Below are 57,671 nucleotides of genomic sequence, written 5' to 3' on the forward strand. Positions count from 1 at the left end.
AGACCAAAACCTTCAAGGCCCAGTCCCGCCAATCAGCATCCGCCAATCTTGGAAACCCTAGAGCGAAGGACATCGTCGCCAGCAGCGCCGCCGCCCTCGTCAGTGATCGGGCTTATAGACCCCCACCTTCCGACACGTCAACAACGATTTTCAAAAAATCAGCAGAAAATCGTAAGTCGCTGTTTTTAAAGGTGGTTTTCCATGACGCGCGAAAAGTGGTCCGACGCTTCTACCAATACGGGTCCGCTTTGCGGGCTTTCGGCGCTTCTGGGGATGCAAGCTATATGGTTAACGCAGTTCCGCCTTTCAAGGGCCGTGCTTGACGAGAATTCGTGGCTCTCGAAGCCCGTTGCCGCTTCCGCGAAAAGAGGCGACCCGAGCACGTCTCACCGAAACGTGACGGTCGAGGGCCGCCGCGTGCATTGACGCAGACCGCCCTTGTCTTACCCTCGGCGGCAACGGCATGGACCGGGGTAGAGGAGCGTCATGATCAGGCGAGCAGGGAAGATCATCGCCGCAGCGCTGCTGGCGCTCGGCCTCGCCGGCAAGGCGTCCGCCACGGACGCGGGAAACTGGGAAGCGGTCGTCGCGGAGGCCAGGGGCCAGACGGTCTATTTCAACGCCTGGGGCGGCTCCGAGAACGTCAATGCCTATATCAGATGGGCCGGCGACGAAATGAAAGCGCGCTACGGCGTCACCGTCGCCCATGTGAAACTCGACGACACCGCTAAGGCGACCGCGACCGTGCTCGCCGAAAAATCCGCAGGAAAGGACGAGGGCGGATCGGTCGATCTCGTATGGATCAACGGCGAGAACTTCGCCGCGATGAAACGCGAAGGGCTGCTTTACGCGCCCGGCTGGGCGACGAAACTGCCGAACTGGCGCTATGTCGACCACGAAAACACACCGACGGTGCTCACCGATTTCACCATCCCCACCGATGGACTGGAGAGTCCCTGGGGCGGTGCCAAGCTCGTGTTCTTCTACGACTCGGCGCGCATGAAGGCGAGCGAGCTGCCGGATTCCGCAGCGGATCTCCTGGAATGGGCCGCGGCCAATCCCGGGCGCTTCTCCTACCCGCAGCCGCCGGACTTCACCGGCTCTTCCTTCCTGAAGCAGGTGCTGATCGAGCTCGTAGACGACAGGGCCAAGCTGCAGAAACCCGTCGACGAAAAGACGTTCGCGACCGATGCTGCGCCCCTGTTTGCCTATCTCGACAAGCTGACGCCGCTGCTATGGCGAAAAGGCAAGGCCTATCCTCAGAACTATGCGGACATGAAGCAGAAGCTCGCCGACGGCGAACTCGACATCATCTTCGCCTTCAACCCCGCTGAAGCCTCCTCCGCGATCGCCAATGGCGAACTGCCGGAGACGATCCGCTCCTTCGTCTTTTCCGGCGGCACGCTCGGCAATACGCATTTCGTCGCCATTCCCTACAACGCAACGGCAAAGGCCGGCGCGCTTCTGCTTGCCGATTTCCTCCTCTCGCCCGAGGCGCAGCTTCGCAAGCAGGACCCGAATATCTGGGGCGATCCGACTGTGCTTTCTCCTGCAAAACTTCCGGAAGCCGACCGGTCCGCTTTCGAGCGCCTGGACCTCGGCATTGCAACGCTCCATCCCGACGAACTCGGTCCCGCGCTCGACGAACCGCACCCGGACTGGATGACACGGATCGAAACCGAATGGATCCGGCGTTATGGCGCAGCCAACTAGGCTCGGCGGAAACGCCCTCCTTGCCTTCGTTCTGGGGCTTCCCATCCTTGCAGGGCTTGCAGGAACGATCCTGCCGGCCTTCGGCTACCTGCCGGCGCTCGGCGGCTTTCGCGTCACGCTTGCTCATTTCGCCGAACTCGCCGGCCAGCCGCACATTCTCCGCTCGGTCCTGACCGGCCTCGCTGCGGGATTGCTGACGACGGTCGCAGCAACAGCGGTCGTCGGTACATTCGTCGCGGGCTTTGCCGGCACGCCGCTTTTCGCCCGCATCCAGCATCTCGTCTCTCCCCTGCTTGCCGTCCCACATGCCGCCGCCGCCTTTGCGCTGGCTTTCCTCGTCGCCCCGTCGGGCTTCCTGCTCCGGCTGATCTCGCCGGAGGTGACGGGCTTCACGCGGCCCCCGGACTGGCTTCTTCCCAACGACCCTTTCGCGCTGACGATGATTGCCGGGCTCATCGCCAAGGAGGTGCCGTTTCTCTTCCTGGTGACGCTTGCCGCCCTGCCGCAGCTTGCCGTCACGAGGGCATCGCGCCTTGCGGCGGCGCTCGGCTACGGGCGGGTCGCCGGCTTCGCCATCTGTCTTTGGCCCGCCCTCTACCGCCAGATCCGTCTGCCGGTCTTCGCAGTGCTCGTCTATTCGGTATCCGTGGTCGACGTCGCCATGATCCTCGGGCCGAAGCTGCCGCCGACATTGCCGGTGCGAGTAACCCAATGGGCCGGAGACGACGACCTCGGTGCGCGATTTCTCGCATCGGCGGGCGCTTTCCTGCAGCTTGGCATCGTCGTTGCCGCAATGGCGAGCTGGATCGTGCTCGAACGGGTCGGGAAAGCCGTTCTCGCGCGCCTGACCTTTTCCGGACGGCGCTTTGCGCGGGACGGCGCGCTTCGCGCTGCGGGCGCCCTCGCCATGAGCACCTGTACGGTCACCATTTTCGCGGGGCTCAGCGTGCTTTCGATCTGGTCGGTTGCAGGCCTCTGGCCCTTTCCCGACGCGTTGCCCGGAAGTCTCACGCCCAATACCTGGATGCGCACATTGCCTCAACTCTGTGCCCCGCTCGGCACCACGGTCGCGCTCGCTCTTTCGGCGTCATCGCTGGCGCTCATATTTACCATCCTCCTGCTCTACCGCAACGGCATCGCCGGCGGACGGAAGAATGCAGCCGGCTACCGGCTGCTTTACCTCCCCTTGCTCGTCCCGGAGATCAGCTTCGTTTTCGGGCTGCAGGTCCTGATGCTCTCGGCGGGGCTCACTCCCGGCTTTGCGAGCGTGCTGGCGGTCCATTTCGTTTTCGTGCTCCCTTACGTGCTTCTGTCACTGTCGGCCCCCTGGCGCGCGGTCGACCCGCGCTTCGAAAAAATCGCCGCCGGCTTCGGCAAGCCGGCGTTGGAAATCCTGTTCACGGTCCGGCTGCCATTGCTCTTTCGTGCCTGCCTCACCGCGCTCGCGGTCGGTTTCGCCGTGTCGGTCAGCCTCTATCTGCCGACGCTCCTCATCGGGTCCGGGCGGCTGACGACGATCACGACCGAGGCCGTCGCACTCTCGTCGGGCGGCGACCGGCGGGTCATCGGCATCTACGCCCTCGTTCAGGGGCTCCTGCCCTTCCTCGCATTTCTCGTTGCGTCGCTCGGCCCGCAGTTGCTATTCCGCAACCGGCGGGCAATGAGGACGTGAATGCAGGAAAACGCCGGGTCAAAATCCCCGATCAAGACAGGATGCCTGACGCTCTCGGAGGTGACGATCGGTCTGGGCGGCCGGGCCCTGCTCGCCGTATCGGCGTCGGTCGCGCCGGGCGAGGTGCTGACGATCATGGGGCCGTCCGGCTCCGGCAAGTCGACCCTGCTCGCCTTTGCGGGAGGCTTTCTCGATGCGGCATTCGATGTGAGTGGCCGCATCCTGATCGACGGCAAGGACCTGACAGCGGTTCCCGCCAACCGGCGCCACGCGGGCATCCTGTTTCAGGATCCGCTGCTCTTTCCCCATCTATCGGTCGGCGGCAACATCGTCTTCGCCATAGCGCCGGCTGTCAAAGGACGAGCCGCACGCCGCCGGCTGGCCGATGCAGCCCTCGACGAGGTGGGCCTTACCGGCTTCTTCGACCGCGACCCGGACACGCTCTCCGGCGGCCAGAAGGCACGCGTGGCGCTGCAAAGGGTACTCGTTTCCGCGCCACGATTCCTGCTTCTCGACGAACCTTTCTCCAATCTCGACGCGGCGCTCAGGCAGCAGACGCGTGAGCTTGTCTTTTCCAAGGCGAGGGCGGCCGGGCTGCCCACCATCCTGGTGACCCACGACAGTGCCGACGCGGAGGCCGCCGGCGGCCGCGTGATCGAAATCGGAATGGAGGAGCAGGCATGATGCGCGCGCTTCCTGCCCTGCCTGTCCGCGAGATCCTGCCCGGCCTTGGCGACGCGCTCGCTTCGTCGGGATCGGTCGTGCTGTCGGCTCCTCCCGGCGCCGGCAAGACGACGCTGGTGCCGCTTTTTCTGCTCGACCAGCCCTGGCGCGGCGACGGCAAGATCATTCTGCTCGAACCGCGGCGGCTCGCAGCGCGGGCCGCGGCCGGACGCATGGCCGAACTTCTGGGGGAGAAGGTCGGCGAAACCGTCGGCTACCGGATGCGGCTCGACAACCGCGTATCGGGCAAAACCCGGATCGAAGTTGTAACGGAGGGCGTCTTTAGCCGGATGATCCTCGACGATCCCGAATTGTCCGGCGTTTCGGCTGTCCTTTTCGACGAGTTCCACGAGCGTTCGCTGGATGCCGATTTCGGGTTGGCGCTGGCGCTCGACGTGCAATCGGCGCTGCGCGAGGACCTCAGGATCGTCGTCATGTCGGCGACGCTCGACGTCGAACGCATCGCCGGGCTCGTCGGCGATGCGCCGGTCCTGAAAAGCGAGGGCCGGAGCTTCCCTATCGACATACGCTACGAAAACAGAGCGGCCGGTGAAAGCGTCGAGGACGCGATGGTCCGCACGATTGCAGAGGCGCATCGTTCCGAGGAAGGTTCCATCCTTGCCTTCCTGCCCGGGCAGGCGGAAATCGCCCGCACGGTCGCGCGGCTCGCCGATCGCCTCGGGGAGGCGACCGCAATCGTGCCGCTCTTCGGCAATCTGAGCCAGAAGGAACAGGATGCGGCGATCCGCCCGGCACCGAAGGGCACGCGCAAGATCGTGCTGGCGACCTCGATCGCCGAAACCTCGATCACCATCGACGGCGTCAGGATCGTCGTCGACAGCGGCCTGCAGCGGCTGCCGGTCTTCGAGGCCTCGACCGGCATCACGCGGCTCGAAACCGTGCGCGTTTCAAGAGCCTCGGCCGATCAGCGCGCCGGGCGCGCCGGAAGGACCGAGCCGGGTATCGCGATTCGCCTGTGGCATCCCGGCCAGACGGCGGCGCTCGCCGCCTTCACGCCGCCGCAGATCCTTGCCAGCGATCTCTCCGGACTGCTCCTCGATCTTGCCCATTGGGGTGTGGCCGACCCGTCGACGCTGAAATTCCTCGATCCGCCGCCGGAGACGGCCCTGCGCGAGGCGCGGGGCCTGCTAGTCGAACTCGGCGCGATCGACAGCCGCGGCGCGCTGACGCCGAGGGGCCGCAGGATCCGCGATCTGGCGCTGCCGGTGCGGCTTGCGGCAATGTCGGTCGCAGCCGCCGAGGAAGGGCGGGCGCAGGAGGCCTGCCTTCTCGCGGTGATGCTCACCGAGCAGGGCCTCGGCGGCAACAGCATCGATATCGAGCAGCGGCTGCGCCGGTTTCGGAGCGAGCGCAGCGACCGGGCCGAGGCCGCCCGCGGTCTGGCGCGGCGAATGGCCGGCGAACTCGGCGCATCGAACAAGGCGGGTCTGGAGCCCGTTCTGCCTGGAGCCCTGCTGATGCACGCCTTTCCCGACCGCATCGCGCTGCAGCGCGGCGGGCGCGGCCGCTTCGTCATGGCGAACGGACGCGGCGCCGAGATCCCCGAGACCGAACGGCTTGCTGCGGCCGGAATGCTCGTCATTGCCGATCTTACCGGCAGAGCCGGGGCGCAACGGGTGCTTGCTGCAGCGGAAATAACGAGAGGCGATGTCGAAGGGCACATGCCGGACGCCATCGTCACTGAGGAGCAAAGCTTCTTCGATCGGGCCAGCCGGCAGGTGCGTGCGCGCCGGGTGACACGGCTCGGGGCGATCATCTTCGAGGAGAAACCCCTCCCTCGCCCCAGCGGCCAGGCGGCGGCGCGGGCACTCGCGGACGGTATCCGGCAGCTGGGGCTCGCCGCTGTCCCCTTCCCGAAGGACGTGGAGCAACTGCGCGACCGTATCGGCTTCCTGCACCGCTCCATCGGCGAGCCCTGGCCGGACATGTCGGACGCGGCGCTGATCTCCCGTCTCGACGCGTGGTTCGTTCCGTTCCAGGGAGACGCCGGCGGCATTGACGGGATCAAGGGCCGCGATCTCGCCGAAGGCCTCATCTCGCTCGTTCCATACGGCCTTCAGCGCGACCTCGCCCGGCTGGCCCCTACGCATTTCGAAGCGCCGACAGGCCAGCGTCATCCGATCCATTACGACGGCGACGAACCGCTCCTGTCGATCCGCGTTCAGGAGCTCTTCGGCCTGAAAGCGCATCCCGCGATCGGCGACGGTCGGCTGCCGCTGCTTCTCGAGCTGATTTCCCCCGGCCACCGCCCGATCCAGACGACCCGGGACCTGCCCGGCTTCTGGGCCGGTTCGTGGAAGGACGTCAGAGCCGAGATGCGCGGCCGCTATCCGAAACATCCCTGGCCGGAGGATCCCGCCAATGCGATGCCGACGACGCGCGCGAAACCGCGCGGGACTTAGAACGGGAGGGAAAAGTGTGCTCGTTTTCCGATCCGTCCAACGTGGCCGGATGCGGCTCTACGGCGCACCGAGGTCCGCCGCCGTTTCCTATTTGCCCGGTTCGGAATAAAGTCCGGTAAGATGAATTGACGCCCGGTCGCGCATGCGACCCGCATCGCGAAACGGAAACGCATGGCAGCTGCGACACTCTATAACGATCAGAACAGCAATCGCAGTCTGAGGTTGCAGACGCTCATCCGGCTGCGCTGGCTGGCGGTGGGCGGACAATCGCTCGCCGTCGTCGTCACGGCGCTGTGGCTGCAGTTCCCGCTGCCGATCGTTCCCTGCTCCGTATTGATCGCCTGCCTGGCGCTTCTCAACGTCTTTCTCACGCTCCGCTTTCCGCCGACGCAGCGGTTGACGCCGCCGGCCGCCTTCTCCCTGCTCGGTCTCGACCTTGCGCAACTGACTGCGTTGCTCTTCATCACCGGTGGCCTTGCCAATCCCTTCGCGCCGCTTCTCTGCGTGCCGGTCATCATCTCGTCGGCCTCGCAGCCGAAGCCGCAGAGCATCGTGCTGGCCGGCCTCGCCGTCCTGGGCGTCACCGCCCTTGCCTTCTCGCCCTTCCCGCTGCCCTGGTATCCGGGCACCGTTCTGCTGATGCCGCGCGTGCTGACGGCGGGCATCTGGTTCGCGATCGTCTCGATGACGGCCTTCGCCGCCTTCTACACCTATCGCGTCTCGCTCGAGGCAAGCGAGCTTTCCGAAGCGCTGACGGCGACCGAGCTCGTCCTCCAGCGGGAGAAGCACCTGTCGCAGCTCGACGGTCTCGCGGCCGCCGCCGCCCACGAACTCGGAACGCCGCTCGCGACGATCAGCGTCGTCGCCAAGGAGATGGAACGGGAGCTTGGCGACGATCCGCGTTTCGGCGAGGACGTCCATCTTCTGCGCAGCCAGAGCGAACGCTGCCGCGACATTCTGAGGCGGCTGACCACCCTTTCGTCCGAAAGCGAGGAACATATGCGGCTTCTGCCGCTCTCATCGCTGATCGAGGAGGTGATGGCGCCGCATCGCGAATTCGGCATAGAAATCGAGCTGAAGGAGCAGGGCGATCGCGCCTCGGAGCCGGTCGGCATCCGCAATGCCGGCATTCTCTACGGCCTGGGCAATCTGCTGGAGAACGCGGTCGACTATGCGCGCAAGAAGGTGACCGTCACGACGGAGCACACGGCCGAGCGCGTGCGGGTGACGATCGAAGACGACGGCGACGGTTTTTCGCCGGACATCCTGGCGCGGATCGGCGAACCCTATGTGACGCGGCGGCAGAAGGACGACAGTGCCGGCGGGCTCGGCCTCGGTCTCTTCATCGCCAAGACGCTGCTCGAGCGTTCCGGTGCCCGGCTGCGCTTCGAGAACGGCGGCTCGAAACACCCGGGCGCCCGGGTCAGCGTCGAATGGCCGCGCGTGCTGATGGACACGAAACTGGCGAAATGACTTTTGGCGGTTTATTGAAGACAGGTGCGGGGAAACCCACATGATTGCCGGCAAAACCACCTACCGCATGTTTCCTTTGATCCTGTCCGGTGAAAGAATAGAACATGCAGCACTTGAAGGGTTACAGCGGCCCTTGCGCGCCCGGTGAGACGCATGGCGCTGTAGGGATTTGAGAAATGATCGAAAAGTCGATGCCTGCGCCAAACACTCACGCCGCCGATGCGGACCTGATCGGGCCTGACAAGAGCCTTCTGATCGTCGATGACGACACGGCCTTTCTGCGGCGCCTCGCCCGCGCAATGGAAGCGCGCGGCTTCGCGGTCGAGATCGCCGAATCGGTCGCCGAAGGCATAGCCAAGGCGAAGACCCGCCCGCCGAAACATGCAGTCATCGATCTCCGCCTGAGCGACGGCAGCGGTCTCGACGTGATCGAGGCGATCCGCGGGCGCCGCGACGACACGCGCATGATCGTTCTGACGGGCTACGGAAACATCGCGACGGCGGTCAACGCCGTGAAGCTCGGAGCTCTCGACTATCTGGCCAAGCCCGCAGACGCCGACGACATTCTCGCGGCGCTGATTCAGCGCCCGGGCGAGCGGGTGGAGCCTCCGGAAAACCCGATGTCGGCCGATCGCGTGCGATGGGAGCATATTCAGCGCGTCTATGAAATGTGCGAGCGCAATGTTTCCGAAACGGCGCGCCGGCTCAACATGCACCGACGGACCCTGCAGCGCATTCTGGCGAAACGGGCGCCGAAGTAACTCGCGCCGCCTTTTTAATCCCGCTCGCCGCTGACGATGTCGCTGATCGACTGGCCGAGCTCGCCGTTTCGCTCGGCTGCCCATTCTGCGAGCGTCAGGCGCTGCGCCGCCGTGCGCGCGAAGGCCTGCGTCACCGATTTTCGCGTGCTCGGCGGCAGGCGGTGTTCCGGAGCGTCGCGCAGCATATGCGCGCCGTAGCCGTCGGAAAGCATCAGCCCGCATTCTTCCGGAAAGATGTCGAGGGGAACCTGCGCATGCGTTGCGAAGAACAGGCGGTCGCAGTGGAGCCGGTATTCCGGCCACTTGCGATCGACGCGGAAGTCCTCGATCGAGGTCTTGATCTCGATGATCCAGATTTCACCCTTGGGCGAGAGCGAGATGAGATCGGCCCGCCTCCCGCTTGCAAGCGTCAGTTCGGGCAGAGCCGCGTGGCGCAGTTCCATCAGCAGCCGCTGAACGCCGCGCCGCACCTTCATCGCCCGCTCTGACTGGCGTCCGTCTGCGAGCGGATTATCGCCATGGATAGACAAGATCGTCATTGCCGCCCTCGGAAAGTGCTACGGCGACCTTTGCGCGTCTGACGAGACGCGCGGCGCTGCAGGATGGTTTGTTGCAAAAAAGCAATCGTCACGGAATTTACACCTTTCGGCCACATTGCGGGGGGCCGGTCCCTTGCGCACTGCGGTGCAATAGAAAATAAGCTGTTGCCGCTGACGGCCGGACACCCTCCCCCGTATTTTCCTGACCTCTTTTACGAGACCATCATGCGCTTCCGCAACGCTCTCCTTCTGTGCAGCCTGGCGGCCACCGTTGCCCTCGCCGGCTGCTCACAGACCACGACCACGGCCGGCTCCTCTCCCGAGGGCGAAAAAGTGGCGACGAACCAGATCTTCTCCAGCAATTATGGCCCTGTTGAGGACCACGGATATGCGGTGCCGGGCGTTCCGATCAACCGCGTAGACCAGCGTTTCCATCGGCAGATCGTCGATTACCCGACGAAGGAACGCCCGGGAACGATCGTCGTCAACACGCCGAGCCGCTTCCTCTATTACGTGCTGCCCGGCGGCAAGGCCGTACGTTACGGGATCGGCGTCGGCAAGCAGGGTTTCGCGTGGGAAGGCGAGGCCTATGTCGCCTGGAAGCAGGAATGGCCGACCTGGCACCCGCCGAAGGAAATGGCCGAGCGCAAGCCGGAAGTCGCCAGATATGTAGAGGCCGGCATGGGCCCGGGCATCAGCAATCCACTCGGTGCCCGCGCTCTCTATCTCTTCAACAAGGAAGGCCGGGACACGCTGTTCCGCCTGCACGGCACGCCGGAATGGTCGTCGATCGGCACCGCCGCCTCATCCGGCTGCATCCGCCTGATGAACCAGGACATCATCGATCTCTATTCGCGGGTCCGCCCCGGCCGCAACGCACGCGTCGTCGTGCAGCAGTAACGGCTGCAACACATCGAAAAAGGGCCATCCGGTGGCGCCGGGTGGCCCTTTCTTTTTGGCGTCGCGGCGTGATTGCGCTCGATTCGAGAAGCTGGCGCGTTCTTTGTGCGTCCCTTTGGACGCACGGCGCGCCTTGATCCCCTCACTCCTGTGCTCGTCACAGGAATCCAGCCAGACCAAGTCCTTGGGCTGAAAGAACGCTTCCCGCGCCGCAGACGCGGCGCTGCTCTCATCCCTGTGACGAGCACAGGGGATGAGGGGAGGAGAGATGCAGTCCTCCGATAAGTTCCTACAGCGCCGCGCGTCTTGTGAGGCGCGCCAAGGTCGCTGTAACCCTTTGAGCTGCTGGATGTTTTTGTCCATTGATCGGCCACGATCAAAGGAAACATGCAGTGGCGCACGGTCGATACGCGAGGAATTCACGCCCATCACCGTGCGTGCCGACAAATCCGTGCGTGCCGACAAATCCGACCAGAGCTTCGACGCCATTAAAATCGCAACGGGCCTCAGGCCCGCTGCTTCGCCTTCAGCTCCAGCCGGCGGCGATGCAGGACCGGCTCGGTATAGCCGTTCGGCTGCTCGCGGCCCTTGAGCACGAGATCGAGCGCCGCCTGAAAGGCGATCGATTCGTCGAAGCGCCCGGCCATGGGCTGGTAATTCGGATCGCCGGCGTTCTGCCCGTCGACGATCGCCGCCATGCGCTTCATGGTCTCCACGATCTGCGCTTCGCTGACGATGCCGTGATGCAGCCAGTTCGCCATATGCTGCGCCGAGATGCGCAGTGTCGCGCGGTCCTCCATCAGGCCGACATTGTTGATGTCGGGCACCTTGGAGCAGCCGACGCCCTGGTCGACCCAGCGCACGACATAGCCAAGAATGCCCTGCGCATTGTTGTCGAGTTCGCGCTGGATTTCTTCCTCGGTCCAGTTCGGCCGTGGGGCGACCGGCACGGAGAGGATATCGGCGAGCTTCGCGCGGGCGCGGCTCTTCAGGCCCGCCTGGACTTCGGCGACGTTGACGCGGTGATAGTGGGTGGCGTGCAGAGTCGCGGCCGTCGGCGACGGTACCCAGGCCGTGTTCGCGCCCGCCTTCGGATGAGCGATCTTCTGCTCCAGCATCGCCGCCATCAGGTCCGGCATCGCCCACATGCCCTTGCCGATCTGGGCGTGGCCGGAAAGCCCGCACGCTAGACCGACATCGACGTTCCAGTTCTCATAGGCCGATATCCATGGCGCCTGCTTCATGTCGCCCTTGCGGATCATCGGGCCGGCTTCCATCGAGGTGTGGATCTCGTCGCCGGTGCGGTCCAGGAAGCCGGTATTGATGAAGACGACCCGTTCGCGGGCGGCGCGGATGCATTCCTTGAGGTTGACGGTCGTCCGCCGCTCCTCGTCCATGATTCCCATCTTCATCGTGTTGGCCGGAAGCCCGAGCGCCGCCTCTACGCGGGCGAAAATCTCGCAGGCGAAGGCGACTTCCTCCGGCCCGTGCATTTTCGGCTTGACCACATACATGGAGCCGCTGCGGGAATTCGCCCGCCGGCCGTTCCGGCCGATGTCGTGGAGTGCGATCAGCGCCGTCACCATGGCATCCATCAGGCCTTCCGGCACCTCTTCGCCGTCCCGGTCGAGGATCGCGGGGTTGGTCATCAGGTGCCCGACATTGCGCACCAGCATCAGCGACCGGCCCGGCAGTGTCAGAGTCGCGCCGTCCGCAGCCGTATAGGCCCTGTCGGGGTTGAGCCTCCGGGTGAACGCCCTGCCGCCCTTGGTCACCTCCTCCTCGAGATTGCCTTTCATCAGCCCGAGCCAGTTGCAGTAGACGAGCACCTTGTCCTCGGCGTCGACGGCCGCAACCGAATCCTCGCAATCCATGATCGTGGTGATCGCCGATTCCAAGACGACGTCGGATATGCCGGCTGCATCGGCCTTGCCGATGGGTGTCGTTGCGTCGAGGACGATGACGACGTGAAGGCCGTTCCGACGCAGAACGATCTCGGACGGCGCCGCGGGGTCACCAGCATAGCCGGCGAACTGAACGGAATTGCGCGGAGCGCTCTTCGTGCCGTCGGCAAGCGTTACGGTCAGCGTCGCTCCCTCGATCGAGAACGATTCGGCATCGCTCCAGCGGCCGGCCGCCAGCGGAGCGCTCGCGTCGAGAAATTCTCGCGCCCAGGCGATGACCTCGGCACCGCGCTTCGGATTGTATCCCTTGCCGCGCTCGGCCCCGTCGGTCTCCGCTATCGCATCGGTGCCGTAAAGGGCGTCGTAGAGCGATCCCCAGCGGGCATTGGCGGCATTGAGCGCATAGCGCGCGTTCATCACCGGCACGACAAGCTGCGGCCCGGCGATCGTCGCGATTTCGGAATCGACATTTGCGGTCGAGACGTAAAAATCGGGCCCTTCCGGCAGGAGGTAGCCGATTTCCCGCAGGAAGGCTTCATAGGCTTCCATGTCGACCGGGGCACCATGCTCGCGATACCAGCCGTCGAGCCTGGCCTGCAGCTCGTCGCGCTTGACGAGAAGGGTCCGGTTCTTCGGTCCGAGATCGTGAACGAGATCCGAGAAGGCGGAAAAGAACCGCTCCGCCTCGACCCCGGTGCCCGGCATCGCTTCTTCGACCAGAAAGCGGTGGAGCCCCGCATCGATCTGCAATCCATATTTCTCAACGCGGTCCATGCCACAGCTCCTGATTCAGTATTCCTATTGCCATAGATAGAAGCGGCGCCCGGAAGGAAAAGCGCTTTAGGCCCGCTCACATGCGCGGACACTCTCTCATCAAAGCATTCCCTGTCAATTCCGCAAGGATGCGAAGAATTGTTTCCGGAATGGAAAAGGTCAAGACGCGTGATGCGCGATACGGGGCCGGCCGCTTGCCGAGGCGATGAAGCGTGCCTCGATCAGCTTGCGGCTGCCTTCGACCTCGGGCGCGTCGATCTCTTCCCGAAGCACCGCGGCGGGTTCTTCTGCACCGTTGGCGCGGGCGCTCTCCAGGGCCATCATTTCGGCGCGCCGGCGGGCGACGCCGAAAGCCTCCTGCTGATCGACGAAGCGTTCGCTCGCGCCCGCACCGTTGACGATGAAAATGCCTTCTTCCGGCGTCGTCACGAAGACGGTGATCGTTGCCCGCACCTGGCCGACAACCGCGCCGACGGCGTTTGCCACATCTGCCTCCGCCGGGATCGCGGCGTCGGTGGAAAGCATTTCGGCGATGGCGGGGTAATAGACCGGCGCCGAGGCGCCGAGACCGACAAGCGGCCGGTCGAGGCTGATCAAAAAGCGCACGATGCCCGGTTCCCGTTTCAGCGCCCGGTCGACGGCAAGTGAGGCGGCGGGGTCGATGGCGGCGCCGTCCTCGCTGAGACAGGCTTGCAGGATGGCTTCAGAGGATTGTCGCGTCAGCCGGTCGACGATCAACTGCGCGAGAGCTTCGACGGAGGCGGCGATAGGCTGTCCCGATCCGTCCTTGGTGCGGGCGGCGATCTCGAGGCCCAGGCGTGCGGCCTCGCCGTTCCACTGCGCCTGCCGTCCGAGAACATGCATCGCGTCCGAGGGGGTGAGCCCGCAGATATGCACCAGCCCGCGCGCCACGAGCCGGTCGAGCGTTGCCTTCTGCGGCGTGCTGACGAGCAGGTCCGCAAGCGCCACCGGCACCATGCCGATGCGGCCGTAGAGTGCCTGCTCCTGCGGCTGAAGCCCGCTCGCCAGGTGGTCGGGCAAGCCGGTGCGGACCGCCAGGCGTCCATCATGCCGGCCGGCATGAGGCGCCCGCAACTGCCTTTCGAGCACCGACAGGACGGCGTCGCCGTGCAGGGCCGCGGCCAGGCTCAAGGGCAGGAACCGGCGGGGCCCGAGATCGAGCTTGGCCTTGAGGCCGCGGTCGTTGATCTTCACCTCGGAGTCGCCGCCGAGGCCGTAGGTACGCATGGCGACCGCCTCGACCATGGTGCGAAAGCCTCCGACGACCGCGCCCTCCGCATCGAGTCGCGGGCGGCCCTTTTCGAGTACGGCTACGTCTGTCGTCGTGCCGCCGATATCGGAGACGACGGCGTTGTCCAGGCCGGTCAGATAGCGAGCACCGACGAGGCTCGCGGCCGGCCCGGAAAGGATCGTCTCGATCGGGCGCAGCCGCGCTTCGGCGGCCGAGATCAGCGCACCGTCGCCGCGCACCACCATCATCGGCACGTCGATGCCGCGGGCCTTGAGGAAGTCTTCGCACGAACCGATCAGCCGGTCGATCATCGAGACGAGGCGCGCATTCAGAAGCGTCGTCAGCGCCCGGCGCGGGCCGCCGAGCTTGGAGGAAAGCTCATGGCTGCAGGTGACCGGCAGGTGCGAGACCTCGCGGATGCGATCGCGCACGCGCTTCTCGTGGTCCGGGTTGCGCACGGCGAAATAACCGGCGATGGCGAAGGACGACACCTGAGAGCCGAGTGCCGGCAGCGCCGCGTCGAGCGCACTCATGTCGAGCGGCGTCTCGCCTCCATGGACGTTGTGGCCGCCGGGAAGGAACAGAACGGGATCGGATCCGAGCGCTTCCTGAAGGCCGTCGCGCTTCAGGTCTTCGGGAGCAAAACCGATCATGATCAGACCGGCACGGCCGCCCTGGCCTTCGACCAGCGCATTGGTGGCAAGCGTCGTCGAGAGCGACACGAGGCTGATCGCCGAAACCGGGACTCTCGCCTTCGCGAGCACCGCCTCCACCGCGCCGGAAACGCCCTCGGCCAGGTCGTGGCGGGTCGTCAGCGCCTTGGCCTTGGCGACGACGCCGGTAGCTTCGCTGAAAAGGACGGCGTCGGTGTAGGTGCCGCCGGTGTCGATGCCGAGGAGAAGATGCGGGGTCAATTTCTGCTCAGTCCAATGATGAGGGTCCGGAAGGGTCTGTCCGGTGATAGGACATATTCTTGGAAAAAACCATCGCGCGACAACGACGTTTCCGTGTCTGACGGCGGGCGTATCCCACCAACCTGGGCCCTACTTCACCCGGGCAGACACCTTCATCGGCAAGCCGCCCCTCGGCTGCGTCGTCAGCCTTTGCACAGGCCAGGGATGCGTCTCGTCCGTCAGGTCGAAGCGGAAGCGGTGCATGAGCACGGCGAGCGCGATAACCGCCTCCTGCAGCGCGAAGGTCGCGCCGATGCAGATGCGCGGGCCAGCGCCGAAGGGCAGGTACTGGAACCGGTTGATCTTGTCCCGGTTTTCCGGAAGGAAGCGCTCCGGCATGAAGGCGCGGGGTTTCTGCCAGTAGAGCGCGTGCCGGTGGAGCGTCCAGGGCATGACCAGCACCGATATTCCCCTGCGGATCGGCACGCGCTCACCTTCCGGGGAAGTCCACGCATCCTCCTCGATCGCGGCGCGGTTGATGGATGGCGCCGGCGGATAAAGCCTCAACGCCTCCTCGAAGGCGGCAAGCACATGCGGCATGCGCCCGAGCCAGTCGACCGGATCGGCGCCGCTTGCAAGAACCGAATCGATCTCCTGTTCCATCGTCTCGCGATAGGCGGGCGTATTGGCGACGCAATAGAAACACCAGGCGAGCGCCCGTGCCGTGGTCTCGTGGCCGGCACCTATGAAGGTGAGAATATTGTCCTCGATCTCGGAGGTCGTAAGCCCATCCGGACCTTCCAACTGCAGAAGCAGGGTCAGAAAGTCGTTCGGGACCTCGCCGGGCGCTTCCGCCATCCGTCGCCGGCGCAGAGACATCGTCTCGGAAACGACGCCGCGGAAACGGTCGAGCACTTTCCGGCCGCCGATACGGGTCAGTCGCGGAACCCAGCTCGGCGCAACCAGGAGGTCCATCGGATCGACGCGCCCCATTCGATGCAGCAATTCCTCGACATTGGCGGCGAAGCCCTGCTTTTCGACGGCGATCTCGCCGGAAAAGAGGGTCTCGGCCAGGATCTCGAAGGTGAGTTCCGTCATGTCCACGGCGACATTGGTGACGAAGGGTTCCGATGAAGCACCCGCGTAGCGGCCGACGAAGGCCTCGCAAACGCGAAGCATCTGGCCGGCAAAGCCTTTTGCGTGCCTTGGCGTGAAAACCGGCGCCATCGCCTTGCGCGACCGTTTCCAGACCTCGCCTTCCGCCGTCAGGAGGCCGTCGCGCAGGATCGGGCGCAGGATCAGCCGCCGGACATTCGACATTTCGTAGTTGGCGGCGTTCTCGACGAGGATATAGCGGATGAGGCCCGGATCGTTGACGATAAGCGTCCGCTGATTGATGAACTTCGTCTCGATCCAGGGAAGCGTGTAGGAAGGCTCGCCCCAGAGCTCGAGCGGGTTTCGCAGAACCGTGCGGATGATCTCGAGCCGCGAGGGGATGCCGGTGCGCGGGACGGGCGCGGGCGGCTCGAATGGCTCCGGTCGCGTATCCATGTGTATGCCTTTCCCAGAGCAATTCCAGGACAAGTGCGCAGCGGTTCTCAGTCCGGAATCGCGGAATGCTCTGGTCGCGTACCGTTCCAGTTTTTTACGGCGCAATCAAGAAAATGCTTCACGTGAATCGCGATGAATCCGCTGCCCGGCGATAAAGGATCACAAAAGGCTTTCGAGCTCTGCCAGTTTGTCGTTGACGAGCCAGCCGTAATAGTTCTCCTCCGGCCAGCGGACCTCGCCCCCCTGGTTCTTTGCGGCGAGCGCGGCCGCACGCGCATCCGGATTGCCGACATTGTAGAGCGTTGCCGTCAGGCCCGGATTCCCGGAGATATCCATGCCCGCAATCGTGCGATAGGCATCGATCGAATGCCGGATGGAGGCGGCCATATAGGCAAGCGACACGTCCGGGTCCATGATCGCCTCATAGACGCCCGCGGCATTGTTTTCGTCGAGGCGCTCATAACCGGAAACGCGCGACACCATATCCGTCAGCATCAATGCGGTCAGCGGATTGATCTGGCCGAGACCGAAGGTCTGCCCGGCGAAGAACGGCTGGAAGAAGACGGCGCTGAAGCGGTTGTTCGGGAAGGATTTGCCGGCCACGGTATGCCCGCGGAACTGGCTGTCCCAGACCCGCTCGCGGCAGGTCCAGAGCGCGTAGGAGCCTTTCTTGCCGGCGCATTCGGCAAATTGGGGCCGCTCGACGAATTCGGCGATGGACTCGCCCTGATAGCCGAACTGGAAGCTGTCGCCCGCATAGGCGGCCGCCTTGACGTAATAGGATTGCAGCCGGTCATAGGCGTCGACATTGTAGGTGTGTTCGCCGACGATCGCCCCGACCATGTGAATGGGCGCGATGCCGTAGGCGCCGGCGACCGACTTGATCTTGCCGACGAGCTTGCGGTCGGTGGCAAGAAGCTCGCGCACCTTCTCGTATTTCGCGTCGAAGGATGTGCGGCCGGCTTTGGTGCGGCGTACCGAGGCGCCCGGAACGCCCGGCTGCTCGACGTGGCGATTGCCCTGCGGAACGATGAGTATCCCGCTCGCAGCCGAAGGACCGGCGGCGAGGCAAAATATGAAGATCACGAGCATGCAGGCGGTGAGGCGCACTATCAGTTTTCCTGTAGACTCTTCCAAGAAGCCGGCGGACCCCGCCGGTTTCGGCGCGCCCCTAAGGCAGAATCATGTCGGAATGATGCCTTAATTCTTAACGGCTGCTGATCGATCTAGAGAAAACGAAGGCGCCTGTCGAGTGACAGGCGCCCCACAATTCGGTGATCGGCTGGCCTCGACGGAGGCCGGGCGTCAGAGGATGTAGCGCGACAGGTCGGTATTGGCCGCCAGATCCCCGACATGCCGGCGAACGTAATCGGCATCGATCGTCACGCCCTGGCCCCCCCGATCAGGCGCGTTGAAGGAGACATCGTCGAGCACACGCTCCATCACGGTTTGCAGGCGGCGCGCGCCGATGTTCTCGACATTGGCGTTGAGCTGGACCGCGACCTCCGCCAGCGCGTCGATCGCGTCCTCGGTGAAGTCGAGGGCAACGCCCTCGGTCTCGAGCAGCGCCTTGTACTGGCGGATGAGGCTCGCCTCCGTCTCGGTCAGAATGCGGCGGAAATCCTCCTTGGTGAGGGCCCTAAGCTCGACGCGGATCGGCAGGCGCCCCTGCAGCTCCGGCAACAGATCCGACGGTTTTGCGACGTGGAACGCGCCGGAGGCTATGAAGAGGATGTGATCGGTCTTCACCGGCCCGTATTTCGTCGCCACCGTCGTGCCTTCGACCAGCGGCAGCAGGTCGCGCTGAACGCCTTCGCGCGACACGCCGGCACCGATGCCGCCCTCGCGGGTGGCGATCTTGTCGATCTCGTCGAGGAAGACGATGCCGTCATTTTCCGCCGCCGCCACCGCCTCACGCTGGATCTGCTCGTTGTCGAGCAGCTTGTCGGACTCGTCGTTTACCAGGAGCGCATAGGAGTCCTTGACTGTCGTCTTGATCTTCTTGGTCCGGCCGCCGAGTGCCTTGCCGAACATTTCCGAAAGGTTGAGGACGCCGATATTGGCGCCCGGCATTCCCGGGATCTCGAAGGCGCCGCCGGGCGAGCCGGTTTCGGCGACATCGACCTCGATCTCCTTGTCGTCGAGCTCGTTGGCGCGCAGCTTCTTGCGGAAGGAATCGCGGGTTGCCGGCGAGGCGGTGGTGCCGACCAGCGCGTCGAGAACGCGCTCCTCGGCGTTCTGATGAGCCTTCGCCTTCACTTCGGCGCGCCTTTTCTCCCGCACGAGGCTGATGCCGACCTCGACGAGATCGCGAACGATCTGCTCCACGTCGCGGCCGACATAGCCGACTTCCGTGAACTTCGTTGCCTCCACCTTGACGAAGGGCGCGCCGGCGAGCTTGGCGAGGCGACGGGAAATCTCCGTCTTGCCGACGCCGGTCGGACCGATCATCAGGATATTCTTGGGCATGACCTCGTCGCGCAGCTCGTCGTCGAGCTGCTGGCGGCGCCAGCGGTTGCGCAGCGCAATGGCAACCGCGCGCTTCGCGTCCTTCTGGCCGATGATGTAGCGGTCGAGCTCCGACACGATTTCCCTGGGTGAAAAGTTGCTCATCGATTCCTCTCAAATTCCGTCCGCTCGAGCTCCATCAGGAGGGTTCGACCGGACTCGTCTATCCATTCGCCAAAAGGTACGAAACCGGCCTTCGCATAGGCTCGGACGGCGCGGCGGTTGCCGGCGTCGGGGTCGATGACGATGCGCGCGGCGCCGCTTTCGAACAGTCTTGCGGCAAAGGCTCTGAGCGCCATGGCGGCGACGCCTTTGCCTGTCATTTCGGGCGGGCCGATGAAGATGTCGACGCCGGGCGTGTCGCCCGACAGGTCCTTGGCCCAGGGCTCCTCGTCATATTCCGACGGGATCCAGGACTGGATATAGCCGGCCGGCTCCCCCTTCACACGAAAGACGAAACCGTCGACCTCACCCTTCGCGCAACCGTCCCGTATCAGCCCGAGTTCCACATCGGGATCGCCCCACCACTGCCGGACATGCGGCTCGGAAAGCCAGGCGAGGAGCATCGGCAGGTGGCCCTCGGCGACCGGCTCGAAGCTGACCTCTGCCGGCTCATTCGGCATCCAGCGTCTCCACGACGACGTTGTGGTTGGTGTAGACGCAGATGTCGCCGGCGATCTCCAGCGCGCGGCGGGCGATCTCCTCGGCCGACTTGTCGCTGTCCATGAGCGCCCGCGCCGCGGCAAAGGCATAGTTGCCGCCCGAACCGATGGCGATCGTCCCGTGCTCGGGCTCGAGAACGTCGCCGTTGCCGGTGATCGCCAGCGTCACCGTCCGGTCGGCAACCAGCATCATCGCCTCGAGATTGCGCAGGTACTTGTTGGTACGCCAGTCCTTGGCGAGCTCTACGGCCGCGCGCATCAGCTGGTCGGGATATTGCTCGAGCTTCGCCTCCAGCCGTTCCAGAAGCGTGAAGGCGTCCGCCGTCGCGCCGGCGAAGCCTGCAATCACGTCGCCCTTCGACAGGCGGCGGACCTTGCGGGCATTGCCCTTCATAACCGTCTGGCCGAGGCTCACCTGGCCATCGCCCGCCATTACCACCTTGCCGCCCTTGCGCACCGTGATGATGGTGGTCGCATGCATCGTTCCGTAAGGATTGTGTTCGCTCATGAAAGTACCTTTGGGCCCGGCGAGCCGGGGGGATGCGGCTCGCGATGAGCCTGGTTGCCTGAGGCCTATGTAAGTCGCAGCCGCGCGATTGCAAATGCGCGAACGCGCGCCCAGGCGGCTTTCGTTTTCACGTCGCCGCGGCGCACCGAATCTCCGTCGCAGTTCTGGATATTTCATGCCTCCCCTGATAAGGAGCGGCTCTGTGACGGAATGCGAAGATCGAAGGTGGGCTTTGTCGCCCCTCTCCGCGACGCCCGAAAACGATGTTGCTCCGATAGGCCGCTGGCCCAAAGTCATCGGAGAGTGCAGACAGGAGAGCCTGATGGCAGACGTGACGCCGAGCCGCACCGGCCAAGTTTCGCGAAAGACGAATGAAACCGCCATATCCGTCTCGGTCAATGTCGACGGAACGGGCGTATCGAAGATCGCGACCGGCGTCGGTTTCTTCGACCATATGCTGGACCAGCTCTCGCGCCATTCGCTGATCGACATGGAGATCAAGGCGGAGGGCGACCTCCATGTCGATGATCACCACACCGTCGAGGACACCGGCATCGCCATCGGACAGGCGCTGGCCAAGGCGCTCGGCGATCGCCGCGGCATCACCCGCTATGCCTCCATAGACCTCGCCATGGACGAGACGATGACGCGCGCCGCCGTCGACGTCTCCGGCCGGCCCTTCCTCGTCTGGAACGTGACCTTCACGTCGCCGAAGATCGGCAGCTTCGACACCGAACTCGTGCGCGAATTCTTCCAGGCGCTCGCCCAGCATGCCGGGATCACGCTGCATGTGCAGAACATCTACGGCGCCAACAACCATCATGTCGCCGAGACCTGCTTCAAGTCCGTCGCCCGCGTGCTCCGCACGGCAACCGAAATCGATCCGCGCCAGGCGGGACGCGTCCCCTCGACCAAGGGGACGCTCGCCTGAGCCGGCCAATATCTGGTTTAAAGACCATGGCCTCCTACCTGATCATGACCCCGCCCGGCGCACCGGCCGACGACGAAAGGGCGCGGTTCATCGCCGACGGATTTTCCTGGACCGCCTTCTTCTTCCCCGGTCCGTGGCTCATCGTCAAACGCGCGTGGCTCATCGGAATCTTCGTTTCCGTTCTGCAGTTCCTGTTGCTTCTTGCGGCATCGGTGCCCGGCGGCTTCAGCGCAGCGCTGCTCGTCCATCTGGCGCTCGGTCTCATCGTGTCGCTCGAAGGCCCGCTTCTCATCGCCCGCAAGCTCTCGGCACGCGACTGGACGTTTCGTTCGGTCGTTCCGGCACGCGATCTCGAGACGGCCGAAGAAATCTATTATTCGAACGCTGGGCCGTCCGCCCATGCAGGAGATGCAGCTCCCATGCCGTCGACCGACAGGTCCGCTACGGGACGGCCGGGCGCCGCCGCCGGGCTCGGCTTTTTTGAATCCTATGGAGAGCGCTGATGCGGGTCGCCATCATTGACTACGGATCCGGCAACCTGCGCTCGGCCACCAAGGCCTTCGAGCGCGCCGCCCGCGAGGCCGGCATCGCGGCCGAAATCGATCTCACCGACAGGCCGGAACGGGTGGCCACGGCCGATCGGATCGTGCTGCCGGGCGTCGGCGCCTATGCCGACTGCCGCCGCGGCCTCGCCGCCGTGGAGGGCATGGAGGAAGCGCTGACGGAGGCGGTCGAGAAAGCTGGCCGCCCCTTCTTCGGCATCTGCGTCGGCATGCAGCTCATGTCGTCGCGCGGACTCGAAAAGACGGTGACGAAGGGTTTCGGCTGGATCGCCGGCGATGTCGTCGAGATGACGCCCGAGGACCGCTCGCTCAAGATCCCCCAGATCGGCTGGAACACGCTTGATCTCAAGCGCGCGCACGCCCTTTTCGACGGCATTCCGACCGGCGAGAACGGTCTGCACGCCTATTTCGTCCATTCCTACCACCTCGCGGCGGAGCGTGCCGAAGACGTGGTGGCGGAGGCGGACTATGGCGGCCCGGTGACGGCCTTCGTCGCGCGCGACAACAAGGCGGGCTCGCAGTTCCATCCGGAAAAGAGCCAGGCGCTCGGCCTCGCCCTCATCTCGAATTTCCTGCGCTGGAAGCCCTGAGGCTGCCGCGTCATTTCTGATCGGACGAACAAATGATCCTCTTTCCCGCGATCGACCTCAAGGACGGGCAATGCGTGCGCCTGAAGCTCGGCGACATGGAGCAGGCGACAGTCTATAATCCCGACCCGGCCGCCCAGGCGCGCGCCTTCGAGGAGCAGGGTTTCGAATGGCTGCACGTGGTCGACCTGAACGGCGCCTTTGCCGGGGAGACCGTCAACGGTGCGGCGGTCGACGCCATCCTCAGGGCGACGAAGAACCCGGTGCAGCTCGGCGGCGGCATCCGCACGCTGGAGCATATCGAGAACTGGCTTTCGCGCGGGCTGAAGCGCGTCATCCTCGGTACCGTCGCGGTGCGCGATCCCGCCCTGGTGATCGAAGCCTGCAGCAAGTTCCCGGGACGGGTCGCCGTCGGCATCGATGCCAAGGGCGGCAAGGTCGCCGTCGAGGGATGGGCGGAAGCTTCCGAGCTCGGGGTGATCGAACTTGCCAGGAAGTTCGAGGGCGCGGGCGTTGCGGCGATCATCTATACGGACATCGACCGTGACGGCATCCTGACCGGCATCAACTGGGCCTCGACGCTCGAACTCGCGGACGCGGTTTCAATCCCGGTGATCGCCTCGGGCGGCCTCGCCTCGATGGACGACATCCGCCGCATGACCGAACCGGATGCGCAAAAGCTCGAAGGCGCGATCTCCGGTCGGGCGCTTTACGACGGTCGGATCGATCCGAAGGAAGCCCTGGATCTGATCCGCGAAGCAAGAAAGGGGAAGATGCGATGACCCTTAAAGCCCGTGTAATCCCCTGCCTCGACGTGAAGGACGGCCGCGTCGTCAAGGGCGTGAACTTCGTGGATCTGATAGACGCCGGGGACCCGGTGGAGGCGGCACGCGCCTATGACGCGGCCGGGGCCGACGAGCTCTGCTTCCTCGACATCACCGCCTCTTCCGACAATCGCGAAACGATCTTCGACATCGTCGCCCGCACCGCAGAGCAATGCTTCATGCCGCTCACCGTCGGCGGCGGCGTGCGCCAGGTGGCGGACATCCGCAAGCTCCTGCTTGCCGGCGCCGACAAGGTGTCGATCAACACGGCGGCGGTGAAGAATCCGGAATTCGTCGCGGAAGCCGCCGACAAGTTCGGCGACCAGTGCATCGTCGTCGCCATCGACGCCAAGAAAGTCTCGGCGCAAGGCGAGACGGACCGCTGGGAGATCTTTACCCATGGCGGGCGGCAACCGACAGGCATCGACGCGATCGAATTTGCGCGGAAGGTCGTCGATCTCGGGGCCGGCGAAATCCTTCTCACCTCCATGGACCGAGACGGTACGAAGAGCGGCTACGACATCAGCCTGACACGGGCGATCGCCGATGCGGTACGCGCTCCCGTCATCGCCTCCGGCGGCGTGGGCACGCTCGACCACATGGTCGAGGGCATCCGCGACGGCCATGCGACTGCCGTGCTCGCCGCCTCGATTTTCCACTTCGGCACCTACAGCATCGGCGAGGCGAAGCGCCACATGGCCGAGCACGGCATCGCCATGCGGCTTGATTGAGGCGGCGCTGTCAACGAGAAGGGATCCGATAATGACCGACTTCACCCTTTCCGACCTGGAGAAGATCGTGGCGTCCCGCGCTCGGGCGGCGCCGGAGGAGTCCTGGACCGCCAAGCTGGTGGCGGCCGGGCAGACGAAGGCTGCCAAGAAGCTCGGCGAGGAGGCGGTGGAAACGGTCATCGCCGCGATCGGCGAGGACCGGAAGAATCTGGTCGATGAGAGTGCCGATCTCCTCTATCATCTTATGGTCGTATTGAATATCGCCGCCGTCCCGTTGCAGGATGTGATGAGCGAACTGGCCAGGCGGACGAGCCAATCCGGCCTGCAGGAAAAGGCGAACCGGCAGAATCCATGAGCATCGCCGCGGAAGACATCGAACCGGCCGACATTCCGGGCAATCTCCAGGGGGGCGAATATTCGCCCTATCACGTCTTCTCCGCGGAGGAATGGTCGCGCTTTCGCGCCGACACGCCGCTGACGCTGACGGCCGACGAGGTGCAGCGCCTGCGCTCGCTGAACGATCCGGTCGATCTCGACGAGGTGCGACGGATCTATCTCTCGCTCTCACGGCTCCTCTCCGCCCATGTGGAGGCGTCGCAGATCCTCTTCAGGCAGCGCACCCGCTTCCTGAGCATGTCGAACGAGACGAAGACGCCCTTCGTCATCGGGGTCGCCGGCTCGGTCGCCGTCGGAAAGTCGACGACGGCACGCATCCTTGCGGAGCTTCTCGCGCGCTGGCCCTCGAGCCCGAAGGTCGACCTCGTCACCACCGACGGCTTTCTTTATCCGAATGCGGTTCTCCAGCGGGAAAACCTGATGGATCGCAAGGGATTTCCCGAGAGCTACGATATCGGCGCGCTGCTCAGATTCCTCTCGGCGATCAAGGCGGGCCGGCCGAACGTCAAGGCTCCTACCTATTCGCACCTGACCTATGACGTGATCCCCGACCAGTTTCAGGTGATCGACCGGCCGGACATCCTCATTTTCGAGGGGATAAACGTGCTGCAGTCGCGCGATCTGCCGGCCGACGGCAAGATCGTGCCGATGGTCTCGGATTTCTTCGACTTTTCGATCTATATCGATGCCGAGGAGAGCCTGATCCACAGCTGGTACGTGAACCGCTTCATGCGACTGCGCGAAACCGCGTTCCAGAACCCGCAATCCTTCTTCCATCGCTATGCGACGATCAGCGAGGATGCGGCGCGCGCGATCGCCGAGGGCCTCTGGCACAATATCAATCTGAAGAACCTGCATCAGAACATTCTGCCGACGCGGCCGCGCGCCGATCTCATCCTGCAGAAGGGTCCCAACCACCTGACGCAGACGGTGGCGCTCAGGAAGCTTTGAGGGGAATCGCGCCGCCTGCGGGAAAGGAACCGATTCGGGCGGGGCGAAGATTCAAGGGTTGACCCGTCGCAGCGTCAGATTGAGCCGGCCGCCGCTCCTCAGGAGCGTCGACGTGTTCGGATAGATGCGGTCGACGCCGTGGAAGGCGAGCCGTCCTTCGCCGCCGAGCACGACGACGTCGCCGCTTTCGAGCCTGAACGACACGGTCTGTCCGCCGCGTGTGCGGCCGCCGACGCGGAAAAGGCAGTCGTCGCCGAGCGAGATCGAAACGACGGCGGTCTCGAGATCGCGCTCGTCCCGGTCCTGGTGGAGCCCCATGCGCGCCTCTGCCGAGTAGAAATTCACCAGGCATGCCTCGGGGGACTTGTCGCTTCCGGCCACGGCATTCCAGATGTCGTGCAGCATGCGTGGAATCGGCGGCCATGGCGTGCCGGTGACCGGATGCGTCGCCTGGTAGCGGTAGCCGCGCTCGCGGTCGGTGACCCAGCCGAGCGCGCCGCAATTGGTCATGCGCACGGACATGGGTTTGCCGGTCTTCGGCATCGCGGGCGCGAAGAGCGGAGCCTCCGCGACGACGGCGCGGACGGCCTCGACCAGTTCCTGCTGGCGCGAACGGTCGAGGAAACCGGGAATGTGTCTCACCCCTTTCGGCAGCACAAGCATTGGCGGCATCCTGTCATACGGCATCGATCGAAACCTCCCGTCAGCAGATCCGGCGGGAGATGACAGGTAGATAGCGCTCACCGGGGTCGGGATCGACCCGAAACAGCCTTCGTTCAGCCGGCATCCAGATCCGGGATGCGCAGCACCTGCCCCGGATAGATCTTGTCGGGATGGGTGAGCATGGGCTTGTTCGCTTCGAAGATCGCCGTGTGCTTGGCGCCCTTGCCCTTGCCGTAATGGGCCTCGGCGATCTTCCAGAGATTGTCGCCCTTCTTCACGGTGTAGAAGACCGGAGCCTTCGCCTCGGCCGGCGCGGCGGCGCCGTCGGCGACCTTGAGCTCGGATGCCTCGACCTTGGATATGCCGAGCGTATTGCCGACGGCCACGACCGCCTTCTCGAAGGTGGACTGGTCCTTGACGACACCCTTCAGCACGACCTTGTCGTCCACGACGTCGACCTTGACGTCCTTGGTGCCGAGGTCATGGGATGCGAGCTCCTTTTCGACGCTTGCCGCATCCGGCGGCGTGTCGTCGCCGCCGATTCCGAGCTTCTTTCCCGCATTCTTGATAAAATCGAACAAACCCATGCTTGTCTCCTCTCTCGCGCGGCTGGAGCCTGCACATGTCGTCTTCCCCACGACCGCCGTACGGCTTGGCGACATGCGTCAGCGGATAAGAGAGTGCGATTGCGCGCAAAAGACAAGGGCGCGGGCGCAACTTTCGGGCGCGGTCAGTCGCCGCCGGGGCGGCCGCGCAGCTTCTTGATTTCGGAACGGCCGGATTTCTCCTTCAGCCGGCGTTCGATCGATCCGCGCGTCGGCTTCGTCTTCCTGCGCGGCGGGGGCGGCGGTTCCGCCGCCTTCAGGATCAGCTCCTTCAGCCGCTCGCGGGCGTCCTCGCGGTTGCGTTCCTGACTGCGGAAGCGATTGGCTTCGATCATCAGGACGCCCTCCTTCGAGGCGCGCCGTCCGGCGAGCTTCAAGGCGTTGGTCTTGACGCGCTCCGGCAGGGACGGCGAAGCCTGCACGTCGAAGAAGAGCTGGACGGCCGTCGAGACCTTGTTGACGTTCTGTCCGCCCGGTCCGCCGGCCAGCACGAATTGCTCCGTGAGCTCCCATCCGGCGATCACGATGTTTTCGTTGATGTAAAGCGGTTCGCTTGCCATGGATCTTCCTCGGCCGTTTCTATCGCATGCTTGAAAACCGGCCGCAAATGCAAAACCCGGCCGCAGGCAGCCGGGTTTCACGTGAATCATGGCAAAAGACCGGATTATTCGGCGGCCACCCTCGCGCCCGGGGCTGCGTCGCGCACGCTGCCGTCGACGTGGCGCTCGAACTTGGCGAAGTTGGCGATGAACATGTCGACGAGTCGCCGTGCCTGGGCGTCATAAGCCACACCATCCGCCCAGGTCGAGCGCGGGTCGAGAATGCCGGCCTCGACCCCCGGTACCGACACCGGCACCGCGAACCCGAAATTCGCATCCGTCCGGAACGAGGCGCTGTTCAGCGAGCCGTCGAGAGCCGCCGAAAGAAGCGCGCGCGTCACCTTGATCGGCATGCGGCTTCCCGTGCCGAAGGCGCCGCCGGTCCAGCCGGTGTTGACGAGCCAGCAGGTGACGCCGTTCCTGGCGATGAGGTCCTTGAGAAGATTGCCGTATTCGGACGGATGGCGCGGCATGAACGGAGCGCCGAAGCAGGTCGAGAAAGTCGCCTCCGGCTCCGTCACGCCCTTTTCGGTACCGGCGACCTTGGCGGTGTAGCCGGAGAGGAAGTGATACATGGCCTGTTCCGGCGTCAGCTTGGCGATCGGCGGCAAAACCCCGAAGGCGTCCGCCGTCAGCATGATGATCGTGCGCGGCTGCGGCGCCGTGCCGGTCTTGCTGGCGTTCGGAATGAAGTGCAGCGGATAGGCGCAGCGGGTGTTCTCCGTCAGCGAACCGTCGTCGAAGTCAGGAAGGCGCCGCTCGTCGAGGACGACGTTCTCCATCACCGTACCGAAGCGGCGCGTCGTCGCAAAGATCTCGGGCTCTGCCGCTTCCGACAGGCGGATCGCCTTGGCATAGCAGCCGCCCTCGAAATTGAAGACGCCCTTTTCGCTCCAGCCGTGCTCGTCGTCACCGATCAGAGTGCGGTTCGGATCGGCGGAGAGCGTCGTCTTGCCGGTGCCCGAGAGGCCGAAGAAGATCGCCGTGTCACCGGCGGGCCCGACATTGGCCGAGCAGTGCATCGGCATCACCGACTTCTTGGGCAGCAGGTAATTGAGGACGGTGAAAACCGACTTCTTCATCTCGCCCGCATAGGACGTGCCGCCGATCAGCACCAGGCCGGCGGTCAGGTCGCAGGCGATGACCGTCTCGCTGCGGCAGCCGTGGCGTGCGGGATCGGCCTTGAAGCTCGGCAGGTCGATGATCGTCAGCTTCGGCTGAAAAGACGGAAGCGCCTCGCGCTCCGGGCGGATCAGCAGATTGCGGATGAACAGCGAGTGCCAGGCGAACTCGGTGACGACGCGCGTCGGCAGCGCGTTCTCCGGGTCGGCACCGCCGACGAGGTCCTGGACGTAGAGCGACATGCCTTTGGCATGGGCGAGCATGTCCTGACGAAGAAGCTCGAAATGCTCCGGCGAAATCGCGCTGTTGTTGTCCCACCAGATCTGGTCGGCGGTGTTGGCGTCGCGCACGACATACTTGTCCTTGGGCGAGCGGCCCGTGTGTTGGCCGGTGCGGGCGCAAAGGGCTCCATGGACCGTCAGTTCGGCTTCACCGCGGGCCAGGGCTTCTTCGTAGAGCTGCGGCGCCTCGAAGTTGTAGCGGACGACCGAGAGGTCGGAAAATCCGATCGATTCCAGTCCGATAGAGGGATTGCGGCTCCCGAGCTCATCCATGGTCAAGCTTCCTTCGTGGTTGGCCATTGGCGTTGAATTTCGTCGGAACATACCGGCAAGGCCGATCCAAGACAAGATAGTCAATTCTAAAACAATAATGAATTCAGTATATTAATCGATTTAAAGAAAAATATGCATTTTTTAATCGGTTGAATCGCACCTTCCGGAAACCGACCGGCGGGGCCGGCTGCAGGGGAACCGGATCAGGTGCTTTTGCACTTCGCCACAATTTGTTCCACCTTTATACTCAATTAACGCGGCCGTGACTCGCGGTTGCCGCGATTCTTGCAACGCATCTCGAAGCGTCTCGGCAACCGGGCCTCGAAACGGAGTAGAATAAGATGCAGACCATCGCGCTTGTCGATGACGACCGCAACATCCTGACGTCCGTGTCCATCGCGCTGGAAGCCGAGGGCTACAAGGTCGAAACCTATACGGACGGCGCATCGGCGCTGGAGGGTCTGCTGGCGCGTCCGCCGCAGCTCGCTATCTTCGACATCAAGATGCCCCGCATGGACGGCATGGAGCTGTTGCGGCGGCTGAGACAGAAGTCCGACCTGCCCGTCATCTTCCTCACATCGAAGGACGAGGAGATCGACGAGCTCTTCGGTCTGAAGATGGGCGCCGACGACTTCATCACCAAGCCCTTCTCACAGCGCCTCCTGGTGGAGCGCGTCAAGGCGATCCTGCGTCGCGCGGCCAACCGGGAGGCTGCGGCCGGAGGCGCCGGACCGGTGAAGAATGCCGACACGCCTTCCCGTTCGCTCGAACGGGGCCAGCTCGTCATGGACCAGGAGCGGCATACCTGCACCTGGAAGAACGAATCCGTCACGCTGACCGTAACGGAGTTCCTCATCCTGCACGCACTGGCGCAGCGACCCGGCGTGGTGAAGAGCCGCGACGCGCTGATGGATGCCGCCTATGACGAACAGGTCTATGTCGACGACCGCACGATCGACAGCCACATCAAGCGGCTTCGCAAGAAGTTCAAGATGGTCGACAACGACTTCGACATGATCGAGACGCTCTACGGCGTCGGCTATCGTTTCCGCGAAACGGCCTGAGGGAGCGAGCCGGCGGATTGCGGATCACTCGTGGCCGGAGCGCTGCCGCCCGTACCTCCCTTGCTAGCGCTTGCGCAGCAGCGCCGGCTGGCGTAGGGCATCGCGGGAACGGGCGAATGCGACAGGCGACGCGGGCAGAAGCGAAGGTCGCGTCGCGGGAGCGGGAGACTTGGTAGAAGTCTTGCAGGGCGATATCGAAGAAGCGGAAGGACGGGCATCGACGCTGCGCGGGCAGCGGCGATGGGCGCATCCCTTTACGCTGATCCGGCGCCTGTTCGGCAATGCGGTCTTCTCGAGCCTCACGCGGCGCATCGTCTTCTTCAACCTGGTGGCGCTCGTGGTCCTCGTCGGCGGGATCATGTATCTCAACCAGTTCCGGGAAGGTCTGATCGACGCCCGGGTGGAGAGCCTTCTGACGCAGGGCGAGATCATCGCCGGCGCCATCTCGGCCTCCGCCTCGGTGGACACCAATTCGATCACCATCGATCCGGAAAAGCTGCTCGAATTGCAGGCCGGCGAAAGCATCACGCCGCTGCCGAGCGACGAAGACCTCGAATTCCCGATCATTCAGGAACGCGTGGCGCCGGTCTTGAGAAGACTGATCTCGCCGACGCGCACGCGCGCTCGCCTCTTCGATGCCGATGCCGACCTGCTGCTCGATTCGCGCCACCTCTATAGCGGCGGACAGGTGCTTCGTTTCGACCTGCCGCCGGTCGATCCGGAAAGTCCGAGCCTCGCCGACGAGTTCGGCACCTGGTTCAACCGGCTGCTGCAGCCGGGCGACCTGCCGCTCTACAAGGAGCCGCCCGGCGGCAACGGCTCGATCTATCCGGAGGTGATGAACGCCCTGACCGGCGTGCGCGGCGCCGTGGTGCGCGTGACCGAGAAGGGCGAGCTGATCGTTTCGGTTGCCGTTCCGGTACAGCGCTTCCGCGCGGTCCTCGGTGTGCTCCTCCTCTCCACCCAGGCCGGCGACATCGACAAGATCGTCCATGCAGAACGGCTGGCGATCATCCGCGTTTTCGGCGTGGCGGCGCTGGTCAACGTCATACTCTCGCTGCTTCTCTCGTCGACGATCGCCAACCCGCTGCGGCGGCTTTCGGCCGCGGCCATCCGCGTGCGCCGCGGCGGCGCCAAGGAACGGGAGGAGATCCCGGACTTCTCATCCCGCCAGGACGAGATCGGCAATCTTTCCGTGGCGCTCCGGGAAATGACGACCGCGCTCTACGACCGCATCGCGGCGATCGAGAACTTCGCCGCCGATGTGAGCCACGAACTCAAGAATCCGCTGACGTCGCTGCGCAGCGCGGTCGAAACCTTGCCGCTCGCGCGCAACGAGGAATCGAAGAAGCGGCTGATGGACGTCATCCAGCACGACGTGCGACGGCTCGACCGGCTGATCAGCGATATCTCCGACGCCTCGCGTCTGGATGCGGAGCTTGCACGCGCCGACGCGAAGAAGGTCGACCTCGAAAAGCTGCTCGGCGACCTCGTCGAAATTTCACGCCAGATCCGGGGCAGCAAGAAACCGGTGCTGCTCGACTTCGTCGTCGACCGTAAGGACAACCCGCGCGCAAGCTTCATCGTCAGCGGCTACGAACTGCGCATCGGTCAGATCATCACGAACCTGATCGAAAACGCCCGCTCCTTCGTCTCCGAGCAGAACGGCCGCATCGTCGTCCGGCTGACCCGGTCGCGATCGCGCTGCATCGTCTATGTCGAAGACAACGGTCCGGGCATCCAGGCGGAGGACATCGACCGTATCTTCGAGCGCTTCTACACCGACCGGCCGGAGGGCGAGGACTTCGGCCAGAACTCGGGGCTCGGCCTTTCGATCTCGCGCCAGATCGCCGAGGCGCATGGCGGAACGCTCAGAGCCGAGAACATCGCCGGCAAGGACGGCCACATCGGCGGCGCCCGCTTCGTTCTCTCGCTGCCCGCCGAGCCGCACCCGTGACTGCGCCCTTCGTCAATGTCCACGGAACCGCGATCGTTCTCGGCACGACCGGGCTGCTGATCACAGGGCCGTCCGGCTCGGGCAAGTCGGCGCTCGCGCTTTCCTGCCTCTCGCAAGTGAGACGCCGGGGCCGCTTCGCCGCGCTCGTCGCGGACGACCGCGTGGATCTGACGCTCGAGAACGGGCGCATCGTCGCGCGCTGCCCTGCCGCCATTCGCGGGCTCCTCGAAATCCGCGGATCCGGAATTGCGGAAGTCGGTACCGTCTCCGCCTGTGTTCTCGATTGGGCGATCGCGCCGGTCAGGGCACCCTTCGAGCCGCGTCTGCCGCCGGAGGAGGAGGAGCTGCAGCTCGGGATCGGGCGAAATCTGCCGCTGTTGCGCCTCCCCATCGAGGGGCCGCTGTCGCCGCTCGACGCGCTCGCCGCCCTTCTGCCCGAAAATGTAGGACTTTAGCCTTATCGAAAGGCAGTGCGGCTGCTTTTTCGGCATTTTTGGCTTGCACTTCGCCTTTTCCTTGCCAAGATGGCGCCCCCAACAGGTGGACGAAATTGCTGCATTGCGATATCTGGCCATCAACGAGTTGCATATGCAGTTGGAGCAAAGATACCCATGATCGGACTTGTGCTTGTCACTCATGGCAAGCTGGCGGATGAGTTTCGGCATGCTTTGGAGCATGTCGTCGGTCCGCAAAAAGCTATCGAGACCGTCTGCATAGGCCCCGAGGACGACATGGATCAGCGGCGTCAGGATATCCTCGACGCCGTCGAGAAGGCCAATCAAGGCGACGGCGTCATCATCCTGACGGATATGTTCGGCGGCACCCCTTCGAATCTCGCCATTTCGGTGATGCGCGGCGGCAGCGTCGAGGTCATCGCCGGCGTCAACCTGCCGATGCTGATCAAGCTCGCAGGCGTGCGCGGTGAAAGCGACATGGACAAGGCGCTGGTGGAAGCCTCCGAGGCGGGGCGCAAATACATCAACGTCGCCAGTCGGGTTCTGAGTGGAAAATGATGGATCACCGCCCCGACACGGCTCTGACGCGCGAACTGCTCATCGTCAACAAACGCGGCCTGCATGCGCGTGCCTCCGCGAAATTCGTGCAGACCGTCGAGACCTTCGACGCGGAGATCACCGTCTCCAAGGACGGCATGACCGTCGGCGGGACCTCGATCATGGGGCTGATGATGCTGGCGGCCAGCACCGGCTGCTCGGTCTTCGTCACCGCCAGCGGCGCTCAGGCCGAAGAAGCGCTCAACGCGCTGGATACGCTGGTTCGCGACAAGTTCGGCGAAGAGATGTGACCGATATAAACATATAAAGACCTCTTTATATGTCGGTTGCCCTCCACGGGGTTTCCTGATAGACGGAAGGCACGCTGCCCGCGATCGCGGGAGGCACTGTCATGCCGCCAAACGGCCATGTGGCCGCGCGGCCCTAGGATCAGCCTGGAGAACTTCATGAGCGCAACTCAGGACTATATCGTCGCCGACATCGGGCTTGCCGACTTCGGCCGCAAGGAAATCGCCATCGCCGAAACGGAAATGCCGGGCCTGATGGCCTGCCGCGAGGAGTTCGGCGCATCGAAGCCGCTGAAGGGCGCCCGCATCACCGGCTCGCTCCACATGACCATCCAGACCGCCGTGCTGATCGAGACGCTGGTTGCGCTCGGTGCCGAAGTGCGCTGGGCCTCGTGCAACATCTTCTCGACCCAGGACCACGCTGCCGCCGCCATCGCTGCAAGCGGCGTACCCGTCTTCGCCGTCAAGGGCGAGACGCTGGAGGAATACTGGACCTACACCGACAAGATCTTCCAATGGGCCGACGGCGGCGTCTCGAACATGATTCTCGACGACGGCGGCGACGCGACCATGTACATCCTGCTCGGCGCCCGCGCCGAGGCCGGCGAGAACATTCTGACGAATCCGGGCTCCGAAGAAGAAGAGATCCTTTTCGCGCAGATCAAGAAGCGCCTCGCCGCGACACCGGGCTGGTTCACCAAGCAGCGTGACGCGATCAAGGGCGTGACGGAAGAAACGACCACGGGCGTCAACCGCCTGTACCAGCTCCAGGCCAAGGGCCTGCTGCCCTTCCCGGCGATCAACGTCAACGACAGCGTCACGAAGTCGAAGTTCGACAACAAGTACGGTTGCAAGGAATCGCTCGTCGACGGCATCCGCCGCGGCACCGACGTGATGATGGCCGGCAAGGTCGCGGTGGTCTGCGGCTACGGCGACGTCGGCAAGGGCTCGGCGGCTTCGCTCAGCGGCGCCGGCGCACGCGTCAAGGTCACGGAAGTCGACCCGATCTGCGCCCTCCAGGCGGCCATGGACGGCTTTGAAGTCGTCCAACTCGAAGACGTCGTATCGTCCGCCGACATCTTCATCACCACCACCGGCAACAAGGACGTCATCCGCATCGAGCACATGCGCGCGATGAAGGACATGGCGATCGTCGGCAATATCGGCCATTTCGACAACGAGATTCAGGTCTCGGCGCTTCGGAACCTGAAGTGGACGAACGTCAAGCCGCAGGTCGATCTGATCGAGTTCCCGAAGGGCAACCGCATCATCCTGCTTTCGGAAGGCCGCCTGCTCAATCTCGGCAACGCCACCGGACATCCGTCCTTCGTCATGTCGGCATCCTTCTCCAACCAGGTTCTGGCGCAGATCGAGCTCTTCACCAAGGGCGATCAGTACAAGAACGAGGTCTACGTGCTGCCGAAGCAGCTCGACGAGAAGGTGGCGCGCCTGCATCTCACCAAGCTCGGCGCCAAGCTGACCGAGCTCTCGGAGGAACAGGCCTCCTATATCGGCGTCAAGCAGCAGGGTCCGTTCAAGGCCGAACACTACCGGTACTGATCCTTACCCGAGCAATCCACAACATCTTGTGGCCGCGATCTTGACAAGAGATCGCGGCCGCTTTTTTGGGGCTCGCACTTTCAGCCGAATCGTCAAAGAAGTATGTTTAGCTTATCGATTCGTTATGCCGGTGTGGATTTTTCGGGCCGGCGGCGCGGTCGAAATGGGATGTCTTGTCGGACAGGCGGCAAACAGACGGAGACAGACCGGAGATGCAATCGGAACTGACAGGAGCCTTTGAACGGGCTCCGGCGCGCGGGGGCGCAAGGTCGCCCGCACTTTCCGGACGAACGGGGACGGCGCCGTGAAAACACATGAATCCATGTCTTCTGCAGGACGGCAGGGGGCGCCGAGACTGCTCAAGCGGCTCCTTGCGGGAACGGTATTGCTTGCGGCAAGCGATGCCGCAGCTCAGGCCACCGATCCCGGCAGAAGCATATTCGGCACGACGGAGGTGGTGACCTTCTCCGTTTTGATCGGCGTCATTTCCGCCGCCATGATTTCGGCGATCTGGCTCATCCGCCAGCGCGGCAATATTGAGGCCGAGAACCGCGAGCTTCGTTCCAATCTATCCGACGCGAACCAGCGCATTTCCCGCTTCCAGGCTCTCATTGCGGACAAGAACCGGCGCATCGTGATCTGGGACGGGCTCGCGGAGCGCCCGGAATTCCTCGGTCAGCTTCCGGTCGAAACCGGCGCGCCGCAGGACGACCGGGACTTTCTCGCCTTCGGCCGCTGGATCAAGCCGCAATCGGCAGGTCTGCTCGAAAAGGCGATCGAATCCTTGCGTGCCCAGGCGCAGAGCTTCGATCTCGTGCTCGAAACCCAGCGTAACGAGGTCCTCGAGGCCCAGGGCCGCGTATCCGGCGGGCGGGCCTTCGTGCGCTTCATCGCGCTCAACAATCTCAGGGCCGAACTCGCCGAGTTGAAGCTCGAACGCGACCAGCTGCATGCTTCGCTTTCGACGTTGCGGACGCTACTCGACGCGGTCGATCTTCCCGCGTGGCAGCGCGCAGGAGACGGCAGGCTCGAATGGGTCAATGCGGCCTATGCCAATGCGGTCGAAACCCAGAGCGCGAGCACGGCCGTCGCCGAAGAGCGCGAGCTGCTTGCGACCACGGCCCGCGAGCGGATCCGGGCGGTCTCGACGCTCCAGACGCCGTTCCGCGACAAGGTTTCGACGGTGGTCAGGGGCAACCGGACGTTTTTCGACGTCGTGGACGCCCGCACGCCCGCCGGCTCTGCCGGAATCGCGATCGACGTTTCCGGCATTGAGGCGGTGCGCGAGGAGCTGGCGCGGACGCTCAAGAGCCATGCCGAGACGCTCGAACACCTGGCGACGCCGGTGGCGATCTTCGACGGCAATCAGCGGCTGCAGTTCTACAATCAGGCTTTCCAGCGGCTTTGGGATCTCGACATGGGGTTCCTCGAGCGCAAGCCCGACAACGGCGAGGTGCTCGATCGGCTGCGTGCCGGCGGCAAGCTGCCGGAGCAGCTCAACTGGAAGCAATGGAAGACGAGTGCGCTCTCCGTCTATCAGGCGATCGATACGCAGTCCGATCTCTGGCACCTGCCGAACGGCCAGACGCTCCGCGTTTTCGCCACCGCGCGGCCGCAGGGCGGCGCCACCTGGGTGTTCGAGAACCTGACCGAAAGGGTCGATCTGGAAACGCGCTACAACACGCTGGTCCAGGTCCAGGGCGAAACGATCGACCATCTCGCCGAGGGCGTGGCCGTTTTCGGGCCCGACGGCCGCATCCGGCTCTCGAACCCGGCCTTCCGGGCGATCTGGGGCATCAATGAGACCGAGGCGCAACCGGGCACCCATATCCGCGCGATCGAGCAGGCCTGTCTCGCCTCCTACGACCAGCCGGACGGCTGGAAGCGCTTCGCCCATATCATCACAAGCTTCGACGACGAGCGGCCGTCGAGCCGCGGCATTCTGGAGCTGCGCACCGGCCTCATCCTCGACTACGCGGTCATTCCGCTGCCCAACGCCCAGACGATGCTGACCTTCGTCAACATCACCGACAGCGTCCGCGTCGAACGCGCGCTCACCGAGAAGAACGAAGCGCTGCGCAAGGCGGATGCGCTGAAGAACGATTTCGTGCACCACGTCTCCTACGAGCTGCGCTCGCCTCTGACGAACATCATCGGTTTTGCCGACCTTCTGAAAACGCCGGTCTTCGGCGAGCTCAACGAGCGCCAGGCCGAGTATGTCGACCACATTGCCACCTCCTCGTCGCTGCTTCTGACGATCGTCAACGACATCCTCGATCTTGCAACCGTCGATGCCGGCATCGTCGAGCTCGAACTCGCGGAAGTGAATCTCATCGACCTGATCGACGACGTGACGCAGCAGATGGGCGACCGGCTGATCGAGAGCGGCGTGTCGCTTCGAACCGAAGCGCCCGACAACCTCGGCCGCATCACCGCGGACCAGCAACGGCTGAAGCAGATCTTCATAAAGCTTCTCACCAATGCGGCAAATTTCGCCCCGGACGGAAGTACGATCGACCTCAAATGCTGGCGCGAGGGGAGCGACTTTGCCTTCTCAGTCACCGACACGGGGCCAGGGATCCCGCAGGACGTTCTCAACACCGTGTTCAACCGCTTCGAAAGCTATGGCCAGCGCGGCGGCGCGGGCCTGGGCCTGTCCATCGTGGAGAGCTTCGTCAGCCTTCACCACGGCAATGTTTCGATCCGCAGCAAGGAGGGCGAAGGCACGGCAGTAACCTGCCGCATTCCCTCCGCCGAAGCGCCGAAGGTCATCGCGGCGGAATAGATGAACTAAATGAAATCTCTCGAACGTCTGCTGAAGGACGAGGCCGCCACCATCGAATTCGGCGAAGATCTCGCATTGGCGCTGAAGGGCGGCGAATGCGTCGCTCTCTCGGGCGACCTCGGCGCGGGAAAATCGACCCTGGCAAGGGCCTTCATCCGGGCGATAGCCGACGACGAGACGCTCGAGGTACCCAGTCCCACCTTCACCCTGGTTCAAAGCTACGACCTCAGGATCCCGGTCGCTCATTTCGATCTCTACCGGCTCGCGGACGCATCCGAGCTTGACGAGCTCGGTTTCGACGAGGCGCTCGCCCACGGCATCTGTCTCGTGGAATGGCCGGAGAAGGCCGAGGAGGCGCTTCCGGCCGACCGAATCACCCTGACCTTCTCGCATGAAGACGAGGGCCGGCGCATTCAGCTGACCGCACCGGACGCGGCCTTCGAACGGATCACCCGCTCGCTTTCCATTCGCAAGTTCCTGCTCGATGCAGCCTATCCCGACGTCCGTCGGCGCCACCTGAGCGGCGACGCTTCGATCCGGGCCTATGAACGCATCGACACCGGGGATGGTGCGCCGGCGAAGATCTTGATGGATGCGCCGAGGCACAAGCCGGGGCCTATCCTCGAGGACGGCAAGTACTACCAGCAGCTCGCCCATATCGCCGAGGACGTCGTCCCCTTCGTCGCGATCTCGCAACTCCTGCGCAAACGTGGTTTCGCGGCACCGGCGATCTACGCGCGCGACCTCGACCAGGGTCTGCTTCTCATCGAAAATCTTGGATCCGAAGGCATACTCGACGCCGACGGCCGCCCCGTGGCGGAGCGCTACATCGAAGGCGCACGCCTTCTGGCCCGGCTGCATGCTCAGCCCGCGGAGCGCGACATCGCAGTGGCTGAAGGGGTGGTTCACCACATCCCCGCTTTCGACCGGACGGCGATCAAGATCGAAACCAGTCTGCTCGTAGACTGGTATCTCCCGTGGAAACGGGGCCGGCCCGCCTCGGACGATGAGCGGCGGGAATACTTCGCCGTATGGGACGGACTGATCGGCGTTCTCGCTTCCGCGGAGAAGAACCTTTTACTGCGCGATTTCCACTCTCCGAACATTCTCTGGCGTCAGGACCGCACCGGATTCGACCGAATCGGCATCATCGACTTCCAGGACGCGATGATCGGGCCGACGGCCTATGACGTGGCCTCGCTGGTGCAGGATGCGCGAGTGACGATCGAACCCGATCTCGCCCAGCGGATGATGACTGCCTACATCTCCGAGCGCCGTGGTCTGGGTCCCTTCGACGAGGCCGCCTTCCGGCGCGACTGGCATCTGATGGCCGCTCAGCGCAACTGCAAGCTCGCCGGAATTTGGGTGCGGCTCAAGGAGCGCGACGGCAAGCCCGGCTACATGAAGCACATGCCGCGCACCTTCGCCTATCTCGAGCATGCGCTCTCCCATCAGGTGCTGACACCCTTGCGCGAATGGTGCATTAAGGCTGGAATCCTCGCTCCCGAATCAGCGAACCGTTAGGACACGATGCCCATCACCAATGCCATGGTGCTTGCGGCCGGACTGGGCACCCGCCTGCGGCCGGTCACCGACACGCTGCCGAAGCCGCTTGTCAGGATAGCCGGCAAGCCGATGATCGACTATGTGCTGGATCTGCTCGCCGCCGCGGGCGTCACCAGGGCCGTTGTGAACGTCCATCATTTCGCCGGCCAGATGGAGGAGCACCTCGGCCGGCGAGAGGCGCCGCATATCCTGATTTCGGACGAGCGGGATGCGCTGATGAATTCCGGCGGCGGGCTGGCGAAGGGCCTGAAACTGCTCGATGGCGGGCCGGTGCTCGTCATGAATGCCGACCTTTTCTGGATCGGCGAGAAGCCGCGGCAACCGTGCAACCTGAAAAAGCTTGCCGAGTTCTTCGATCCGGAGCGGATGGACATGGCGCTGCTCTGCGTGCGTCTCGAGAACACGACCGGGCACAACGGCAAACGGGATTTCTCGCTATCGGAAGACGGCCGGCTCACGCGCTATGAAGACGGCATGGCGAATCCCGTCGTCTATGCCGGCGCGATCGCCATGGACGCAGCGCTGCTTGCAGACGCGCCGGACGAGGCGTTCAACCTCAACATCTATTTCGACCGGGCGATCGCCAGGGGACGCCTTTTCGGTCTGATGCTCGAAGGGCACTGGATTACCGTCGGCTCGCCGGAAGCCATAGCGGAGGCCGAGGCTGCGATCCGCCGCTTCCGGCCGGAGGGATGAGGTGCCCGCACATCCGAACGTCTTCACGATTCCCGCCGGTCTGCCTTTTCTGAGGACGGTCGCGGAAAGGCTCTGCAGTGGCGAGCTGACCCCGGGCTTCCGCTACGATCCGGCGCATCCGCTCGCACTGGCCGGCGTGACGATCTTCGTGCCGACCCGGCGCTCCGCCCGCGTGCTGCGCTCGGAGTTCGTCGATCTGCTCGGCGGCCGATCGGCCATCCTGCCGATGATCCGGGCGCTCGGCGAGACCGACGACGACAGCGGCTTCTTCGACGCCGAAGTGCCGGCGATCCTCGACCTCGCGCCGCCGCTTTCCGGAACGGCAAGGCTCATCGAACTCGGCCGCCTCATTCTCGCCTGGCGAAACCGCCTGCCCCAGGTGGTCCTCGACATCCACGCGGAAAGCCCGCTGATCGCGCCGGCAAGCCCTGCCGACGCCATCTGGCTCGCGCGCAACCTCGCCGAACTCATCGACGCGATCGAGACCGAGGAACTCGACTGGGAGGCCCTCGACGGGCTCGACGGCGGCGAACATGCGCTCTGGTGGCAACTGACGCTGGCCTTCCTCAAGATCGCCCGCACCTATTGGCCGGAGCGCTTGGCGGAACTCAAGCACTCCTCGCCCGCACGCCACCGCAATGCGGTGCTGAAGGCCGAGACCCAGCGTATCGCGGCCGGAAAAGTGAGCGGACCGATCATCATCGCCGGTTCGACCGGTTCGATCCCGGCGACGGCCGCCCTGATCGCCGCGGTCAAGGCGCTGCCGAACGGTACGATCGTGCTCCCGGGCCTCGACGGATCGATGAGCGATGCGGAGTGGCGGCTGATCGCCGGAGAGACCCCCGGCTCCGGCGCTTCTTCAAGGGGCCCGGCAAGCCGCACCCACCCGCAATATGGATTTCACCGTCTGCTCAAGCGCATGGGCATCGAACGCGGCGACGTGCCCGCCCTCGCGAGCGCTGCCGATGATCTCGATTATCGCAGCGCGGTCCTGTCGCGGGCGCTGTTGCCCGCCGACGCGACGAATGTCTGGATGGAGGCCCGCCAGAGCTTCGATGCGGATAGACTCCTGTCCGCCTTTGCGGATGTGGCGCTGATCGAAGCGGCGAACGAACGCGAAGAGGCAACCGCCATCGCGATCGCGCTTCGGCTCGCGCTCGAAGCCGACGAGGAGAGCCAGGCGGCGCTCATCACCCCCGATCGAGGGCTTGCGCGTCGCGTCGGCACCGAGCTTGCCCGCTTCGGTATAGAGGCGGACGATTCCGCAGGCATTCCGCTCTCGGCGACGCCGGCGGGCGCACTTGCCCGGCTGCTCTTGGAAGCGACGCTGAGGCCGGACGATCCGGTTGCCCTGGTCGCACTTCTCAAGCATCCGCTGGCGCGCTTCGGTCAGACGGCAGAGGGTGCGCGCCGAGCCGCGGACGTGCTGGAGCTCGCGGCCCTGCGCGGCGGCACCGATGCGGCCGACATATCGTCCTTGGAGGGGGTCATCGACAAGGCGCTCGACAGGCAGAAGACCGACCGGCACCCCCCGCCCTGGAGGGCGGGCATCGGCCCCGACGACATTGCCATCGCGCGCGCACTCGCACGCCGGATAGCCTCGGCGGTCGCCCCCCTGGCCAGCACTCTCTCTGCCGATCGGCAAACCGGCCGTCACCGCTCGGCCGTGCTGCCCCTTTCGGATTGGGCGGAGCGTACAGGGCGCGCTCTGGAGGCGGCCGCCATCGACGAGCAAGGCAACCTTGGCGCGCTCTGGGCTTCGGAAGCCGGCGAAATATTGGCGACGCTCCTCAGGGGCATCATCGAAACCGATGGCCAGATGGAGGCCGACGGACCGCAATGGTGCGACATTCTCGAGGCGCTTGCCGCAAGCGAAGCGGTCAAGCCGCGATCGATGCGCCATCCCCGCGTCTTCATTTTCGGAGCGCTCGAATCGCGCCTGCAAAGCGTGGACCTGGTGGTTCTCGGCGGCATGAACGAGGGCACCTGGCCGGGGCAGACGTCGAACGATCCGTTCCTTTCGCGAACGATGAAGGCGGGTATCGGACTGGAGCCGCCGGAGCGGCGAATCGGCCAGCTCGCGCATGATTTCCAGATGGCCTGCGGCACCCGCCGGCTGATCCTTTCGCGCTCCATGCGTCAGGGATCGGCGCCGACGGTGGCTTCCCGATGGCTGCAGCGCCTTCAGGCGCTCGGCGGCAAGAGGCTGACGGAACTGCTCAAGGCCAATGGCGCCGACTATCTCCACTGGATGCGCATTCTCGACCAAGGCGAGCGTCAGCCATTGTCGGACCGGCCGGAGCCGAAGCCTCCCGCGGAGCTGCAGCCGCGAAAATATTCCTTCAGCGAGGTGACGCGCCTGCGCCGCGATCCCTATGCCGTCTACGCGAGGCGCATTCTCCGGCTGGAACCGATCCAACCGTTCAACCGCGATCCGGGGGCGGCGGAACGCGGCCTGCTCTATCACCGGATCGTCGATCGCTTCGTCAAGGGCAGCTTCGACCCGGCGACATGCGAGGGCGAGGAAGCGATGATCCGCCTCACCGACGAGGCTTTCGACGAGGAGAAACTGCCTGCGCATATCGACACCATCTGGCGGCCACGCTTCCAGGCAGTCGGAAGGGCGTTCCTCGAGTGGGAACGGGAGCGCCGGCACGGCATTGTGAACTCGTTCACCGAGGTTCCGGCGGCGATGGATCTCGGCATCGGAGATATCCGGCTGACCGGCATCGCCGACCGGCTGGATCGCCTGACGGACGGAACGATCGACATCATCGACTACAAGACCGGATCGAGCCCCTCGCCCAAAGAGGCACGAGCACTTCTCGACCCGCAGCTGGCCCTCGAGGCGGCAGCGCTCAGGGCCGGGGCATTCCGTATGATCGGGCCGGCTCGGCCGCACTCCCTGCGCTATGTCCGGCTGAAGCCGGGCAGTCGGTTTACCGTCGACACCGTCAACAACGAGGGCGCCCGCTCGAAGGAGACGAAATCCACCGAACAACTGGCGGACGAGTCGCTCGTCGAGCTCCGGAAGCTGCTTTCCGCGCTTATGAGCGGCAGGTTCGGCTTCGCCTCGCGCCTGATCGTTCAGAAACAGCGCGACTACGGCGGCGAATACGATCATCTGGCGCGCGTCGCCGAATGGGCGACCGCGGATGGCGAGGACGACGATGAGGAGTGATGCGACAGGCCCGGAGGAGAGAACCCCCGAGGGGTGGCTCGACTGGACGACGCAGCGGCAGGCGCTCGCCTCCGATCCCGCGCGTTCCGCCTGGGTTTCCGCCAATGCCGGCTCCGGCAAGACGCATGTGCTCACGCAACGCGTCATCCGGCTTCTGCTTGCGGGCTGCCGGCCGTCCGCCATCCTCTGCCTGACCTACACGAAGGCGGCCGCTTCCGAGATGTCGAACCGCGTGTTCGAGAAACTCGCCGAATGGGCGACGCTCGACGACAGCACCCTCGAAAAGCGCATAGAGGCGATCGAAGGCAAGCGGCCGCCAACGGCCAAGATCCAGGAGGCCCGCCGGCTGTTCGCGCGCGCCCTGGAAACCCCGGGCGGACTGAAAATCCAGACGATTCATGCCTTCTGCGAGGCGCTTCTGCACCAGTTCCCGCTCGAGGCCAATGTCGCAGGGCATTTCTCCGTTCTCGACGAGCGGGCAGCGGCGGTGCTGCTCGCCGACGCCCGCAGGGCTCTCTTGACCGCCACGGCAGCGGCAAGCGACCGGGAACTGGCGGAGGCCTTCGCCACGGTCCTCGATCTTGCCGACGATACCGGGCTTGAAAAGCTGCTTGCGGCGATCGTCGCCAACCGGGCGCCGATCCAGGCCTTTCTCGATCACGTCTCCGGACGCGGCGGGATGGACGCGCATCTGCGGACGGCGCTCGGCCTCGAGCCCGAAGAGACCGCCGAGACGGTCATGGCCGCGGTCTGGCCGCTGGCGGGACTCAACGGCCCGGCACTCGATGACTATATCGACCTTGGATTGCGCCTTGGCGGCGCCAAGCCCTCTGCCATCGCAGAAGGCTTGCGGGCCGTCCGGGCGATCGAGGATGCCACCGCCCGCTATGCCAAACTCGTGGAACTCTTCTTCAACGGCGGCGGCAAGCCCAAGGCGGAATCGGCCTTTCTGAACGCTGCCATGCGCCGTGCAGCGCCGCAGCTCGAACTCAGGGTGGAAGAGGCGCGCAGCCACATGCTCGCCTGCGTGGACCGCCTGAGCATCGTCCAGATGTACGGGGCGACCCGCGCCGCCCTCATTCTCGCCGAGAGGCTCAACCGCGACTACGAGGCGCTCAAGAAGGCACGCAGCCAGCTCGATTTCGAGGATCTCATCAACCGCACGGCGGCACTGCTTGCCCGAAGCGACGTGGGCGCCTGGGTGCACTACAAGCTGGATCAGGGGATCGACCATATCCTTGTCGACGAGGCGCAGGATACGAGTCCTGCGCAATGGGCGATCATCCAGTCGCTCGCGGCGGATTTCTTTGCCGGCGAAACGGCGCGCGCGGATGACCGAACGATTTTCGCCGTCGGCGACGAGAAGCAGTCGATCTACTCCTTCCAGGGCGCCCGGCCAGAGCGCTTCTCGCGCGAAAGCACGTTGACGGAGCGGCGGGTGCGCGCGGGCAACAGGCACTTCAGCCCCATCCGCCTGCAGCTTTCCTTCCGCTCGACGGTGGACGTGCTCTCCGCCGTCGATACGGTCTTTGCAAATTCCGGGAATGCGAGAGGTCTGAGCGCTCGGAGCGAGGCGATCGTGCATGCGTCGAATCGGGTCGGCCAGCCGGGCGCCGTCGACCTCTGGGATGTGATCGCGCCCGAGCCGGCGGCTTCGGAAGAGGATTGGACCGCTCCTTTCGACGCGACGCCCGAGCGCGCGCCGGTCAACATTCTCGCCCGGCGCATTGCAGCGGTGCTCGAAGATTGGATCGGCCAGGAGACGGTGATCGAAAAAGGCGTGCGCCGAGCCATGCGGCCCGGCGACGTCATCGTGCTGGTGCGCAAACGCGACGCCTTCGTCAATGCCCTGACGCGCGCCCTCAAGCGGCGGGGCAATATCCCCGTCGCCGGCGCGGACCGGCTGGTTCTGACCAGCCATATCGCCGTGCAGGACCTGATCGCGCTCGGCCGGTTCGTGCTTCTGCCCGAGGACGATCTGTCGCTCGCGGCACTGCTGAAGAGCCCGCTCCTCGGTTTTGCCGAGGAGGATGTGTTCGAACTCGCCGCCCGGCGGACCGAGGGCGAAAGCCTCTGGCGACGACTGCGTCAGGCGGGCGCGGAGGAGACCAGCCGTTATCACGGAGCGGTCCGCACGCTTTCGCGTTATGCCGGCCTGGCGCGGGAACTGCTGCCGCACGATTTCTATGCCCGCGTCCTCGGCGCCGATGGCGGACGGCGTGCCTTCCTGGCGCGGCTCGGCAGCGAGGTCAGCGATATTCTCGACGAATTCCTCACCTTCGCTCTCGATCATGAAAGGAGCGGTCTGCCGGGCCTGCAGGCTTTCATCTCGACGCTGGAGATCGAAGCGCCCACGGTCAAGCGCGAACAGGACAAGGAACGCGACGAGGTTCGCGTTATGACCGTACATGCCGCAAAGGGCCTCGAGGCGCCGGTCGTCTTCCTGGTCGACGGCGGCGGCGAGGCCTTCGTCCGCCAGCAGGTCTCGGACCTTCGCTTCGTGGAGAAAACGCAGGCCGATCATTCCGGGCTCACGGTCCCGGTCTGGCGCGCGCCGGGTTCTGCGCCGAACTCGCTCATCGCCGCCGACAACGAGCGCCTGAAGAAGCTCGCCGAGGAGGAATACCGCCGGCTCCTCTATGTCGGCATGACGCGCGCAGCCGACCGCCTGATCGTCTGCGGCTATCGCGGACAGCGGCAGAACACCGACACCTGGCATTCGATGGTGCAGGGAACGCTGGCACAGGACCTGAAGGGCCGCGGAACGCCGAGGCTTTTCCGCGCCGGAAGCGAGGAGTGGCAGGGCATTGCCTGGCGCGAAGCGCATGTGCCGCGCGACCTCCCGACGTCCGAAGGCGGATCCGAAGAATCGCAACGGCCGGCAGCCGGCTTGCCGACGGCGCTTTTTACGCCTCCGGCCGCGCCGCGGCGGCTGCCCCGGCCTCTTGCCCCGTCCGGCACGACCATCGCAATCGACGACCCCGACGGCGAAGCGATCGTCGGCTCGGCCCTTTTCGCCGGGAAGAGCGCGCCGAAACTCTCGATGCTCCGCGGCGCGATCCTGCACCGGTTGCTGCAGGTTCTTCCGTCGGTCGACGGCCGCGAGCGCCTGGCCGCGGCGGAGCGCTATCTCGCCCGTTCCGTGCCGCGCTGGCCGGAAGCCGAACGGCGCGCACTTGCCGGGAACGTCATGGACGTGCTCGACCATGCGGATCTGCAACCGCTTTTCGGCGAGCACAGCCGGGCGGAGGTCTCCGTGATGGGGACGCTGAAGCTCGGGACCCGCGAATTCGCCGTATCGGGCCGTATCGACCGTCTGGCCGTCACCGGCGACATGGTGACGATCGCCGATTACAAGACCAACCGCGAAATCCCGGAATCGCCCGAAGAGATCGCGCCGGTCTACAGAAACCAGCTCGCGATCTATCGCGAAATCCTGAAACCTCTTTACCCCGGCAAGCGTTTCCGATGCGTGCTGATCTTCACCGAAGGCCCGGCGATCCGGGTGCTTCCCGAGCCGATGCTAGACAGGAGTCTTGAAGAGCTCGCGACAAAGTGAGATACACGATATTGAAAATCCGGTGGCGATGCCTCACATGAGACACAACATCTGGACACTGCCATTCCGAAGGAGCACCCGATGGCTACTGTGAAAGTCGATACTTCCAATTTTCAGAAAGAAGTTCTGAACTCGGCCGAACCGGTCGTCGTCGACTTCTGGGCGGAATGGTGCGGCCCGTGCAAGATGATTGCGCCGAGCCTCGAAGAAATCGCAACCGAGCTTGCCGGCAAGGTCAAGGTCGTCAAGCTTAACATCGACGAAAACCCCGAACTCGCGGCGCAATACGGCGTCCGTTCGATCCCCACGCTCGCCATGTTCAAGGGCGGCGAAGTCGCCGACATCAAGGTCGGCGCCGCACCGAAGACGGCGCTCAGCTCCTGGATTTCGAACGCGGTGGCTTGATCCGCCAGGACTTCAATCCGACAATGCGAAGCCCGGCCTGGCCGGGCTTTTTTTCGCCTGAAATCGTCGTGATCTAGCGCGGCGGCGTGCCGTTTTCCGCGAGCACGTCGCCGACCAGGTAGAGGGAGCCGCCGATCAGCACGCGCGGCGGCACGGGGTCCTCGTCGGTGAGTTCCGCGATCTGCCCGAGCGCTTCGGCGACCGAGGAGGTTGCATTGGCCTCGAGCCCGGCTGCGGCCGCATCGGCGGCCAGCGCCAGCGGGTCCAGTCCCGCGTCGGACCCGTGCACCGGCACGGTGAAGACCTGTTCCGTCAGATCGAGGAAAGCCTTGAAATAGCCGATCGGTTCCTTGGTATTGATCATGCCGATGATCAGGAAGAGCGGTCGCGGGTCGCGCTCCTCGAAGGTGGCCATCGCCTCGGCAATGACGTGGCCGGCCCCCGGATTGTGTCCGCCGTCGATCCATATCTCGGCGCCCGGCGGGCAGAAATGCGATAGCCTGCCGCCGGGGAGGCGCTGCAGGCGCCCGGGCCACTCGACGCCGGCCAGCCCTTTCTCGATGGCCGCCTCGGGAACATCGAAACCGGCTGCCCGAACGGCACGGATCGCCGCCGCGGCATTGGCATATTGATGCCGGCCCGGCAGGCGCGGCAGCGGCAGATCCGCAAGGCCGTTCTCATCCTGGAAGATCAGCCTGCCGAACTCCTCATGCGCCATGAAATCCTGTCCGTAGACGGATATGGGGCAGCCGAGACGTTCGGCGGTCGCGATCAGCACATTGCGCGCGCCCTCTTCCTCCTGGTGGCCGATCACCACCGGGCAGCCCCGCTTCATTATCCCCGCCTTTTCCGCAGCGATCAGTTCGACCCGGTCGCCGAGATAGGCCTGATGATCGAGCGAGATCGGCATGATCACGGAGACGGCCGGCCGGGCAATGACATTGGTCGCGTCATATCGTCCGCCGAGGCCGACTTCTATGATCGCGACATCGGCCGGATGCTCCGCGAAGAGCAGGAAAGTGACCGCGGTCAGGATTTCGAAGACGGTGATCTTCTCACCGCCATTCGCTTCGGCAACGCGCCGTACGGCATCGGCAAGCACGGGGTCGCTGACCAGGGCCCCCTTGCCGCCCTTTACACCCAGGCGATAGCGCTCGTGCCAGTTCACCAGATGCGGCGACGTGTGGACATGGACGCTGAGACCCGCGGCCTCCAGGATCGCCCGGCAGAAGGCCGTTACCGAGCCCTTGCCGTTGGTGCCGGCCACGTGGATGACCGGCGGCAGGCGCTCGTGAGGATTGCCGAGGGCGGCAAGCAGCCGCGTGATCCTGTCGAGCGAAAGGTCGAACCCTTTGGGATGCAGGGCGAGAAGCTTCTCGATCTCCTGCGCCGCCTCGCTGACCTCTGTCGCAGTCATGATGGTAGCCCTAATCTAGGCGCTCGCGGCCACCGGCAGCGGGGCCAACTCCGTCGCGGTATCGCGCTTGACCGCCTTGGCCGGCTTCTTCATCAGAATGTTGAGAACGCGCGCGAGTGTCTCCGGGATGTCGTGGCGCTTGACGACCATGTCGACCATGCCATGCTCCAGCAGATATTCCGAAGTCTGGAAGCCATCCGGAAGCTTTTCCCGCAGCGTCTGCTCGATCACCCGCTTGCCGGCAAAGCCGATTTCCGCGCCTGGCTCGGCCATGTGGATATCGCCCAGCATCGCATAGGATGCGGTGACGCCGCCGGTCGTCGGGTTCGTCAGGACGACGATATAGGGAAGCCCCGCTTCCTTGAGCATGTTCAGGGCTACGGTCGTGCGCGGCAGCTGCATCAGCGACAGGATGCCTTCCTGCATGCGAGCGCCGCCCGAGGCCGGGAACATCACCAGCGGGCACTTCTCCGCTATCGCGCGCTCGAAGGCCTTCACGATCGCTTCGCCCGCGGCAATGCCCAGCGACCCGCCGATGAAGTTGAACTCATGCGCGACGGCGACGAGCTTGATGCCCTGGACCTGGCCGAGGCCGGCAACGATCGTGTCATCCAGTTCGGTCTTGGCGCGGCTGTCGCGCAGGCGATCGGAGTATTTCTTCGAGTCGCGGAACTTGAGCGGGTCCTGCGCCACCTTGGGCTGCGGGAAGGCCTCGTAGATTCCGCCGTCGAAGAGATCCTTCAAACGGGCCTTCGCCGGCATCTTCATGTGGAAGCCGGATTGCGGGATGACCCATTTGTTCTCTTCCAGATCGCGATGGAACACCATCTCGCCCGTTTCAGGGCACTTGATCCAGAGGTTCTCCGGAACTTCCCTGCGGCCGAGCATCGAGTTGATCTTCGGCCGAACGTAGTTTGTGATCCAGTTCAATTAAGCAGTCTCCTGAAGATTTTCCTTCGGCTTGTGCGCGTCAATATGGGCAATTATTCGGCTGCAGCAAGCCGCGCCGCCCGTACGCCGGCCGCAAGCCCCCTGACGAGCGCTTCGACGCCCGGGACCGTCGCTTCCGTTGCCTGGCCTTCTTCGGTCAAGCTCGACGCGATCTGATTGACGATCGCCGTGCCGACGACGACGCCGTCTGCGGATGCGCCGATGGCGCGCGCATGGTCGGCGGTCTTCACCCCGAAGCCGACGCAGACAGGCAAGGGCGTATGCGCCTTGATGCGCGCGACCGCTCCGGCGATCAGCGACGGATCGGGCAGCGCCGAGCCGGTGATCCCGGTCATCGACACGTAATACACGAAACCCGACGTGTTTTCGAGAACCTTGGGCAGGCGGCGATCGTCCGTCGTGGGCGTTGCCAGGCGGATGAAGCTGATGCCCTTCTCAAGCGCAGGAATGCACAGTTCGTCGTCCATTTCCGGCGGCAGGTCCACGACGATCAGGCCGTCGACGCCGGCCTCGAGCGCGTCCTCCAGGAACCGCTCGACGCCATAGATATAGATCGGGTTGTAATAGCCCATCAGCACGATGGGGGTGCGCTGGTCCTCCGCCCGGAAGAGCCGGGCGAGCTCCAGCGTCTTGGCGAGCGACTGCCCGGCCTTCAGCGCGCGCTGGCCGGCGAGCTGAATCGCCGGTCCATCGGCCATCGGGTCGGAAAAAGGCACGCCGAGTTCGATGATGTCGGCACCCGCCTGCCGCAGCGCCTTCATGATCGCTAGCGACGTTTCGAAATCCGGGTCGCCGCCCATGAAATAGGTCACGAGAACCGGGCGCCCCTCGGCCGCCACGTCGGCGAACCGTTGCTCCATGCGTGCGGTCATGATCTTTACTGCCCCATACCGAGAATTTTGCCGACGGTGAAAATGTCCTTGTCGCCGCGACCGGAGAGATTCATCAGGATGATCTCGTCCTTGCCCATCTTCGGCGCGCGCTTGATGACTTCGGCAAGCGCATGGGACGGTTCGAGCGCCGGGATGATGCCTTCGAGCCGCGTCAATGTCTGAAAGGCCTCGAGCGCCTCATGGTCCATGATCGGCACATACTCGACGCGGCCGATGTCGTTCAGCCAGGCATGTTCCGGTCCGATGCCCGGATAATCGAGCCCGGCCGAGATCGAATGGCCTTCCTTGATCTGGCCGTCACCGTCCTGAAGAAGATAGGTGCGGTTGCCGTGGAGCACGCCGGGCGAACCGGCGGTGAGCGAAGCGCAGTGCTCGTCGCCGTCGAGCCCCTTGCCACCCGCTTCCACGCCGACGATCCTGACGCCCTCGTCGTCGAGGAACGAATGGAAGATGCCGATCGCATTGGAACCGCCTCCCACGGCAGCGACCACGAGATCGGGAAGCCGGCCTTCGGCTTCGAGGATCTGCTGCTTGGCTTCCTGACCGATGACTGCCTGGAAGTCGCGCACCATCTCCGGATAGGGATGCGGGCCGGCAGCCGTGCCGATCAGGTAATAGGTGCTGTCGACATTGGTCACCCAGTCGCGCAACGCCTCGTTCATGGCGTCCTTGAGGGTGCCGTTGCCGGCGGTCACCGGCTTCACCTCGGCGCCGAGAAGCTTCATGCGGAAGACGTTCGGCGCCTGCCGCTCCACGTCGGTCGCACCCATATAGACCACGCAGGGCAGGCCGAAGCGCGCCGCCACCGTCGCCGATGCCACGCCGTGCTGGCCGGCGCCGGTTTCCGCGATGATGCGGGTCTTGCCCATGCGCTTGGCGAGCAGGATCTGCCCGATGCAATTGTTGATCTTGTGGGAGCCCGTGTGATTGAGCTCCTCGCGCTTGAAATAGATCTTGGCGCCGCCGAGTTCGGCCGTCAGGCGCTCGGCGAAATAGAGCGGGCTCGGCCGGCCGATATAGTGGGTGCCGAGATTTTCGAGCTCTGCCTTGAAGGCCGGATCGTTCTTCGCCCTCGCCCACTCATCCTGGAGATCGAGGATCAGCGGCATCAGCGTCTCGGCGACGAAGCGCCCGCCGAATATGCCAAAACGGCCCTCTTCATCGGGTCCGGACCTGAAGGAGTTCGGTTTAGGCGGTTGATTCACGTCTTGCTCCCTGATCGCGGCCGCTCAAGCTTCCGCCCGGCGGACCGCTTCGAAAAACGCTTCCATGAGCGTCAGATCCTTTATCCCCGGCGCGCTTTCGACTCCGGATGATGTATCGATGGCGCGGGCGCCGGTCAGCGCAAGTGCGTCTCCGATGTTGCTCGCGTTCAATCCACCGGAAAGCATGTAATCGACGCTTCCGTCAAGCGCGTCGAGAAGCCGCCAGTCGAAAGAAATTCCGTTGCCGCCCGGCAGATCGGAACCAGCCGGAGGCTTCGCATCCAGGAGAAAACGGTCGACGATGCCCATATAGGGATCGATCCGCTCCAGGTCGGAGGCCTCGCGGACGGCAAGCGCCTTCATCACCGGAAGACCGTAAAGCGCCTTGATGGCAAGGACCCGCTCCGGGGTCTCCGAGCCGTGAAGCTGGAGGACGTCGGGGGCGAGCGCCGAGACGATCTCGTCGAGACCGTCATTGTCCGCATCGACCGTGACCGCGACGATCTTCGCGCGCCCGCGGGCGCGCGCGGCAAGGCGGCCGGCATCGTCCGGTTCGATGTTGCGGGGGCTCTTGGGAAAGAAGATGAAGCCCACGTGGGAAGCGCCGAGCGCGACGGCACGTTCCACGGCTTCGGCCGTCTTCAAACCACAGATCTTCACTTCCGTTTTCATGGAAAGCGACCTTGCATGAAATGCCGCCCGAGTCGAGCAAAACCGTTGCGCGCCAGCGGCCAATCTTAGGAAGAGGGGGTGGCAGGCATATGGTGTTTTTCGAGCGAACCAAGCCGGCACCCTCCTCCGCCCTTCCGGTACCTTTTCGCCGCAAGCGGAGCGAAGGGACAAGCCGCATGCCTCCCAATTTCCCTCTCCCCGCCTGCGGGATGAGGTGCCCTTCGGCCACGCTCGATCTACCCGAAATCGATCGCGTGCAGCATCGTACCGTTGCGCTTGAGCCAGTGCCTGGCGTCCTTCGTTTCCGGGCACAGGCTCTCGCATAGCGCCCAGAAACGCGGTCCATGGTTCATTTCCTGCAGATGGGCGACCTCGTGTGCCGCGAGATAGGCGATCACCTTCGGCGGCGCCATGGCAATCCGCCAGGAAAAGCTCAAATCGCCCTCGGCGGAGCAGGATCCCCAGCGGCTGCGGGTGTCCTTCAGGCTGAGGGAGCGTGCCCTGCTTCCCGTCCTGCCGGCATAGACGGCGACCAGGCGTTCGAGTTCGCTGCGGGCTTCCTTCTTGAGATAGTCGGCGATGCGCCGGCGCAGATGCTCCTCGGCACCGCCCACTCTCAGAACCGCCTCCTCGTCGATCACGAGCGCTTCGGTCAAGCCGCGCAGGCGGCCCGTTCTCTCGATGCGGTGAGCGACGCCGCGAACAAGGATGGTGCCGCCGTCCTCGAGCTCGCTTTCACCGGAAAAGCGGGCAAGCTTGGTCATCAGCCAGCCCTGGTGCCGGGTGAGAAAGGCGCTGACCTCGCGCTCCGGCAGGCCTTCCGGTACGGTGAGCTTCAACGCTCGCCCTCCGGGCTCGATGCGAAGCGTCATCCGCGTCGCGCGCGCATTTTGCCGAATGGTCAGGGGAAGGACCTTGCCGGCAACCTCGATGTCACGGACGACATCAAGGGGCGGTCCACTGCCACGGTGCCGCTTGAGAGATGAAAACATGAGGCCGTTCTAGACGATTCGCAGGGGACTTGGCAGATGGACGAGCGACATCCGGCGTTTCACATGAAACACCGGATGCCTTGCGGGATCAGCTCGATTCGAAGCCGGCTTCCGGACCGGTGCGGCCGTTCTTGCGTTCGCGCATGAAGCGGTCGAATTCCTCCTGGTCCTTGGCACGACGGAGTTCGCGTACATAGCCGTCGAATTCCTCGCGCATCTCGTCAAGCTTGCGGCGCTCCTCGTCGAGACGGGCAAGTTCCGCTGTCCGCCAGTCGTCGAAGGCGACATTGCCGGTACGATGATGTGCCCAATGTCCCCGGTGGTTCCGTTTGAAGCCGGCACACATGCGATCCACTCCTTCATTGGCGTCCTTCTTGAACGCCCTCAGCTTGTCGCCGAAGAGGATGTAGGCGAGCATTGCCAGGCCGAGCGGCCAGAACACAATGAAACCCAGCACCATCAATGCAATGGTCGCGGGCGTCCAGTCCGGACGGATCAGTGCAGATTGGTTCATCTTCAGGATTCCTCGCAGTCGGCGGGCCGCCCTTCGCGGCCCGATGAAAACGATGTGGGAAAGCCACGGCCCCGGCGCAAGACATTGTAACAAGGAATCGGACAACCCCCTGACTTTCCTCCGGCAAATCGAGCGCTACGATGACTCGCTCAGGCCGATTTGCCACCCTTGATGAGCTGTTTGACCGGCTTCGCATGGCGTGAATGCCGGCGCTGGAAGGCGACGATGCGCGGTGCGATCTCGCGGCGGAAGCGCGAACCGTTGAAGACGCCGTAATGGCCCACATCGGGCTGCATATAGTGCTGCCGCATCGAATCGGGAATGCCGGTGCAGATCGTCTGCGCCGCCTTGGTTTGGCCGAGGCCGGAAATATCGTCGTTCTCGCCCTCGACGGTCAGCAGCGCCACGCGCCGGATCGCCGTCGGATCGACCCGCTTGCCGCGGTGCATCATCTCGCCCTTGGGCAGCGCATGTTGCATGAACACCACCTGCACGGTCTGCAGGTAGAACTCCGCGGTCAGATCCATCACCGCCAGATATTCGTCGTAGAAGTCACGGTGTTTTTCGGCCGCGTCGCCATCGTTCTTGACCAGATGGGCGAAGAATTCCTTGTGAGCGATCAGGTGCCGGTCGAGGTTCATCGACATGAAGCCGGAGAGCTGGAGGAAGCCCGGATAGACCATGCGCATGAAGCCGGGCTGCGGCCACGGAACCGGCATGACGACATTGTCGCGGAACCACTCGATCGGCCGTTCCTTCGCAAGCTCGTTGACCGCGGTCGGGTTGATGCGTGTGTCGATCGGCCCGCCCATCAGCGTCATCGTCGACGGTGCGAGGGGATCCTCCGCCGCCTCCATCAGCGCGACGGCCGCCAGAACCGGAACGGCCGGTTGACAGACCCCGATCACATGCGCATCCGGCCCGAGGAAATGCAGCATCTGGATGACGTAGTCGATATAGTCGTCGAGATCGAAGGTTCCCTCGCTCAAGGGAACCATGCGGGCGTCGATCCAGTCGGTGATGTAGACGTCGGAATGGGGTAGCAGTGCTTCCACGGTTCCGCGCAACAGCGTGGCGTAGTGGCCGGACATGGGCGCAACGATCAGGACTTTCGGATCCGGAGCGCGGTCCCTTGGCAGGCTGCGTTCGAAATGGATGAGATTGCAGAACGGCTCCCGCCAGACGATCCTTTCACGGACGGGCACGGGCTGCCCATCGATCTCGGTTTCCGCAAGGCCGAATTCCGGCTTGCCGTAGCGGCGGGTGGCACGCTCGAAAACTTCCAGTCCTGCGGCCGCGGCGCGGCCGAAATAGGTATGTGAAACCGGATTCATCGGATTGCTGAAGGCCAGCCGCATGGCGTCTGCCGCCGTGCGCCACGGAGCCATCATCGCATGGTTCATCTCATAAAGCTGGTAGAACATGGGCGCGTATCCCTTGTCTCAAATCAACGAAAACGCCGCTCCCAGTCCGACGCCGGAGCGCCTCCTCAGGAAACGGTTGCATCGGTTTCCGTCGGAAGCGTAGTCACGAAGAGTAAGATCGTTTCACCGGGACGGCGAACGATCTGGCTTGCGGTTGTTCGTCTCTGGTGTCCGCAATCGCTGCTACACTAGCATTTTTCTTGTGCAGCGCAACAAACCCGCCCCTCACTTTTTGGGGAAGGACGTGCGCGCGGAACGAGGCCTCTCACCCGTCGCTCACAGCCACAACTGCCTTGACGAGCCCTGACTTGTCGTGAGCCCAGCGGGGAAGATCGCGGACGAGGTCCTCGAGCGTCGTGCGGTGGGTGACGAGCGCCTCGATCGGAACCAGCCCCGCCGCAAGCGACCGAATCACGTGATCGAAGTCCTCGCGGGTAGCGTTGCGGCTGGCGACGAGGGACATTTCCCGCTTGTGGAATTCGGGATCCGAGAAACGGATCTCCTCCTTGACCACGCTGACGAAGACGAGCGTGCCGCCGTGGGCGACATGGCCAAACGCCCCTTCCATCGACCGGGCGTTGCCGGTGGCGTCGAAGACGACGTCGAAACCCTCCCCACCCGTCGCCTGCGCGAGCGCCGCATCGTCGCCCGCCAGGATTCCGGGCGAAAAGCCGAGCTTTTCCGTGGCGAAGGCCAGGCGCTCCTCGCTCGTGTCGAGCAGCCGTACGTCGTGGCCGGCTATGCGGGAAAAGACGGCCGTCCCCAGGCCGATCGGTCCGGCACCTATCACCAGCGAACGGTCGCCTCGGCCAGCCGCCGAGCGACGGACGGCATGGGCGCCGATCGCAAGGAACTCGACCGCCGCGGCGGCTTCCGGCGAAAGGCCTTCGGCCGAATAGAGGTTCTGTTCGGGCATGACGATTTCTTCGCAGAAGGCGCCGTCGGTGTGAACGCCGAGGACGCGGATCGCCGTGCAGCAGTTCGGCTTGCCTTTACGGCAGGCGATGCACTCCCCGCAGGAGAGATAGGGGTTAACGACGACGAGCGTCCCTGGCGCGAACCGGGTGCCGGGTCCCCCTTCGATCACTCTCGCAGAGATCTCATGGCCCATCACGCGCGGATATTCGAGAAAAGGATGCTTGCCCTCGAAGATATGATAATCGGTGCCGCAGATCCCGACGCGGCTGACGGCAAGGCGGACCGAGCCGGTTGGCGGTGCCTCGGGCCCGCTGCGGGCGATGAGCGCGAGGCGGCCGGGCTCTGAACAGACGACGGCTTTCATGCGGCGCTCCGAAGCTTGCTGGGGACCGGTTGCGGGCAGGCGGCCATCACCGCGCCCCCCGCCGCCGCAACTGGTCGAAATAGACGATCACGATGATCAGCAACCCGGTGATGATGCGCTGCCAGAAGGAATTGACGTTCAGGAGATTGGCACCGTTGTTGATCGTGGCAAGGATGAAGGCGCCGAGCAGCGGACCGTGAACCGAGCCGACCGCGCCGAAAAGGCTCGTGCCGCCGATGACCGACGAAGCGATCGCCTGCAGCTCCCAGCCTTCGGCCTGCGTGGCGTTGCCGATGCCGATGCGCGAGGCGAGCAGAAGCCCGACAAAGGCGGCGCAGGTCGATGACAGGATATAGGCCAGATAGATCGTTCGGTTGACGTTGACGCCGGAAAGACGCGCCGCCTCGCGGTTGGAGCCGACGGCGAAGAGATAGCGGCCGAAGCGGCTCAGATGCAGGAAGACGTAAGCCGGAATTGCAACGACGATCACCATCCAGAAAAGACTGGGAACTCCGAGGAAGTCGGCGCGTGAGAAAGTGGTGAAGGCGTCGTTGGTGATCGAGATGGTCGAACCGTTTGTTATCAGGAGACCGATGCCGCGAAGCGAGGTCAGCGTCGCAAGCGTGATGATGAAGGGCGGCAGCCCCATGCGGACGATGCCGAAGGCATGGAAGGCGCCGATCAGCACGCCGATCGCCAGCGTCGCGATGATTGCGAGCCAGAGCGGAATCCCCGCCGCGAGCAGCCAGGCGACGATGACGCTGGTGAAACCGACGACGGCTCCGACCGAAAGGTCGATGCCTGCCGTGATGATGACGAAGGTCTGGCCGACGGCGAGAATCGCGGTCATCGCCCCCTGACGCAGGAGGTTGCTGATGTTGTTGGGCGTCCAGAAGGCATTGGTCGCCAGGCCCAGGAGCAGCCAGAGGACGACCAGCAATCCCACGAGCGTAAGACCGAACAGGATGCTGACGCCTTTCTTCGGCGTCGGTCCCGCGCTTTCAACCGTTTCCACACTCATCGCTTCCTCCCTGCGTCCTTCCTCATCCGGCTCTCAGGCATTGATCGCCTGCGCCAGCACTTCCTCATGGCTTGCGCCTCGGTAGTCGTGGCTTGCCACAAGCCGCCCCTGCCGGAACACATGCAGGCGATCGGCCAGCTCATAGACCTCCGGCAGGTAGGAGGAGATCAGGATGATCCCTGCCCCCTTCTCCAGAAGCCGCGCAAACAGCCGGTAGATTTCCGCCTTGGTGCCGACATCGACGCCCACGGTCGGCTCGTCGAAGATGAAGAGCTTCGCGCCGTGGCTCAGCCATCTACCGATCACGATCTTCTGCTGGTTGCCGCCGGACATGGCGGAGGCAAGCACGCGCCGCGACGGCGTCTTGATTTTCAGATCCCGGATCTGACGCTCGGCATTGGAGGCCTCCTGCGCGCGGTTGATCGTCAAGCCGCGCGTCAGCCTT

Annotated in this window: 50 protein-coding genes (1 of these 50 running past the window's edge); 27 read left to right on the forward strand and 23 right to left on the reverse strand. The window is 64.4% G+C overall.

The genetic code is table 11. The annotated features are described in order from the left end of the window. From ACFHWW_RS11545 to actR, 7 genes are all read left to right on the forward strand, one after another. The coding region (locus tag ACFHWW_RS11545; protein WP_379938276.1) for a hypothetical protein at positions 1 to 323 on the forward strand (323 nt) is incomplete at its 5' end. A 163-nt stretch (positions 324 to 486) separates the two neighbouring features. Further along, positions 487 to 1,713, forward strand: a complete 1,227-nt coding sequence (locus ACFHWW_RS11550) for an ABC transporter substrate-binding protein (RefSeq protein ID WP_275597066.1) — start codon at positions 487 to 489, stop codon at positions 1,711 to 1,713. Further along, positions 1,697 to 3,385 carry an ABC transporter permease gene (locus ACFHWW_RS11555; RefSeq protein ID WP_379938278.1) on the forward strand — a complete coding sequence of 563 codons (1,689 nt, stop codon included), beginning with the start codon at positions 1,697 to 1,699 and terminating at the stop codon, positions 3,383 to 3,385. The genes ACFHWW_RS11550 and ACFHWW_RS11555 overlap by 17 nt, the downstream gene beginning before the upstream one ends. Further along, complete coding sequence (locus ACFHWW_RS11560) at positions 3,386 to 4,069, forward strand: ATP-binding cassette domain-containing protein (RefSeq protein WP_379938280.1); 684 nt, start codon at positions 3,386 to 3,388, stop codon at positions 4,067 to 4,069. Further along, complete coding sequence (gene hrpB, locus ACFHWW_RS11565) at positions 4,069 to 6,531, forward strand: ATP-dependent helicase HrpB (RefSeq protein WP_379938282.1); 2,463 nt, start codon at positions 4,069 to 4,071, stop codon at positions 6,529 to 6,531. Before ACFHWW_RS11560 ends, hrpB begins: the two co-directional genes overlap by 1 nt. A gap of 171 nt (positions 6,532 to 6,702) precedes the next feature. After that, the gene (locus tag ACFHWW_RS11570) at positions 6,703 to 8,004 is read left to right on the forward strand and encodes an ActS/PrrB/RegB family redox-sensitive histidine kinase (RefSeq protein WP_018098632.1); all 1,302 of its coding nucleotides are present in this window, start codon (positions 6,703 to 6,705) and stop codon (positions 8,002 to 8,004) included. 176 nt (positions 8,005 to 8,180) lie between these two features. Continuing rightward, positions 8,181 to 8,765 carry a global response regulator transcription factor ActR gene (gene actR, locus ACFHWW_RS11575; RefSeq protein WP_003531971.1) on the forward strand — a complete coding sequence of 195 codons (585 nt, stop codon included), beginning with the start codon at positions 8,181 to 8,183 and terminating at the stop codon, positions 8,763 to 8,765. A 14-nt stretch (positions 8,766 to 8,779) separates the two neighbouring features. On the opposite strand, the gene ACFHWW_RS11580 is transcribed toward actR, so the two are convergent. Next, on the reverse strand, positions 8,780 to 9,304 hold the full coding sequence (locus ACFHWW_RS11580; RefSeq protein WP_100672586.1) for an MmcB family DNA repair protein: 525 nt from the start codon (positions 9,302 to 9,304) through the stop codon (positions 8,780 to 8,782). A 225-nt stretch (positions 9,305 to 9,529) separates the two neighbouring features. Between ACFHWW_RS11580 and ACFHWW_RS11585 the strand changes: the two genes are divergently transcribed. Then, complete coding sequence (locus tag ACFHWW_RS11585) at positions 9,530 to 10,204, forward strand: L,D-transpeptidase (RefSeq protein ID WP_018098635.1); 675 nt, start codon at positions 9,530 to 9,532, stop codon at positions 10,202 to 10,204. A 506-nt stretch (positions 10,205 to 10,710) separates the two neighbouring features. On the opposite strand, the gene ACFHWW_RS11590 is transcribed toward ACFHWW_RS11585, so the two are convergent. The 7 genes from ACFHWW_RS11590 to hslV form a co-directional block, all read right to left on the reverse strand. Then, positions 10,711 to 12,882 carry a malate synthase G gene (locus ACFHWW_RS11590; protein ID WP_379938285.1) on the reverse strand — a complete coding sequence of 724 codons (2,172 nt, stop codon included), beginning with the start codon at positions 12,880 to 12,882 and terminating at the stop codon, positions 10,711 to 10,713. A gap of 159 nt (positions 12,883 to 13,041) precedes the next feature. After that, on the reverse strand, positions 13,042 to 15,048 hold the full coding sequence (locus tag ACFHWW_RS11595) for a hydantoinase/oxoprolinase N-terminal domain-containing protein (protein ID WP_379938287.1): 2,007 nt from the start codon (positions 15,046 to 15,048) through the stop codon (positions 13,042 to 13,044). 129 nt (positions 15,049 to 15,177) lie between these two features. Continuing rightward, on the reverse strand, positions 15,178 to 16,578 hold the full coding sequence (locus tag ACFHWW_RS11600) for a cytochrome P450 (protein WP_379938289.1): 1,401 nt from the start codon (positions 16,576 to 16,578) through the stop codon (positions 15,178 to 15,180). 159 nt (positions 16,579 to 16,737) lie between these two features. Next, positions 16,738 to 17,688, reverse strand: a complete 951-nt coding sequence (locus tag ACFHWW_RS11605) for a DUF1402 family protein (RefSeq protein ID WP_379938291.1) — start codon at positions 17,686 to 17,688, stop codon at positions 16,738 to 16,740. 195 nt (positions 17,689 to 17,883) lie between these two features. Then, positions 17,884 to 19,191 carry an ATP-dependent protease ATPase subunit HslU gene (gene hslU / locus ACFHWW_RS11610; protein ID WP_018098641.1) on the reverse strand — a complete coding sequence of 436 codons (1,308 nt, stop codon included), beginning with the start codon at positions 19,189 to 19,191 and terminating at the stop codon, positions 17,884 to 17,886. After that, the gene (locus tag ACFHWW_RS11615) at positions 19,188 to 19,709 is read right to left on the reverse strand and encodes a GNAT family N-acetyltransferase (RefSeq protein ID WP_275597072.1); all 522 of its coding nucleotides are present in this window, start codon (positions 19,707 to 19,709) and stop codon (positions 19,188 to 19,190) included. The genes hslU and ACFHWW_RS11615 overlap by 4 nt, the downstream gene beginning before the upstream one ends. After that, positions 19,699 to 20,256 carry an ATP-dependent protease subunit HslV gene (hslV, locus tag ACFHWW_RS11620; RefSeq protein WP_003531980.1) on the reverse strand — a complete coding sequence of 186 codons (558 nt, stop codon included), beginning with the start codon at positions 20,254 to 20,256 and terminating at the stop codon, positions 19,699 to 19,701. Before hslV ends, ACFHWW_RS11615 begins: the two co-directional genes overlap by 11 nt. 322 nt (positions 20,257 to 20,578) lie before the next feature. Between hslV and hisB the strand changes: the two genes are divergently transcribed. From hisB to coaA, 7 genes are read left to right on the forward strand one after another with little or no spacing between them, the layout of a single operon-like run. Then, on the forward strand, positions 20,579 to 21,187 hold the full coding sequence (gene hisB, locus ACFHWW_RS11625) for an imidazoleglycerol-phosphate dehydratase HisB (RefSeq protein ID WP_100672593.1): 609 nt from the start codon (positions 20,579 to 20,581) through the stop codon (positions 21,185 to 21,187). Between the two features lie 26 nt (positions 21,188 to 21,213). Continuing rightward, the gene (locus tag ACFHWW_RS11630; protein ID WP_100672594.1) at positions 21,214 to 21,690 is read left to right on the forward strand and encodes a DUF2628 domain-containing protein; all 477 of its coding nucleotides are present in this window, start codon (positions 21,214 to 21,216) and stop codon (positions 21,688 to 21,690) included. Next, positions 21,690 to 22,340: an imidazole glycerol phosphate synthase subunit HisH gene (gene hisH, locus ACFHWW_RS11635; protein WP_127710548.1), complete on the forward strand. Its 651-nt coding sequence runs from the start codon at positions 21,690 to 21,692 to the stop codon at positions 22,338 to 22,340. The genes ACFHWW_RS11630 and hisH overlap by 1 nt, the downstream gene beginning before the upstream one ends. A gap of 32 nt (positions 22,341 to 22,372) precedes the next feature. After that, positions 22,373 to 23,119 (forward strand): 1-(5-phosphoribosyl)-5-[(5-phosphoribosylamino)methylideneamino]imidazole-4-carboxamide isomerase, encoded by a 747-nt coding sequence (hisA, locus tag ACFHWW_RS11640; protein WP_379938295.1) that lies wholly within the window; start codon positions 22,373 to 22,375, stop codon positions 23,117 to 23,119. Continuing rightward, a complete protein-coding gene (gene hisF, locus ACFHWW_RS11645; protein ID WP_379938297.1) occupies positions 23,116 to 23,892 on the forward strand; it encodes an imidazole glycerol phosphate synthase subunit HisF in 777 nt (258 codons plus the stop codon). Before hisA ends, hisF begins: the two co-directional genes overlap by 4 nt. Before the next feature lie 31 nt (positions 23,893 to 23,923). Beyond that, on the forward strand, positions 23,924 to 24,247 hold the full coding sequence (locus ACFHWW_RS11650) for a phosphoribosyl-ATP diphosphatase (RefSeq protein ID WP_018098648.1): 324 nt from the start codon (positions 23,924 to 23,926) through the stop codon (positions 24,245 to 24,247). Then, entirely contained in the window at positions 24,244 to 25,239 is a 996-nt protein-coding gene (gene coaA, locus ACFHWW_RS11655) for a type I pantothenate kinase (RefSeq protein ID WP_018098649.1), read from the forward strand. Before ACFHWW_RS11650 ends, coaA begins: the two co-directional genes overlap by 4 nt. Before the next feature lie 51 nt (positions 25,240 to 25,290). On the opposite strand, the gene ACFHWW_RS11660 is transcribed toward coaA, so the two are convergent. The 4 genes from ACFHWW_RS11660 to ACFHWW_RS11675 form a co-directional block, all read right to left on the reverse strand. Next, on the reverse strand, positions 25,291 to 25,902 hold the full coding sequence (locus ACFHWW_RS11660; protein WP_379938299.1) for an alpha-ketoglutarate-dependent dioxygenase AlkB: 612 nt from the start codon (positions 25,900 to 25,902) through the stop codon (positions 25,291 to 25,293). 113 nt (positions 25,903 to 26,015) lie between these two features. Continuing rightward, a complete protein-coding gene (gene lysM, locus ACFHWW_RS11665; RefSeq protein ID WP_018098651.1) occupies positions 26,016 to 26,489 on the reverse strand; it encodes a peptidoglycan-binding protein LysM in 474 nt (157 codons plus the stop codon). A 143-nt stretch (positions 26,490 to 26,632) separates the two neighbouring features. Then, positions 26,633 to 27,067, reverse strand: a complete 435-nt coding sequence (arfB, locus tag ACFHWW_RS11670) for an alternative ribosome rescue aminoacyl-tRNA hydrolase ArfB (RefSeq protein ID WP_379938301.1) — start codon at positions 27,065 to 27,067, stop codon at positions 26,633 to 26,635. A 104-nt stretch (positions 27,068 to 27,171) separates the two neighbouring features. Further along, a complete protein-coding gene (locus ACFHWW_RS11675; protein ID WP_379938303.1) occupies positions 27,172 to 28,782 on the reverse strand; it encodes a phosphoenolpyruvate carboxykinase in 1,611 nt (536 codons plus the stop codon). A gap of 341 nt (positions 28,783 to 29,123) precedes the next feature. On the opposite strand from ACFHWW_RS11675, the gene chvI reads away from it, so the two are divergent. From chvI to trxA, 12 genes are all read left to right on the forward strand, one after another. Next, positions 29,124 to 29,846 (forward strand): two-component system response regulator ChvI, encoded by a 723-nt coding sequence (gene chvI, locus ACFHWW_RS11680; RefSeq protein WP_018098654.1) that lies wholly within the window; start codon positions 29,124 to 29,126, stop codon positions 29,844 to 29,846. A gap of 223 nt (positions 29,847 to 30,069) precedes the next feature. After that, positions 30,070 to 31,803 (forward strand): two-component system sensor histidine kinase ChvG, encoded by a 1,734-nt coding sequence (gene chvG / locus ACFHWW_RS11685; protein ID WP_234704988.1) that lies wholly within the window; start codon positions 30,070 to 30,072, stop codon positions 31,801 to 31,803. Further along, the gene (locus ACFHWW_RS11690) at positions 31,800 to 32,258 is read left to right on the forward strand and encodes an HPr kinase/phosphorylase (RefSeq protein WP_100672600.1); all 459 of its coding nucleotides are present in this window, start codon (positions 31,800 to 31,802) and stop codon (positions 32,256 to 32,258) included. The genes chvG and ACFHWW_RS11690 overlap by 4 nt, the downstream gene beginning before the upstream one ends. A gap of 156 nt (positions 32,259 to 32,414) precedes the next feature. Further along, complete coding sequence (locus ACFHWW_RS11695; RefSeq protein ID WP_018098657.1) at positions 32,415 to 32,816, forward strand: PTS sugar transporter subunit IIA; 402 nt, start codon at positions 32,415 to 32,417, stop codon at positions 32,814 to 32,816. Then, entirely contained in the window at positions 32,813 to 33,106 is a 294-nt protein-coding gene (locus tag ACFHWW_RS11700) for an HPr family phosphocarrier protein (RefSeq protein ID WP_018098658.1), read from the forward strand. Before ACFHWW_RS11695 ends, ACFHWW_RS11700 begins: the two co-directional genes overlap by 4 nt. Before the next feature lie 156 nt (positions 33,107 to 33,262). After that, positions 33,263 to 34,663 (forward strand): adenosylhomocysteinase, encoded by a 1,401-nt coding sequence (gene ahcY / locus ACFHWW_RS11705; RefSeq protein WP_100672601.1) that lies wholly within the window; start codon positions 33,263 to 33,265, stop codon positions 34,661 to 34,663. A gap of 304 nt (positions 34,664 to 34,967) precedes the next feature. Beyond that, positions 34,968 to 37,448 carry an ATP-binding protein gene (locus ACFHWW_RS11710; RefSeq protein ID WP_379938306.1) on the forward strand — a complete coding sequence of 827 codons (2,481 nt, stop codon included), beginning with the start codon at positions 34,968 to 34,970 and terminating at the stop codon, positions 37,446 to 37,448. 9 nt (positions 37,449 to 37,457) lie between these two features. Further along, on the forward strand, positions 37,458 to 38,972 hold the full coding sequence (gene tsaE / locus ACFHWW_RS11715; protein ID WP_379938308.1) for a tRNA (adenosine(37)-N6)-threonylcarbamoyltransferase complex ATPase subunit type 1 TsaE: 1,515 nt from the start codon (positions 37,458 to 37,460) through the stop codon (positions 38,970 to 38,972). A 6-nt stretch (positions 38,973 to 38,978) separates the two neighbouring features. Continuing rightward, positions 38,979 to 39,710, forward strand: a complete 732-nt coding sequence (locus ACFHWW_RS11720; protein WP_018098662.1) for a nucleotidyltransferase family protein — start codon at positions 38,979 to 38,981, stop codon at positions 39,708 to 39,710. A 1-nt stretch (position 39,711) separates the two neighbouring features. Next, on the forward strand, positions 39,712 to 42,891 hold the full coding sequence (gene addB, locus ACFHWW_RS11725; protein ID WP_379938311.1) for a double-strand break repair protein AddB: 3,180 nt from the start codon (positions 39,712 to 39,714) through the stop codon (positions 42,889 to 42,891). Further along, positions 42,881 to 46,450, forward strand: a complete 3,570-nt coding sequence (gene addA / locus ACFHWW_RS11730) for a double-strand break repair helicase AddA (RefSeq protein WP_379938628.1) — start codon at positions 42,881 to 42,883, stop codon at positions 46,448 to 46,450. The genes addB and addA overlap by 11 nt, the downstream gene beginning before the upstream one ends. Positions 46,451 to 46,531: 81 nt before the next feature. Continuing rightward, entirely contained in the window at positions 46,532 to 46,855 is a 324-nt protein-coding gene (gene trxA, locus ACFHWW_RS11735) for a thioredoxin (protein ID WP_018098665.1), read from the forward strand. Between the two features lie 73 nt (positions 46,856 to 46,928). Here trxA and ACFHWW_RS11740 read toward each other — a convergent pair whose 3' ends face one another. From ACFHWW_RS11740 to ACFHWW_RS11790, 11 genes are all read right to left on the reverse strand, one after another. Beyond that, positions 46,929 to 48,272, reverse strand: coding sequence for a bifunctional folylpolyglutamate synthase/dihydrofolate synthase (locus tag ACFHWW_RS11740; RefSeq protein WP_379938313.1), 1,344 nt, complete (start codon positions 48,270 to 48,272; stop codon positions 46,929 to 46,931). Between the two features lie 15 nt (positions 48,273 to 48,287). Then, the gene (gene accD / locus ACFHWW_RS11745) at positions 48,288 to 49,202 is read right to left on the reverse strand and encodes an acetyl-CoA carboxylase, carboxyltransferase subunit beta (RefSeq protein ID WP_018098667.1); all 915 of its coding nucleotides are present in this window, start codon (positions 49,200 to 49,202) and stop codon (positions 48,288 to 48,290) included. A gap of 53 nt (positions 49,203 to 49,255) precedes the next feature. Continuing rightward, positions 49,256 to 50,095, reverse strand: a complete 840-nt coding sequence (trpA, locus tag ACFHWW_RS11750) for a tryptophan synthase subunit alpha (protein ID WP_018098668.1) — start codon at positions 50,093 to 50,095, stop codon at positions 49,256 to 49,258. A 5-nt stretch (positions 50,096 to 50,100) separates the two neighbouring features. Next, positions 50,101 to 51,321 (reverse strand): tryptophan synthase subunit beta, encoded by a 1,221-nt coding sequence (trpB, locus tag ACFHWW_RS11755; protein WP_379938316.1) that lies wholly within the window; start codon positions 51,319 to 51,321, stop codon positions 50,101 to 50,103. Positions 51,322 to 51,345: 24 nt separating this feature from the next. Continuing rightward, a complete protein-coding gene (locus ACFHWW_RS11760) occupies positions 51,346 to 51,993 on the reverse strand; it encodes a phosphoribosylanthranilate isomerase (protein ID WP_275597085.1) in 648 nt (215 codons plus the stop codon). A gap of 236 nt (positions 51,994 to 52,229) precedes the next feature. Next, complete coding sequence (locus ACFHWW_RS11765) at positions 52,230 to 52,985, reverse strand: M48 family metallopeptidase (protein WP_275597086.1); 756 nt, start codon at positions 52,983 to 52,985, stop codon at positions 52,230 to 52,232. 88 nt (positions 52,986 to 53,073) lie between these two features. Then, positions 53,074 to 53,499: a DUF2852 domain-containing protein gene (locus tag ACFHWW_RS11770; protein WP_026169010.1), complete on the reverse strand. Its 426-nt coding sequence runs from the start codon at positions 53,497 to 53,499 to the stop codon at positions 53,074 to 53,076. 149 nt (positions 53,500 to 53,648) lie between these two features. Next, on the reverse strand, positions 53,649 to 54,923 hold the full coding sequence (gene phaZ, locus ACFHWW_RS11775; protein WP_379938319.1) for a polyhydroxyalkanoate depolymerase: 1,275 nt from the start codon (positions 54,921 to 54,923) through the stop codon (positions 53,649 to 53,651). 265 nt (positions 54,924 to 55,188) lie between these two features. Then, positions 55,189 to 56,205 (reverse strand): zinc-binding alcohol dehydrogenase family protein, encoded by a 1,017-nt coding sequence (locus tag ACFHWW_RS11780; RefSeq protein ID WP_275597088.1) that lies wholly within the window; start codon positions 56,203 to 56,205, stop codon positions 55,189 to 55,191. A gap of 46 nt (positions 56,206 to 56,251) precedes the next feature. Further along, entirely contained in the window at positions 56,252 to 57,226 is a 975-nt protein-coding gene (locus tag ACFHWW_RS11785; protein ID WP_379938321.1) for an ABC transporter permease, read from the reverse strand. A 33-nt stretch (positions 57,227 to 57,259) separates the two neighbouring features. Further along, on the reverse strand, positions 57,260 to 57,671 hold the end of the coding sequence (locus tag ACFHWW_RS11790) for a sugar ABC transporter ATP-binding protein (protein ID WP_379938323.1). The gene runs 1,142 nt beyond the window's last position; the window shows 412 of its 1,554 coding nt (coding positions 1,143-1,554); its start codon lies beyond the right edge, outside the window; the stop codon is at positions 57,260 to 57,262.

It is taken from the genome of Sinorhizobium sp. P24N7 (genome assembly GCF_042436655.1).
GTDB lineage: Bacteria > Pseudomonadota > Alphaproteobacteria > Rhizobiales > Rhizobiaceae > Sinorhizobium > Sinorhizobium meliloti_A.

Excerpts from the sequence above, each read along its gene's own strand:
- hslV (WP_003531980.1), bottom strand. The coding sequence starts at position 20,256 with ATGAGCGAACACAATCCTTACGGAACGATGCATGCGACCACCATCATC.
- lysM (WP_018098651.1), bottom strand. The coding sequence starts at position 26,489 with ATGGGTTTGTTCGATTTTATCAAGAATGCGGGAAAGAAGCTCGGAATC.
- ACFHWW_RS11585 (WP_018098635.1), top strand. The coding sequence starts at position 9,530 with ATGCGCTTCCGCAACGCTCTCCTTCTGTGCAGCCTGGCGGCCACCGTT.
- hisB (WP_100672593.1), top strand. The coding sequence starts at position 20,579 with ATGGCAGACGTGACGCCGAGCCGCACCGGCCAAGTTTCGCGAAAGACG.
- hisF (WP_379938297.1), top strand. The coding sequence starts at position 23,116 with ATGACCCTTAAAGCCCGTGTAATCCCCTGCCTCGACGTGAAGGACGGC.
- ACFHWW_RS11675 (WP_379938303.1), bottom strand. The coding sequence starts at position 28,782 with ATGGATGAGCTCGGGAGCCGCAATCCCTCTATCGGACTGGAATCGATC.
- chvI (WP_018098654.1), top strand. The coding sequence starts at position 29,124 with ATGCAGACCATCGCGCTTGTCGATGACGACCGCAACATCCTGACGTCC.
- ACFHWW_RS11740 (WP_379938313.1), bottom strand. The coding sequence starts at position 48,272 with ATGACTGCGACAGAGGTCAGCGAGGCGGCGCAGGAGATCGAGAAGCTT.
- ACFHWW_RS11580 (WP_100672586.1), bottom strand. The coding sequence starts at position 9,304 with ATGACGATCTTGTCTATCCATGGCGATAATCCGCTCGCAGACGGACGC.
- ACFHWW_RS11615 (WP_275597072.1), bottom strand. The coding sequence starts at position 19,709 with ATGCCGAATGAGCCGGCAGAGGTCAGCTTCGAGCCGGTCGCCGAGGGC.
- ACFHWW_RS11785 (WP_379938321.1), bottom strand. The coding sequence starts at position 57,226 with ATGAGTGTGGAAACGGTTGAAAGCGCGGGACCGACGCCGAAGAAAGGC.
- arfB (WP_379938301.1), bottom strand. The coding sequence starts at position 27,067 with ATGGCAAGCGAACCGCTTTACATCAACGAAAACATCGTGATCGCCGGA.
- hslU (WP_018098641.1), bottom strand. The coding sequence starts at position 19,191 with ATGAGCAACTTTTCACCCAGGGAAATCGTGTCGGAGCTCGACCGCTAC.
- ACFHWW_RS11555 (WP_379938278.1), top strand. The coding sequence starts at position 1,697 with ATGGCGCAGCCAACTAGGCTCGGCGGAAACGCCCTCCTTGCCTTCGTT.
- ACFHWW_RS11570 (WP_018098632.1), top strand. The coding sequence starts at position 6,703 with ATGGCAGCTGCGACACTCTATAACGATCAGAACAGCAATCGCAGTCTG.
- ACFHWW_RS11700 (WP_018098658.1), top strand. The coding sequence starts at position 32,813 with ATGATGGATCACCGCCCCGACACGGCTCTGACGCGCGAACTGCTCATC.
- ACFHWW_RS11760 (WP_275597085.1), bottom strand. The coding sequence starts at position 51,993 with ATGAAAACGGAAGTGAAGATCTGTGGTTTGAAGACGGCCGAAGCCGTG.
- ACFHWW_RS11560 (WP_379938280.1), top strand. The coding sequence starts at position 3,386 with ATGCAGGAAAACGCCGGGTCAAAATCCCCGATCAAGACAGGATGCCTG.
- hrpB (WP_379938282.1), top strand. The coding sequence starts at position 4,069 with ATGCGCGCGCTTCCTGCCCTGCCTGTCCGCGAGATCCTGCCCGGCCTT.
- ahcY (WP_100672601.1), top strand. The coding sequence starts at position 33,263 with ATGAGCGCAACTCAGGACTATATCGTCGCCGACATCGGGCTTGCCGAC.
- coaA (WP_018098649.1), top strand. The coding sequence starts at position 24,244 with ATGAGCATCGCCGCGGAAGACATCGAACCGGCCGACATTCCGGGCAAT.
- trpA (WP_018098668.1), bottom strand. The coding sequence starts at position 50,095 with ATGACCGCACGCATGGAGCAACGGTTCGCCGACGTGGCGGCCGAGGGG.
- addA (WP_379938628.1), top strand. The coding sequence starts at position 42,881 with ATGAGGAGTGATGCGACAGGCCCGGAGGAGAGAACCCCCGAGGGGTGG.
- ACFHWW_RS11660 (WP_379938299.1), bottom strand. The coding sequence starts at position 25,902 with ATGCTTGTGCTGCCGAAAGGGGTGAGACACATTCCCGGTTTCCTCGAC.
- ACFHWW_RS11590 (WP_379938285.1), bottom strand. The coding sequence starts at position 12,882 with ATGGACCGCGTTGAGAAATATGGATTGCAGATCGATGCGGGGCTCCAC.
- ACFHWW_RS11720 (WP_018098662.1), top strand. The coding sequence starts at position 38,979 with ATGCCCATCACCAATGCCATGGTGCTTGCGGCCGGACTGGGCACCCGC.
- phaZ (WP_379938319.1), bottom strand. The coding sequence starts at position 54,923 with ATGTTCTACCAGCTTTATGAGATGAACCATGCGATGATGGCTCCGTGG.
- ACFHWW_RS11550 (WP_275597066.1), top strand. The coding sequence starts at position 487 with ATGATCAGGCGAGCAGGGAAGATCATCGCCGCAGCGCTGCTGGCGCTC.
- ACFHWW_RS11780 (WP_275597088.1), bottom strand. The coding sequence starts at position 56,205 with ATGAAAGCCGTCGTCTGTTCAGAGCCCGGCCGCCTCGCGCTCATCGCC.
- ACFHWW_RS11650 (WP_018098648.1), top strand. The coding sequence starts at position 23,924 with ATGACCGACTTCACCCTTTCCGACCTGGAGAAGATCGTGGCGTCCCGC.
- ACFHWW_RS11695 (WP_018098657.1), top strand. The coding sequence starts at position 32,415 with ATGATCGGACTTGTGCTTGTCACTCATGGCAAGCTGGCGGATGAGTTT.
- ACFHWW_RS11600 (WP_379938289.1), bottom strand. The coding sequence starts at position 16,578 with ATGGATACGCGACCGGAGCCATTCGAGCCGCCCGCGCCCGTCCCGCGC.
- hisH (WP_127710548.1), top strand. The coding sequence starts at position 21,690 with ATGCGGGTCGCCATCATTGACTACGGATCCGGCAACCTGCGCTCGGCC.
- ACFHWW_RS11770 (WP_026169010.1), bottom strand. The coding sequence starts at position 53,499 with ATGAACCAATCTGCACTGATCCGTCCGGACTGGACGCCCGCGACCATT.
- ACFHWW_RS11765 (WP_275597086.1), bottom strand. The coding sequence starts at position 52,985 with ATGTTTTCATCTCTCAAGCGGCACCGTGGCAGTGGACCGCCCCTTGAT.
- ACFHWW_RS11630 (WP_100672594.1), top strand. The coding sequence starts at position 21,214 with ATGGCCTCCTACCTGATCATGACCCCGCCCGGCGCACCGGCCGACGAC.
- actR (WP_003531971.1), top strand. The coding sequence starts at position 8,181 with ATGATCGAAAAGTCGATGCCTGCGCCAAACACTCACGCCGCCGATGCG.
- trxA (WP_018098665.1), top strand. The coding sequence starts at position 46,532 with ATGGCTACTGTGAAAGTCGATACTTCCAATTTTCAGAAAGAAGTTCTG.
- hisA (WP_379938295.1), top strand. The coding sequence starts at position 22,373 with ATGATCCTCTTTCCCGCGATCGACCTCAAGGACGGGCAATGCGTGCGC.
- tsaE (WP_379938308.1), top strand. The coding sequence starts at position 37,458 with ATGAAATCTCTCGAACGTCTGCTGAAGGACGAGGCCGCCACCATCGAA.